The organism is Bacteroides muris (ex Fokt et al. 2023) (genome assembly GCF_024704895.1).
Lineage (GTDB): Bacteria > Bacteroidota > Bacteroidia > Bacteroidales > Bacteroidaceae > Bacteroides > Bacteroides muris.
Genome location: NZ_JAMZEE010000019.1, coordinates 1 through 57,671, shown reverse-complemented (window position 1 = coordinate 57,671; position 57,671 = coordinate 1). Strand labels below are relative to the sequence as shown.

At 46.8% G+C, this 57,671-nt stretch carries 38 protein-coding genes and 1 pseudogene (1 of these 39 running past the window's edge); 23 read left to right on the top strand and 16 right to left on the bottom strand.

The genetic code is table 11. The features are described 5' to 3' along the window. From M1B78_RS09530 to M1B78_RS09500, 7 genes are all read left to right on the top strand, one after another. Positions 1 to 1,531 carry the 3' portion of a site-specific DNA-methyltransferase gene (locus tag M1B78_RS09530; RefSeq protein ID WP_257931475.1) on the top strand. The gene continues 338 nt to the left of window position 1, outside the view, so only the last 1,531 of its 1,869 coding nucleotides appear in the window; its start codon lies off the left edge, out of view; the stop codon is at positions 1,529 to 1,531. 16 nt (positions 1,532 to 1,547) lie between these two features. After that, positions 1,548 to 2,585, top strand: a complete 1,038-nt coding sequence (locus M1B78_RS09525) for a PDDEXK nuclease domain-containing protein (RefSeq protein ID WP_257940528.1) — start codon at positions 1,548 to 1,550, stop codon at positions 2,583 to 2,585. 6 nt (positions 2,586 to 2,591) lie between these two features. Then, entirely contained in the window at positions 2,592 to 5,636 is a 3,045-nt protein-coding gene (locus tag M1B78_RS09520) for a type III restriction-modification system endonuclease (protein ID WP_257940527.1), read from the top strand. Between the two features lie 447 nt (positions 5,637 to 6,083). Next, positions 6,084 to 6,575 (top strand): HU family DNA-binding protein, encoded by a 492-nt coding sequence (locus M1B78_RS09515; protein WP_257931472.1) that lies wholly within the window; start codon positions 6,084 to 6,086, stop codon positions 6,573 to 6,575. A gap of 192 nt (positions 6,576 to 6,767) precedes the next feature. Next, positions 6,768 to 7,025, top strand: coding sequence for an OadG family protein (locus M1B78_RS09510; protein ID WP_136011302.1), 258 nt, complete (start codon positions 6,768 to 6,770; stop codon positions 7,023 to 7,025). Between the two features lie 38 nt (positions 7,026 to 7,063). Then, positions 7,064 to 8,899 carry a biotin/lipoyl-containing protein gene (locus tag M1B78_RS09505; RefSeq protein WP_136011303.1) on the top strand — a complete coding sequence of 612 codons (1,836 nt, stop codon included), beginning with the start codon at positions 7,064 to 7,066 and terminating at the stop codon, positions 8,897 to 8,899. Continuing rightward, the gene (locus M1B78_RS09500) at positions 8,899 to 10,134 is read left to right on the top strand and encodes a sodium ion-translocating decarboxylase subunit beta (protein ID WP_257940526.1); all 1,236 of its coding nucleotides are present in this window, start codon (positions 8,899 to 8,901) and stop codon (positions 10,132 to 10,134) included. Before M1B78_RS09505 ends, M1B78_RS09500 begins: the two co-directional genes overlap by 1 nt. An 86-nt stretch (positions 10,135 to 10,220) precedes the next feature. Here M1B78_RS09500 and M1B78_RS09495 read toward each other — a convergent pair whose 3' ends face one another. The 6 genes from M1B78_RS09495 to M1B78_RS09470 form a co-directional block, all read right to left on the bottom strand. Then, on the bottom strand, positions 10,221 to 11,495 hold the full coding sequence (locus tag M1B78_RS09495; protein ID WP_257931470.1) for a TolC family protein: 1,275 nt from the start codon (positions 11,493 to 11,495) through the stop codon (positions 10,221 to 10,223). Between the two features lie 34 nt (positions 11,496 to 11,529). Then, complete coding sequence (locus tag M1B78_RS09490) at positions 11,530 to 14,559, bottom strand: efflux RND transporter permease subunit (protein WP_257940525.1); 3,030 nt, start codon at positions 14,557 to 14,559, stop codon at positions 11,530 to 11,532. Between the two features lie 49 nt (positions 14,560 to 14,608). Then, positions 14,609 to 15,661: an efflux RND transporter periplasmic adaptor subunit gene (locus M1B78_RS09485; RefSeq protein ID WP_257940524.1), complete on the bottom strand. Its 1,053-nt coding sequence runs from the start codon at positions 15,659 to 15,661 to the stop codon at positions 14,609 to 14,611. 165 nt (positions 15,662 to 15,826) lie between these two features. Next, a complete protein-coding gene (locus M1B78_RS09480; protein ID WP_257940523.1) occupies positions 15,827 to 18,142 on the bottom strand; it encodes a family 65 glycosyl hydrolase domain-containing protein in 2,316 nt (771 codons plus the stop codon). Positions 18,143 to 18,467: 325 nt separating this feature from the next. Continuing rightward, positions 18,468 to 19,841, bottom strand: coding sequence for an MFS transporter (locus M1B78_RS09475; protein WP_176468326.1), 1,374 nt, complete (start codon positions 19,839 to 19,841; stop codon positions 18,468 to 18,470). A gap of 19 nt (positions 19,842 to 19,860) precedes the next feature. Then, positions 19,861 to 20,865 carry a LacI family DNA-binding transcriptional regulator gene (locus tag M1B78_RS09470; RefSeq protein ID WP_176468327.1) on the bottom strand — a complete coding sequence of 335 codons (1,005 nt, stop codon included), beginning with the start codon at positions 20,863 to 20,865 and terminating at the stop codon, positions 19,861 to 19,863. A gap of 215 nt (positions 20,866 to 21,080) precedes the next feature. Between M1B78_RS09470 and M1B78_RS09465 the strand changes: the two genes are divergently transcribed. Further along, the gene (locus M1B78_RS09465) at positions 21,081 to 22,256 is read left to right on the top strand and encodes a glycoside hydrolase family 53 protein (protein ID WP_257940522.1); all 1,176 of its coding nucleotides are present in this window, start codon (positions 21,081 to 21,083) and stop codon (positions 22,254 to 22,256) included. A 380-nt stretch (positions 22,257 to 22,636) separates the two neighbouring features. On the opposite strand, the gene M1B78_RS09460 is transcribed toward M1B78_RS09465, so the two are convergent. Beyond that, positions 22,637 to 22,819, bottom strand: coding sequence for a hypothetical protein (locus tag M1B78_RS09460; RefSeq protein ID WP_257940521.1), 183 nt, complete (start codon positions 22,817 to 22,819; stop codon positions 22,637 to 22,639). Positions 22,820 to 23,180: 361 nt separating this feature from the next. Here M1B78_RS09460 and M1B78_RS09455 point away from each other — a divergent pair, with 361 nt between their 5' ends. From M1B78_RS09455 to M1B78_RS09430, 6 genes are all read left to right on the top strand, one after another. Continuing rightward, positions 23,181 to 26,213 carry a SusC/RagA family TonB-linked outer membrane protein gene (locus tag M1B78_RS09455; RefSeq protein WP_257940520.1) on the top strand — a complete coding sequence of 1,011 codons (3,033 nt, stop codon included), beginning with the start codon at positions 23,181 to 23,183 and terminating at the stop codon, positions 26,211 to 26,213. 21 nt (positions 26,214 to 26,234) lie between these two features. Beyond that, on the top strand, positions 26,235 to 27,911 hold the full coding sequence (gene susD, locus M1B78_RS09450; RefSeq protein ID WP_136010791.1) for a starch-binding outer membrane lipoprotein SusD: 1,677 nt from the start codon (positions 26,235 to 26,237) through the stop codon (positions 27,909 to 27,911). Positions 27,912 to 27,949: 38 nt separating this feature from the next. Continuing rightward, on the top strand, positions 27,950 to 29,122 hold the full coding sequence (locus tag M1B78_RS09445) for a SusF/SusE family outer membrane protein (protein WP_257931462.1): 1,173 nt from the start codon (positions 27,950 to 27,952) through the stop codon (positions 29,120 to 29,122). Between the two features lie 35 nt (positions 29,123 to 29,157). Next, entirely contained in the window at positions 29,158 to 30,612 is a 1,455-nt protein-coding gene (locus M1B78_RS09440; RefSeq protein ID WP_257940519.1) for an Outer membrane protein SusF domain-containing protein, read from the top strand. A 100-nt stretch (positions 30,613 to 30,712) separates the two neighbouring features. Continuing rightward, positions 30,713 to 31,813, top strand: coding sequence for a glycoside hydrolase family 53 protein (locus M1B78_RS09435; RefSeq protein ID WP_257940518.1), 1,101 nt, complete (start codon positions 30,713 to 30,715; stop codon positions 31,811 to 31,813). A gap of 299 nt (positions 31,814 to 32,112) precedes the next feature. Next, the gene (locus tag M1B78_RS09430) at positions 32,113 to 34,191 is read left to right on the top strand and encodes an alpha-amylase family glycosyl hydrolase (RefSeq protein WP_257940517.1); all 2,079 of its coding nucleotides are present in this window, start codon (positions 32,113 to 32,115) and stop codon (positions 34,189 to 34,191) included. A gap of 9 nt (positions 34,192 to 34,200) precedes the next feature. Here the strand turns inward: M1B78_RS09430 and M1B78_RS09425 are convergent, their stop codons facing one another. Beyond that, complete coding sequence (locus M1B78_RS09425) at positions 34,201 to 35,184, bottom strand: GNAT family N-acetyltransferase (RefSeq protein WP_257940516.1); 984 nt, start codon at positions 35,182 to 35,184, stop codon at positions 34,201 to 34,203. A 159-nt stretch (positions 35,185 to 35,343) separates the two neighbouring features. Between M1B78_RS09425 and M1B78_RS09420 the strand changes: the two genes are divergently transcribed. From M1B78_RS09420 to M1B78_RS09400, 5 genes are all read left to right on the top strand, one after another. Then, complete coding sequence (locus tag M1B78_RS09420) at positions 35,344 to 35,880, top strand: nitroreductase family protein (protein ID WP_257940515.1); 537 nt, start codon at positions 35,344 to 35,346, stop codon at positions 35,878 to 35,880. Positions 35,881 to 35,882: 2 nt separating this feature from the next. Further along, positions 35,883 to 36,218 carry a hypothetical protein gene (locus M1B78_RS09415; RefSeq protein WP_136010784.1) on the top strand — a complete coding sequence of 112 codons (336 nt, stop codon included), beginning with the start codon at positions 35,883 to 35,885 and terminating at the stop codon, positions 36,216 to 36,218. 4 nt (positions 36,219 to 36,222) lie between these two features. After that, a complete protein-coding gene (locus M1B78_RS09410) occupies positions 36,223 to 37,020 on the top strand; it encodes a Rossmann-like and DUF2520 domain-containing protein (RefSeq protein WP_257940514.1) in 798 nt (265 codons plus the stop codon). Between the two features lie 211 nt (positions 37,021 to 37,231). Continuing rightward, the gene (locus tag M1B78_RS09405; RefSeq protein ID WP_136010782.1) at positions 37,232 to 37,762 is read left to right on the top strand and encodes a KdsC family phosphatase; all 531 of its coding nucleotides are present in this window, start codon (positions 37,232 to 37,234) and stop codon (positions 37,760 to 37,762) included. Between the two features lie 101 nt (positions 37,763 to 37,863). Beyond that, positions 37,864 to 38,445: a Maf-like protein gene (locus M1B78_RS09400; RefSeq protein WP_257931456.1), complete on the top strand. Its 582-nt coding sequence runs from the start codon at positions 37,864 to 37,866 to the stop codon at positions 38,443 to 38,445. On the opposite strand, the gene M1B78_RS09395 is transcribed toward M1B78_RS09400, so the two are convergent. The 7 genes from M1B78_RS09395 to pheS all read right to left on the bottom strand — a co-directional run bounded on the left by M1B78_RS09395 (position 38,442) and on the right by pheS (position 47,856). Next, a complete protein-coding gene (locus M1B78_RS09395) occupies positions 38,442 to 40,634 on the bottom strand; it encodes a tetratricopeptide repeat protein (RefSeq protein ID WP_257940513.1) in 2,193 nt (730 codons plus the stop codon). The two genes, M1B78_RS09400 and M1B78_RS09395, sit on opposite strands and share 4 nt — an antisense overlap. A gap of 93 nt (positions 40,635 to 40,727) precedes the next feature. After that, positions 40,728 to 42,242 carry an SLC13 family permease gene (locus M1B78_RS09390; RefSeq protein WP_136010779.1) on the bottom strand — a complete coding sequence of 505 codons (1,515 nt, stop codon included), beginning with the start codon at positions 42,240 to 42,242 and terminating at the stop codon, positions 40,728 to 40,730. A 56-nt stretch (positions 42,243 to 42,298) separates the two neighbouring features. Further along, positions 42,299 to 43,399, bottom strand: coding sequence for a porin (locus M1B78_RS09385; RefSeq protein WP_136010778.1), 1,101 nt, complete (start codon positions 43,397 to 43,399; stop codon positions 42,299 to 42,301). 100 nt (positions 43,400 to 43,499) lie between these two features. Continuing rightward, on the bottom strand, positions 43,500 to 44,759 hold the full coding sequence (locus tag M1B78_RS09380) for a phosphoglycerate kinase (protein ID WP_257940537.1): 1,260 nt from the start codon (positions 44,757 to 44,759) through the stop codon (positions 43,500 to 43,502). 88 nt (positions 44,760 to 44,847) lie between these two features. Continuing rightward, positions 44,848 to 45,522, bottom strand: coding sequence for an endonuclease III (gene nth, locus M1B78_RS09375; RefSeq protein WP_257940512.1), 675 nt, complete (start codon positions 45,520 to 45,522; stop codon positions 44,848 to 44,850). Continuing rightward, on the bottom strand, positions 45,519 to 46,715 hold the full coding sequence (locus M1B78_RS09370) for an MFS transporter (protein ID WP_136010775.1): 1,197 nt from the start codon (positions 46,713 to 46,715) through the stop codon (positions 45,519 to 45,521). Before M1B78_RS09370 ends, nth begins: the two co-directional genes overlap by 4 nt. 106 nt (positions 46,716 to 46,821) lie before the next feature. Next, a complete protein-coding gene (pheS, locus tag M1B78_RS09365; protein ID WP_016273196.1) occupies positions 46,822 to 47,856 on the bottom strand; it encodes a phenylalanine--tRNA ligase subunit alpha in 1,035 nt (344 codons plus the stop codon). A 350-nt stretch (positions 47,857 to 48,206) separates the two neighbouring features. Here pheS and M1B78_RS09360 point away from each other — a divergent pair, with 350 nt between their 5' ends. From M1B78_RS09360 to M1B78_RS09345, 4 genes are all read left to right on the top strand, one after another. After that, on the top strand, positions 48,207 to 50,852 hold the full coding sequence (locus M1B78_RS09360) for a zinc-dependent metalloprotease (RefSeq protein ID WP_257940511.1): 2,646 nt from the start codon (positions 48,207 to 48,209) through the stop codon (positions 50,850 to 50,852). An 82-nt stretch (positions 50,853 to 50,934) separates the two neighbouring features. After that, positions 50,935 to 54,228 carry a SusC/RagA family TonB-linked outer membrane protein gene (locus M1B78_RS09355; protein WP_257940510.1) on the top strand — a complete coding sequence of 1,098 codons (3,294 nt, stop codon included), beginning with the start codon at positions 50,935 to 50,937 and terminating at the stop codon, positions 54,226 to 54,228. A 19-nt stretch (positions 54,229 to 54,247) separates the two neighbouring features. Then, positions 54,248 to 55,585, top strand: a complete 1,338-nt coding sequence (locus M1B78_RS09350; RefSeq protein ID WP_257940509.1) for a RagB/SusD family nutrient uptake outer membrane protein — start codon at positions 54,248 to 54,250, stop codon at positions 55,583 to 55,585. Positions 55,586 to 55,721: 136 nt separating this feature from the next. Next, positions 55,722 to 56,918: an MFS transporter gene (locus M1B78_RS09345; protein WP_257940508.1), complete on the top strand. Its 1,197-nt coding sequence runs from the start codon at positions 55,722 to 55,724 to the stop codon at positions 56,916 to 56,918. Here the strand turns inward: M1B78_RS09345 and M1B78_RS09340 are convergent. After that, a pseudogene (locus M1B78_RS09340) lies at positions 56,899 to 57,533 on the bottom strand (urea transporter). The gene M1B78_RS09345 and the pseudogene M1B78_RS09340 overlap by 20 nt on opposite strands. Between the last annotated feature and the right edge of the window lie 138 nt (positions 57,534 to 57,671).

The following is a 57,671-nucleotide window of genomic DNA, read 5'->3' as shown; positions in this document are numbered from 1 at the left end:
AGTGCTCAAACTCTTGCAACGCTCATATATGGGTAAGGTGAAGATGATTTATATCGACCCACCCTATAATACTGGCAATGATTTTGTGTATCACGACGACTTTGCTCGCACTGCTGCCGAAGAGGATTTCAAAGCCGGCAATGTGGACGAGTTGGGCTATCGCTTCAGGAAGAATACCGATACGAATGGTAAGTTTCATTCGGATTGGTGTAGTATGATTTATAGTCGTTTGCTGGTGGCTCGTTCTCTGCTCACGGAGGATGGAGTTATCTTTATTTCGATAGGTGATGATGAGAATGCAAATCTCATCAAAATATGCGATGAAGTCTTTGGTGAGCATAATTTCATTGCTGATATTTGCCATAAGCATAGAGCTTCTGTTTCTAATGATAGAATAATATCTGAGAATCACAATCACATTGCGTTTTATGCAAAAGAAATAAATGAGGTGTTTGCTCAACAAAAGAATATAGGAGAAGACCCAGTATTAGACGGATTTAATCGAGAAGACGATAAGGGAAAATATAAATTGGCACCTGTGGATGGTCCTGGTGGAGCAAAGAAAGGTAATCCTTTTTACGAATTTATGGGCGTTGAAGGATATTGGAGATATTCAAAAGAGACCATGCAGAAACTGTATGATAATGGACTGCTTATTGTCACAGAGAACAATCTCCAGAAGAAGTATTACGAAGATCAGGCTCGGCAATCAAGAAAAAAAGTTACGACTTGGTGGGATGCAGATTTCTTAACTTCTTCCGCAACTTCATATCTTCAGAAATTGATGGGCTGCAAAGCATTCGACAATCCCAAAAGTATAAATCTCTTGATAAGGATGCTCAAGATGATGACTCATTTTGATAAAGATGCACTTATCCTCGATTTCTTCTCAGGCTCTGCCACCACTGCTCATGCTGTAATGCAACTCAACGCCGAAGACGGAGGTAACAGAAGATATATCTGCGTTCAGCTTCCCGAAGAAACGCCAGAAGATAGCGAAGCACGTAAGGCAGGCTACGCCACTATCCCTGAGATAGCTAAAGAACGCATCCGTCGTGCCGGTGCAAAAATCAAGGCTGATTCTCCGTTTACTACACAAAACCTCGACACCGGTTTCCGTGTCTATCGCCTCGACGCAAGCAACTACGAGAAAGTATCGCTTTCACCTAAGGAATACAAGCAAGACCAGCTCGACCTCTTTGCCAATAATATCAAGGATGACCGTACCGACCTCGACCTGCTCTATGGCTCTATGTTGGCATGGGGTGTTCGTTTGGACTTACCCTTGTTGACAGAAACCGTGGATGGCTGCACCATCTACACCGTCAATGAAGGCGACCTCGTGGCTTGTTTTTCTCCAGATATTACCGATAAGGTAGTAGCTGCGATGGCAGACAAAAGTCCTTTACGTGTACTCTTCCGCGATGCCTGTTTCAAAGAAGATGCTCAGAAAATCAACATCTATGAGCAGTTCAAGCAAGCCTTGGATTGGGCGGATAATGATGCGTTTAATAATATCAGGGTAATATAATAAAACGACATTTTCAATGGAAAAGAATATCATCATACAGCACACTGAAGAAGGCGATTCTGAATATGTGAAACTTGTCTCACATATTTCAGAACTTTGGAATGATGCTCGTAGTAAAGCTATCAAGGCAGTGAACCATTCGTTACTGATGGCGAATTGGGCGACAGGACAATATATTATAGAATTTGAGCAAAAAGGTAACGCCAAAGCTCGCTATGGAGACCGCCTATTGGTGAACCTCTCCAAGGACTTGACACGGTTGAGAGGCAGGGGCTTCAGTCGCTCCAACTTAACATACATGCGTATGTTTTACCTTAAGTTTCCAAAATGTGAGACAGTGTCTCACATTTTAACGTGGAGTCATTACTTTGAGTTGTTGAAGTGCGAAGATCCGTTGGAAATGCAATTCTATATGACCGAAGCTATCAAGGAAGGTTGGAAAGTGCGGGAATTGAAAAGACAGATGAACAGTTCTTTGTATGAACGGCTTGCACTGAGCACGGATAAGGCAGGAATACTGGCTTTGGCGAACGAGGGGCACATAGTTCAAAAGCCGGAGGACATCATAAAAGACCCTTACGTGCTTGAATTTACCGGTCTGCCTGTTCGCAAGAGATACAAAGAAAGTGAGTTGGAAACAGCTCTGAAAGCAAATATGGAAACTTTCCTGCTGGAGTTAGGTAGAGGTTTTGCTTTCATTGGTCGTCAATATGTCATACCTATTGGGAGTCGTAGATTTAAGGTAGATATGGTGTTCTATCATGCCATACTGAAATGTTATGTACTGATAGACTTGAAACGTGCTGAAATCAAACACGGAGACATCGGTCAGATGAATTTATATCTGAATTACTTTAAGGCAGAAATTTGCCAACCAGACGACAATCTACCTATTGGAATCGTATTGGGCGCAAAGAAAGACGAACTCTTGATGGAGTATGCGCTTGAAGGTATCAGCAATCAGTTGTTTGCTGCACGTTATCAATTATACTTACCTAAGAAAGAAGAGTTGCAGGCGCAATTAAATAACATCATAGATGGTATGGAGGAATAGTAGCTTATGAGAATCAAGTATAAACATCAACGCTTTCAAGCGGAAGCTACCAAATGTGTGAGTGATGTGTTTCAGGGGCAACCCAAACACGATGGCAGCCGCACCTTCTTGAACAAGTTTGGTGCGCTCAACTTCGACGGATTCGGCAATCTTCCCCTTGTGCTTGACAATGAAAGTATTTGCGAGAATGTGCGTGGCATACAGATGGCAGAAGGATTAAAGCCCGTGGAGCATCTGGAGGGAGACGGACGTACCTTTACCATCGAGATGGAAACAGGTACGGGTAAGACCTATACCTACATCAAGACCATGTACGAGCTGAACGCCCGCTATGGCTGGTCGAAATTTGTGATTGTAGTGCCAAGTATTGCCATCCGCGAAGGTGTGTTCAAGAGTTTTGAGAGTATGGCAGAGCACTTTGCTGGAGAATATGGTAAGCGTATGCAATACTTCATCTATAACTCCAAGCAGCTCGCTAAGATTGATGCCTTTGCTTCGGATAACGGCATTCATGTAATGATTATCAACACGCAGGCTTTTAATGCCTCGCTCAACGAAGATAAGAACAAAGAAGGACGTGCCGGTGATGCAGCCGCCCGTATCATCTTCTCACGCCGTGATGAGTTCGGCTCGCGAAAGCCGATTGACATCTTGGCAAAAATGAATCCCATCCTAATCATTGACGAACCGCAAAGCGTGTTGGGAACGGATAAAAGTAATGCTACACGAAAAGGTATCAAACTGTTTAACCCGCTCTTTACCCTACTTTATAGTGCCACGCACCGTGAAATATTCAACCAAGTATATCGCCTCGATGCCATCGACGCTTACAACAAGAAGCTGGTGAAGAAAATAGAGGTACGCAGTGTGCATCAAGTGGGGTCTACAGCCACCAATGGTTATGTTTATCTAGATGAAATCGTCATTAGTAAAGGCAATCCACGAGCTCGATTGGGCTTCGATGTCAAGACTGTCAATGGCACACGCCAGACCATTCGCTTGGTGAATGAGGGCTTCGACCTCAAAGAGCAAAGCGGCGGTTTGCAGGAATATGCCGATAACTTTAAAGTGGAACGTATAGACGGATTGACCAACACCGTGCATTTCCTCAACGGACTGACGCTTCATCCCGGTGAGGTGGTGGGCAGCGTGAATGAGGATATTCTCCGTCGCCACCAGATACGTGAAACCATCAAGACTCATTTGGAACGTGAACGCCAACTTTTCGCTCGCGGCATCAAAGTGCTGTCATTGTTCTTTATCGACCATGTGGACAGTTATCGCATCTATGGTAAAGACAACATGGAAAAGGGTAAGTTCGCAAAGATGTTTGAAGAGGAGTACCAACGTGCCTTGCAAGAGTTTATGCCTACCTTTACGGATGCTGCCTACTCTTGCTTCCTTTCCAATCCGGAGAATGCGCCCGAAAACATTCACGATGGTTACTTCTCTATCGATAAAAAAGGGAAGAGCGTGGAATCGAAGAATAAGGAAGGCGAAAACGAAGAACGTGGTTTCGACCTTATCATGAAGGATAAGGAGCGTTTACTTAGCCAAAGTTGTCCCGTTCGCTTCATCTTCTCTCACTCGGCCTTGAAGGAAGGTTGGGACAATCCTAATGTGTTCCAGATTTGTACGTTGAAAGACACCTCCAACGAAATCAAGAAACGTCAGGAGGTGGGGCGTGGTATGCGCCTATGCGTCAACGATAAGGGCGAACGTCAAGATGCCGACGTATTGGGCGACCATGTGTTCGACACCAATATCTTGACCGTTATTGCCAGCGAGAGCTATGACGACTTTGCCAAGAAGCTGCAAACAGACATGGCGGAAGCCTGCAGTAACCGTCCGGTGGTTGTACCACCTACGTTGTTTATCGACCAGCTGACGCAAACTGAGGACGGACATAACATAAAGATAACCACTGAGCAGGCTGTGGAAATCCACGAGGAACTGATTGGGCAAGGTTACATCAGAAAGGGTAAGCTAACGCAGAAGTATTTTGATGAAAAGAAAGCCGGAACGCTCAACTTTGGTGAAATGGAAAATTTACGCTCGTTTATCGTCAAGCAGTTGGATAAGGTATTCAATCCCGATGCGTTCAAACCAGCTAACGGGCGCAACAAGACGGAGGCTCATTTCGTGAAAGACAACTTCAACAAAAAAGAGTGGCAAGAGTTGTGGAAGCGTATCAATACACGTACCTATTACAATGTGCGCTTTGAAACTCCAAAGCTCATAAAGGCTGCCATTGATGCACTCGACAAGCATCTGAATGTGACAGAGGTTCGTATCGTTGTGGAAAGTGGCGGCATGGAAAGCATCCGTGACCGAAAGGAGTTGGAAGCCGGAACTGCTATGAGCGCAGCCACTGTGAAGACTATCCGTGTGACGGAAGCCATTGGTGCAGAGGTAACTTACGACTTGGTAGGTGAACTCGTGCAATCCACCGGTCTAACTCGCCGCACCATTGTAGAAATGCTGAAAGGCGTTAATCATGCGACTTTTCATCAGTTCAAGCTGAATCCAGAGGAGTTCATCATCAAGGCAGGTCGCATTATCAATGACTGTAAAGCAATTTCCCTCATCCAACATATACAATACGAAAAACGTACTGGTACTTTTGGCACAGACATCTTTGAGGAAGCCACGCTGCGCGGTACTCTCGGTAGGGACGCCATCGAAAGCACCAAGTCTCTCTACGACCTTGTGGTAGTGGATAGCGAGGGAATTGAAAAGAGCTTTGCCGAATCACTGGAAGCCGAGGATGATGTAGTGGTATATAGCAAACTGCCGGGAGGTTTCTACATCAACACCCCAATGGGCAAATACAATCCCGACTGGGCTGTAGCTTTCCGAGAAGGCACTGTGAAGCACGTATATTTCGTAGCGGAAACCAAAGGTAACGACATCGAAGTATCACAACTTCGTCATTCCGAGGATGCCAAGATAGAATGTGCTCGTCGCCACTTTGCAGCTATCAGTACAGGTGATATGGTGTATAGTGTGGTGAAGACCTATCAGGATTTGTATAATGCAGTAACAAAATAAAATCAGCCAAACACGTAGAGAGGTACATTCTCTCTATGTGTGCATTCTTTCTTTTCACTGGCATAAACTCTAAATGATATCATATTGCAAAGAATAGCTTATAACAACTATTCTGTAGAGACCGGAAGATATAGGCGTATTCATTATCAGAGGTTTGCGTGTATAGCTTGTAGAGATTACCACCTTATTCTTCTTATTTCCTCTTTATTTTCCCCTCTCCTTGTAGAGACGGCGTTTTTGTAATCCTTTGTTTTTAAATGATTTATGAAAAATGGTTGTAGATGCCATTTTCTTGTTTTCCCTTGTTTCCCGCCCTAACTTTGCAACATCGAATTTGAGAAAAGCAGACGGCTGAATCGTTGAGGCCTCACGATGAAAACTTCTGCTTCTCGGGTGAGACAAGAGAAACCGTATCATTATTAATTAATCATTTAAAACATTACGATTATGGCATTTTTTAGAAGAATTCAGAAGAAAGTAAACAATTTGTGGTATCCTCAATCAGTAACCTGGGGCAAGGCGGTTACTACCCGTGAAGTGGCAGATGAACTGTCTGTCATTTCTACCGTGACCCGTGGTGACACATATGCAGTGATGGAGAATTTGGGACGTGTATTGAGTAATTTCATGGGGCAGGGACGTACTGTAAAGATAGATGGTGTAGGCACCTTCTACTATACTGCCACCTCTACCAAAAGAGGAGTGCCGACGGCTGCGGAGGTAAGCGCTTCGCTGATTAACGGAGTGCGCGTTCGTTTCCTGCCCGAAGTGGAGCGTAATAGTGGCCGTCAGGTGACTACCCGCAGCATGGTGAATACGAAGATTGTTTGGGAAGAATGGGGCAAGACCTCTACCTCTACGGGCGGCAATACCGGCAGTGACGACAGTGGCAACCCCGGCGGCAACGACGGTGACCAAGGCGAGAACCCGTTGGGCTGATTCTCCTTCTTTGAAAGTAACTGATGACCGACACAGTTTCTATGCTAAAAGCTTCCCGTACAATCTCTTGGTTGTGCGGGAAGCTTTACTTTTTAGCATCTTTTATCATTTTTCTCTGCCTTTCTTTAATGGATTATCGCTAATTTCGAGCGATTTTTCGTAAATGTGGCTGAATAACTAATAATTTATAATATGGAGAACTTGAATACAGCACTTTTGCTGATGGTGGTAGGTATGGCAACAGTCTTCGCTATCCTGCTGATTGTTATTAACTTAGGAAAAGCTCTTATTGCATTGGTGAATAAATATGCGCCCGAAGAGGTGGCACCGGCTAAAGCAGCGGCAAATGGTCCCGCACCTGTCCCCGGTAATATTCTGGCAGCTATCAGTGCTGCCGTAACAGTAGTGACACAAGGTAAGGGTAAAGTTGCTAAGGTAGAAAAAATCTGAATCAATTATAAAAATAAAAACACACCGAATAAATTAGTATGAAAAAGGAAATTAAATTCAGCTTGGTATTCAGGGACATGTGGCAGAGTGCCGGAAAATATGTACCCCGCGTTGACCAACTGGTGAAAGTAGCTCCCGCCATCATCGAGATGGGTTGTTTTGCGCGCGTGGAAACCAATGGCGGAGGTTTTGAACAAGTAAATCTGCTGTTTGGGGAGAATCCGAATAAAGCCGTGCGCGAGTGGACGAAGCCGTTCCATGAAGCCGGTATCCAGACCCACATGTTAGACCGTGCCCTCAATGGCCTCCGCATGAGTCCTGTGCCCGCTGATGTGCGTAAGTTGTTCTATAAGGTGAAGAAAGCGCAGGGTACGGATATCACGCGTACCTTCTGCGGTCTGAACGATACCCGCAATATCATCCCTTCCATCGGTTATGCACACGATGCCGGAATGATTTCCCAATGTTCGCTCTGTATCACCCATTCACCTATCCATACAGTAGAATACTACACGAACATGGCTTTGCAGCTTATCAAGGCAGGTGCCGACGAAATCTGCATCAAGGATATGGCAGGTATCGGACGTCCGGTTTCTCTAGGTAAGATTGTGGCCAACATCAAGGCGGCACATCCTGATATTCCTATCCAGTACCATAGCCATGCAGGTCCCGGTTTCAATATGGCAAGCATTCTTGAAGTGTGCGAGGCGGGTTGCGACTATATCGACGTAGGCATGGAACCGCTGTCATGGGGTACGGGACATGCAGACTTGCTCAGCGTGCAGGCTATGCTGAAAGATGCAGGCTTCCAGGTGCCCGAAATCAATATGGAGGCATATATGAAGGTACGTGCCCTCATCCAGGAGTTTATGGACGACTTCCTCGGCTTGTATATCAGTCCACGCAACCGCTTGATGAACTCCCTGCTGATTGGTCCCGGACTGCCGGGCGGCATGATGGGCAGTCTGATGGCCGACTTGGAGTCCAACTTGGAATCCATCAACAAATACAAGGCAAAACGCAACCTGCCTTTCATGAAGCAGGACGAATTGCTCATTAAGTTGTTCAATGAAGTGGCATACGTTTGGCCGCGCGTAGGTTATCCTCCATTGGTGACTCCGTTCAGCCAGTACGTCAAGAACCTCTCCATGATGAACGTCATTGCTATGGAGAAGGGCAAGGAACGCTGGGGCATGATTGCCGATGATATCTGGGATATGCTGTTGGGCAAAGCCGGTAAGTTGCCGGGTGAATTGGCTCCTGAACTTATCGAAAAAGCGGAGCGCGAAGGACGCAAGTTTTTCACCGGCAATCCGCAAGACAACTACCCCGATGCTTTGGACAAGTACCGCAAGCTGATGAAGGAAAACAAATGGGAATTGGGCGAGGACGACGAAGAACTCTTCGAGTACGCTATGCACCCGGCTCAATACGAGGCCTATAAGAGCGGCAAGGCAAAACAAGACTTCCTGGAAGACGTGGAAAAACGTCGTGCCGAACGTGACAAGTCTCCGCTGGACGATGCCAAACCCAAGACGCTCACCGTGCAGGTGGACGGTCAGGCTTACCGCGTGACGGTAGCCTATGGCGATATCGACCTGCCCGCTTCGGCCACAGACAAGGTTTCTGCTTCCGTAGGCGAAGGACAGGATGTGCCTGCTCCGTTGGAAGGCAAGTTCTTCCTGACCAAGAACACGCAGGAAACTTCGTTGAAGGTAGGCGATAAGGTGAAGAAAGGCGACCTGCTTTGCTATATCGAAGCCATGAAGACATACAATGCCATCCGTGCGGATTTTGATGGAACGGTGACGGCTATCTGTGTCAACCCCGGCGATTCTGTTTCTGAAGATGATGTATTAATGAAGATAGGATAATGGAAGATATATTTGCAAAACTTTATGATATGACGGCTTTCAGCAACATCATTGCCGATCCGTCGTTCCTCGTGATGTATGCCATCGCTTTCATCCTGCTTTATTTAGGTATCAAGAAACACTATGAACCGCTGTTGCTGGTGCCCATCGCTTTCGGTGTGCTCATTGCCAACTTTCCCGGTGGTGACATGGGTGTGATTCAGGCGGACGAGAACGGAATGGTCATGGTAGGCGGGGTGATGAAGAATGTCTGGGAGATGCCGTTGCACGAAATTGCGCACGACCTCGGACTGATGAACTTCATCTATTACATGCTGATTAAGACCGGTTTCCTGCCTCCTGTCATCTTTATGGGTGTGGGTGCGATGACCGATTTCGGTCCGATGCTTCGTAACTTGCGTCTCTCCATATTTGGTGCAGCAGCCCAGTTGGGTATCTTTACCGTGCTGCTTTGTGCCGTGTTGATGGGTTTTACTCCGCAGGAAGCGGGTGCGTTAGGTATTATCGGTGGTGCCGATGGTCCTACCGCTATCTTTACTACCATTAAGCTGGCTCCTCATTTGCTGGGTCCTATTGCCATTGCTGCTTATTCTTATATGGCGCTGGTACCGGTCATCATTCCGATGGTGGTGAAGCTGTTCTGTACCAAGAAGGAATTGATGATTAACATGAAGGAGCAGGAGAAACTGTATCCTTCGAAAATCGAGATTAAGAATCTGCGTGTATTGAAGATTATCTTCCCGATTGCTGTGACTACGGTTGTCGCCTTGTTTGTGCCCACGGCAGTGCCTTTGATTGGTATGTTGATGTTTGGTAACCTGATTAAGGAAATAGGTTCTGATACGAGCCGTCTGTTCGATGCGGCAGCCAACAGTATCATGAATGCGGCTACTATTTTCCTTGGACTGAGCGTGGGTGCCACCATGACCAGTGAGGCTTTCTTGAACTGGACGACCATTGGTATCGTAATCGGCGGCTTCCTGGCGTTTGCACTGTCCATTACCGGCGGTATCTTTTTTGTAAAGCTGTTCAACTTGTTCAGCAAAAAGAAGATTAATCCGTTGATTGGTGCAACCGGATTGAGTGCCGTGCCCATGGCAAGCCGTGTCTGCAATGATATTGCAACGAAATATGACCCTAAGAACCATGTGCTGAATTACTGTATGTCCAGTAATATCTCCGGTGTAATCGGGTCGGCTGTTGCGGCGGGTGTGCTGATTTCGTTCCTGGGATAAACAGTCTGTAGGAAAAATATAAAGAAACTCCGGTATGGCTTTGTAAAGCTATGCCGGAGTTTTTTGTATGTTTTTTAAGGAGCATTTCATTCACTAATCACCTTCCTATATTCAGCTACCGCCATTTTCTCTGCCAGATACGCATCAATCAGGTTGGTGTGTGCCTGCGTCCACGAGAGTTGTGCGGACAATACATCTGCCATGCTGGCTTTTCCTTCATTATAGGAGAAGGTGACAAGGTCCAGGTTCTCTTCGGCGAGTGTCATATTCTCCCGGGCAGTCCTGACTTGCTGTTCAGTTTCCGTCAGTTTTGTGGTGGCTGCGGAGAGCTCTTCCAGGATATTGTCCGTTACATAGCTTTGTTGCAGCTTCTGTATGCCGATATAGGCTTTCTGTTGGCGGTTTGTCTTGAAGCGGGCTCCCCAACGGAAGATGGGGATGCTGACATTGACCCCTGCGACGGGAGTATGAGGTACATCCTGCCCCATATAGGCGATTCCCGTATCCCAACCGGTAGCGAGGAACATGCTGACTTGTGGGTTGTAGCGGCTGAGGGCGGCATGCCGTTGCGCTTCACTGCGGGCGATGTTCACGGAGGTACTGGCATATTCTGCCCGGCGGGGCAGTACATCATCCAGGCCCAAAGGAATGATGGGGGTAGTCGGTATATCTATTTCGGCTATGCTGTCTATGGGAGCGTTCGGTTCCGATCCCATCAGAATGTTCAGCTGTTGCAGGGCAAGGGTATGTTTTTGGCGTGCCTTGATGTACTGCAATTCGGCCTCCTTACGCCGGGTGGAGATCATCAGCAAGTCTGTGCGGCTGATGGCACCCTCGTCGAAGCGGTCTTGGATGATGTCGTACTGCTGTTGTACAATGTTTAGAAAGGTGGTTGCTGCCGTCAGGCCGGCACGGGCGGCAGAGGCATTCCAATAGATGGCATCACTTTGGTAGTGTATCTGGTCGAGGGTCAGTTCTGTGGTAAGTTGCTCCAGTGCCTCGTCGGCTTGGGCCATTTTCTTTTGAGCTATCAGGGAACCTCCGGCATAAAGCGGTTGGGTCAGGGTGGCAAGTGCCTGATAGGTATAAGGGCGGTAGTCTCCTTTCGGACTGTTCCATTGGTCCAGATGATTGAGATTGGCGGTACCCTCGGCGGTGATGTCAATCTGGGGCAGGAAACCGGTGGAGGCAATCTTGCGTGCCTCGGTACTGGCGAATGTTTTCAGATGCTGTTGTTTTAGAATCTGGCTGTATGCTTCTACCTTGTCGCGGTATTCTTCGCGGCTCAGATAGGTTTGTTGCGCCCCGGCATTCAGTCCGAAGCACAGTAATGATAGGATAAGTATATTTGTTTTCATCATTCAATTGGTAAACTGTAAATTGTTGAATGTTCTCTCATTTGATTTTATGAATGGCGCAATAAGCCACCGGCAGCACGAATAGAGTCAATGCCGAGGCTACCAGCAAACCACCCATGATGGTTGCCGCCATGCCGCCGAACATGGCATCGAACAATAACGGCAACATTCCCAGGATAGTGGTACCCGATGCCATGGCCACCGGGACAATACGGGTGGTCGTTGCACTGATAACAGCATCACGCGGTGCTTTTCCGGCAGCGGTTTCCGTATCAATCTGGTCCACCAGCACGATGGCATTCTTGATATTCATTCCAATCAGCCCCAGCAAGCCGAGGATGGAGAAGAAGTCGAATGATTTCCCCAATACCACCAGTCCCAGTACAATACCTATAAAGATAAGCGGCAGCATCAGCAGGATAACAATCGGCTTCCGGTAGCTGCGGAACAGAAACAGCAAGGTGACGAACATAAGGAAGAATGTCAGCGGCAGGTTAGCTGCCAGTGCAGCATTGCTTTCTGCCTGGCTTTCCTGCTCTCCGAAGTATTTCATGGTGTAACCTTCGGGCACTTCAATCTCCTCTTGCACTTGCTTCCATATACGGTTGAAGGCGGCAATGGCATTCACACCGCGGCGTGGGTCGGCCTGCGCCATCATCACCATCTGCCGGTTGTAGTCTTTCACATTGGAGAACTTGTACTGGAGGTCGAACCGGCTGACGACTTGTTCCAGAGTGGTTGTTTCGCGTGCAGTGCCGAATACGGGGAGTGTACGCAAGTCGTTGATGCGGAAAGAGTCGATGGTTTTATTCTTCAACAGAACGGGAAGTACTTGGTCTCCCTCCCTGTATTCTCCAAGTGTCATGCCGTTCGTACCGATCTGGATGCTCTGTGCCATGCTTTGACGGGAGATACCCAACGGTTGTGCGCGCTCCTGACTGTAAACGGGATGCCATACCGGTATCTTATTGCCCCAGGAGTTGCGTACGTTGATAAGTTCGCCGTCACGGTGCATGATGTCCAGAGCCTTGTTGGTCAGCATGACCAGCGTGTCCGCATTATTGCCGATGAACCCGATTTCGATGGCGGCATCTACGGCAGGGGAGAGTTTGAACAACATGGTACGGGTGATGGCGTTGGGATAGTTGGCTTTCATGTAGGCATCAAGCTTCTCTTCGTACTCTTTGGTATATTTGCTGTCCGTTACTTCCACCAGGATATTGGCGAAGTTGGGTTTGGGACCGACAGAAGTGGAGGCCAGATAGTAACGCAGCGGCGTGCTGCCGAATGTGACGGATACCCGTTTCACTTCCGGCTGCTGCATCAGATGCGCTTCCACCTTTTTCATCTCGGTTTCTACTTCACGGATGCTGTATCCTTCCGGATAGAATACGTCTGCCCGGAAATACGGTTTGTCCAGAGAAGGGAAGAAGTTCTGGGGCATCAGTCCCATGACGACGAGGGAGAGGACGAACAATGCGGTAACGCTTCCGAGGGTCAACGTCTTCTTGCGTATCAGTGTGCCAAGGATGGAAGCGAATTTATGGTAGAAAGGCTTGTCGTATGGATCCTTGCGATCGTCTTTAGCCTTTGCTTTCAGTATGAAGTTGCCGAATGTAGTGGTTTGTGTCAACGCCAGCACCCAACTTAATCCCAAGGAAATGGCCAGCACTATGAATAGCGGTTTCACGATTTCGGCTACGGAAGAGGGAGCCAGATACAGTGGCAGAAACGAACAGATGGCAATGAACGTTGCTCCCAGCAATCCCCATTGGGGACCGGTGGCACCGTCCATCAGCGCTTTCCGGCGGTCGATGCCGCGGGCAATGGCAATCTGGGCATTGTCTGTCACCACGATGGCATTGTCCACCAGCATTCCCATGGCTATGATGAATCCGGCGAGGGAGGTCTGGTTCAGACCTGCGCCAAGAAACGACATGATGAGCAGTGTGCCTCCGATAGAGAATATAAGGGAAGAGCCGATCAGTACTCCTGCACGCATGCCCATCACCAGCATGATGATTACAATCACAATCAGGATGGATTCTATCAGATTGATGATGAACCCGTTGTTGGCTTCTTGGGCAATCACGTTTTCGGGATACAGACTTTCCAGTTCCAGCCCCACGGGGATGAGGGGCATGAGTTCGGCAAGCCTCCGGTCTACCAGTTCACCGGTTTTTACCACATCCTTTGTCGGGTCGGTGGAGATGCCGATACCGATGGCGCGCTTTCCGTTGACGTGCATGATATTGCCGGGAGGTTCCATGTATCCCTTTTCAATGATGGCGATGTCGCCCAATCTGATTTGTCCGCCGGAGGTGGTGATGATCTGGTTGCGGATATCATCGACAGTCGTGTAGGTACCGTTGGCCACGATGCGTAATTGTTGTTCTCCGGTACTGATTTCACCCGTATTGATAATCTGGTTCTGCGATTGCAGCAGGCCGGCCAGCTGTTTGGGGTCGATGCCCGTTCCGGCCAGCTTGTTTACGGAGATGAATATATGGATGACCTCTGTTTGTGTACCGAAAAGGGCTACCTTCATCACACCGTCTGCCGTGATGACTTGTGTCTTGATTCGTTCCGCCCAGTTTCTCATTTCTTCGTAAGAGAAACCTTCGTCACCCACCAGACCGTAATAGATGCCGAAAACGTCTCCAAAATCATCCGAGACGGTCGGCACAGAAGCTCCTGCGGGCAGTTGGGGCTGTATGTTGAGTACTTTGCGCCGCAACTCGTCCCACTTCTGCGGAATGGATGCGGCAGAGAGTGACGGTTGCAGCTCGAAGGTTATCTTGGAGAGTCCGTACATGGACTCTGACTTTATCTTGTAGACGCCGCTCATCGACTGTATTTCGCGGGAGATGGGTTCGGTGACGAGCCGTTCCACTTCTGCCGGCTCCGCTCCCGGATAGCGTGTCGTGATGACTGCCGACTTGATGACGAAAGGTGCGTCTTCCTTCTTTCCCAACCTGCCGAACGACAGTATGCCGCCGACAAGCAGCACAGCCAGAAAGAAGTACACAATCTTCGTGTTGTCTAATGAATATTTGGCTAGATTCATAATGAATATTTTTTAGATAAATGGGAATCTGATGCGCCAATGTGATTAATCACATTAGTACCTTTATTGCTTCTCCTTCTGTCAGCTGGTATACTCCGGCCGTCACAACGGTTTCTCCCGGTTCCAACCCTTTGGAGATAAGCAGGTTTGCCTCTCCCGTTGGAGAATAAACGGTCACTTCGCGGCGACTGACTTTATTACCTTCCACCACCCATACATACGTTTTCCGGTTTTCACTGTCGCCAAATACGGCGCTTAACGGTACATTCATCAGCTTTTCTTCAAGAAAAGGAGCGACATCCGATGCCAGCTTTATTTTGCATGTGAATCCCGGTTTTACGTCATAACGTGTACGGTCAAAGTGCGGGTCGTCAATTGTTATTGTCACCGGAATGCCCGTCCCTGCCGTGGAGATGTCAAGATACTCTTCCAGTCTGGAGTCGAAAGCCTCCGCGGGGTAGCTGTCGAACACCACCTTGAACTTTACGTCCTTGGCACGAAGCAGATAGAGATAGTCATCCGGTACGGTGAACTTGATTCGTAGCTTCTGTGTATTTACCAGCTGCACAATCCCTTCTCCCGCATTGACACGCTGGTAGTTCTCTACCAGCCTTTTTTCGATGGAACCGTCGAAAGGGGCTGTCAGCCGCGTATCCCGCATATTGTTGCCGGAGAGCTCGTAGGCGGATTTTGCTTTCTGATAGTTGGCTACGCTGATTTCGTATTCCTGCACGGAGATAGCCTGGCGGTCAAGCAGCCGTTTGTTGCGTTCCACTTGTGCGGCGGCTGTTTCGTAGGCAGCCTTGTCGGCTGCATATTGCAGGGAGATGTCACGCGGGTCGATGGCGGCAATCTGTTGCCCCTTCTTTACCCGCTGTCCCTCTACAACCGGAAGGCTGACGACTTGTCCGCTGACGCGGAAGGCAAGCCTCACATATTCCACGGCTTCTACCATTCCGGAGAAGTCTTTGCGGATAATCGTCTGTGAGCTGACTTGCGCAGTCTTCACTGGTCGGATAAGGGTATTGCTACCCTTTTGTTTTTGCCCGCATGATGTGATGAGCAACGTCGTAACCAGGGCGAAAAGAAACATTTTTTTCATTGGTAAACAAGTGTATGGTTATTCGTTCAAGTATATAAAACATAAAACCGGGAAAACAACCAAATGTTCTCCCGGTTATATGATAAATGATGATTTAATGTGCCAATGTGCTAATTGGCTGCGCAATGTTCATACCGCGCTATCACGCCGCAGGTTATTGGCACATTAGCATATTGGCACATTGATTTTCAATTCCGTTCCCCGTTCCAGCGTATATTGGTGTCCGTAGACTTGTATATCCACTTTGCTGCCTGCTGTAAGCGAGATTTCTATTTCTTTTCCTACCCGTATGTGAAGCGTGTTCCTTAAATAATTTACCTTGAATGAATAGCTGTCCCATTTTTGTGGTATGACGGGGGAGAAACACAATGTCCCTTTCAATACCTGCATGCCTGCGAATCCGCGTACGATGGCCAGCCAGCTGCCGGGCATACTGGTAATGTGCAGACCTTGGTCTGCTTCGTTGTTGTAGTCATCCAAGTCAAGTCGTGTGGCATGCAGGAAAAGCTGGTAAGCTTTTTCCACTTTACCGATGCGTGCAGCCAAGATGGAATGGATGTGGGGAGAAAGGGAGGATTCGTGTACGGTCATCGGCTCATAGAACTCGAAATTGCGGCGGACGGTTTCCGTGTCGAAATAGAAATAATAAAGGTAAAGTCCGAGCAATACGTCGCTCTGCTTGATGTAGCAAGAGCGCAGAATGCGATCCCATGACCAATGTTGGTTGATGGGGCGTTCTTCGGCAGGAATGTTGTCTGTACTTTCCAGTACTTTATCCATATAGCCGTCATTCTGGATGAAAATACCCCGTTCCTTGTCTTCCGGCAGGTACATGTGTTCGATGATGTCTCTCCACCGGGCGCTTTCCTCCACTTGGTCGAGATTGGTGATACGGCGTATGTGGGCATATTCATCCGGATATTGCTGTGCCACCATTTCCAGAAAACGGAGGGTCATCTTGAGGCACTGTATGCAGGAATAGTTGGTGTACCAGTTGTTGTCCACATTATTTTCATATTCATTCGGGCCGGTAACTCCCAGTATGACATATTTTTGTTTGGGTTGTGAGAAGGATACCCGTTGGCTCCAGAAACGGCTGACGGCAATCATTACTTCCAGACCATCTTTGGCAATATAGTCCATATTGCCCGTCAACACTGCATGCTGAACGATGGCATAGACAATGATATTGTTACGATGGATTTCCTCGAAGGTTATTTCCCATTCGCTGTGGCATTCCTCTCCGTTGTTGGTTACCTGCGGAAACAACGCAGCACCCTCCTTAAAACCCAGTTTTCGGGCATTTTCTATGGCTTTGGAAAGCTGGTGGTGCCGATATGCCAGTAAGTTCTTTGCAATCTCTTTAGGAGTGGATAACAGAAAAAACGGTACACAGCACAATTCCGTGTTCCAGTAAGTATTACCTCCATATTTTTCTCCGGTGAATCCTTTGGGGCCGATGTTCAGGCGTGGGTCATCTCCCCGGTAAGTCTGATACAGCTGGAATATGTTGTACCGGATACCTTGCTGAGCTTCCGGGTCCCCTTCGATGACGACATCCGTTTCGTCCCAGATTTCCTGCCAGGCCCTTCGATGCTCTTCTACCAGCGTATTCCAGCCTATGCTCTTGGCTTCGAGTGCCTCGGCCACGGAGTGCTCTACCAATTCACTCCGTTCGTGATAGAGAGAAGAAGCGATGGCGGTGTATTTGATGAGAGTCACGTTGTCTCCGGGTTTCACGTCGGCACCTACGCTGAAACCGGTCTGCTTTTCCTTTTCTATCCGTATGGGGTTGGCAGTGGTTTCTTTGTTGTTTTTTAAGAAGTGGTAAGTCATGGCGTAGCACACTTGTGCGTCTTCCCGGCGGGTCTGTGTCCAAAGATAGGCACAGTCACTGGTAGAACCGGAACGCAGGATGTTCCATATTTTCAGGCTTGGCAGGTCGGCATTGTCTACCATATTTCCGTCAAGGATGGGCACGAGCGAGATTCTGCCGGTATAGTTGATGGAAGATACGCTGTACTTGATGAGGCAGAGGTTGGGTCTTGCCATATTTGTGATATGTTCTACATGGATGCGGAGTTGGTTTCCACGAGGAGATGTCACCTCCATGTCCCGGTAAGAGATACCTTCCTTCATATCCAGGCGGCGGTTGAAGCTGTCGACATCCCAATCTGCCAAATCGAGTTCCTCATCGATGAGGCGCAGGTTGATGCGGCTCCAGTCGGCAGCCTTGGGTATGCGGGTGTAATATGGGGGAAATCCGTTCTTCCACCATCCTACGCGGGTCTTGTCCAGAAAAGTGATGCCGGCCACAAATGAACCACGGTAACTGTCACTGCTGTAAGGCTCCTCAAAATACCCCCGTTGCCCGAAACGTCCGTTTCCGAGGCTGAATATACTTTCCGACATCCGTTGACAGTCGGGGTGGAACTGGTCTTCGATGATATTCCATTCATCGGTCTTGAGGTATTTCTTCATGGCGACGTGTTTTCTGTAGTTATCGCCGTAAAGTTAAGCAATATGCGGAAATAAAGAAGAAATGAAAAGGAAAAAAACAAGCGTGCGGCAGGCTTTTTTCACCTGCTTTCTTGCCGGAGGGCTGGTAGTCTCGTCAGTAATAGGTGCTATGTACGGTCAGGAGAAGAGGTAACAATCATACGGTATGTAATAAAGACATGAATCATATCGTATGATTGCCATAATTATACGGTATGATTCATGTCTTTATTACAAAGATAACGGCTGTCCTTTGTACGGTGTGCCGGTCTCGGTTCTTTGTGCGTTATGTCTCGGAGGTGTGTGCTTACTTGCTTTTTTCTCCTTGGTTCTCTTTGATGAGGTATACGCAGGCGGCACCGATTATCAGCATGATTCCTGCCAGCACAAGCATATTGATCTCGGGAGGTAGTGCTCCTTTGGGAGTAAACAAGGCAAGGATGGTGCCGCCCAAGGCTGCCGCTATAATCTGCGGGATACAGATAGTTCCGTTGAAAAGTCCAAGATAAGTACCCATGTGTCCTCCGCTCAGTGCGTTGGTCAGGATGGTGAACGGCAGTGCCAGCATGGCAGCCCATGCGCAACCTATCAGCAGGAAGGAAATGAACAGCATATAAGGGTCGTGCATGAAGTAGGTGGAAATGAAGCCTATACCTCCCAGAACAAGGCTGAGTGAGTAGACCCGGCGGCGGTCTTTGAACATCGGTATGCAGATGGCCCAAAGCACGGAGCCGATGGCTTGCACGGCAAACAGCACGCCTACCCAGTCGGCGGCATTCTGGTATTGCAGGCTCTTGGTGTCGAGCACAACTTTGGTAACGCCATCCACCAGATGCTCTACTGTAGGAGCATCAAAGGCATTGGCAGCGATACTGCCGTTGGTATAAGTCCACATGAACATGAAGGCAAACCAGCAGAAGAACTGTACCAGTCCGACAGTCCAGAATGCTTTCGGAGCCTTTATGAGCAGCTTCAGCATGTTGGTCTTTTCGTGTTCTTCTTCTTCGGTGATGCCATGATACTCTGCATATTCGGCAGGCGGCATCTCTTTTACTTTAATCGAAGTGTAGATGACGCAGAAGATAAGGATGGCCGCTCCGATGTAGAACGAGTAAATCACCGAGTCGGGGATTACGCCTTGGGGAGCTGTATTGCTGATTCCAATCCATGCAAAGATGAACGGGAAGAGATAGCCCACCAGGCTGCCTGCATTGCAGAGAAAACTCTGGATGGAGTAGGCGAGTCCTTTTTGTTTCTCGTTCACCATGTCGCCCACCATCATTTTGAAGGGTTGCATGGCCATATTGATGGAGGTGTCGAGGAACATCAGCGATACCAGTCCGAAAATCATGGCCGTGCTTACTGCCATGCCGAAGCTTCCGGCATTGGGCAGCAGGCACATGACGAGTACGGCTACCAACGAACCTATAAACAGATAAGGAATGCGCCGTCCGAAGCGTGTCCAGGTCTTGTCACTGGCAGCTCCCACGATGGGCTGTACAATGATACCTGCCAACGGCGGAAGTATCCAGAAATAACTCAAATTATGCGGGTCTGCACCCAAAGTGGAAAAGATACGGCTTATGTTTGCACTCTGTAAAGCGTATGCAATCTGTACGCCGAAAAAACCGAAGCTGATGTTCCATAGCTTCCAAAAACTTAAATCGGGTTTTACTTTCATGATGGTTTAATATGTTTTATTATTTCGTAGTTCCTCTTATCACCAGATTGGTACGTACTATCTTGTTGCTGCTTTTTTCTTCTCCTTCCAGCTTTCCGGTCAGAATGCTGAAAGCGCTTTTACCCACTTCCTCGCCATGCTGTTCCACGGTAGTCAGCTTCGGGTCGGTGCTTTGGGCAATGGCTCCGTCAGTGAATCCGCAGATGGATACTTCATCGGGAACTTTTACGCCGACCAGTTTGCAGGCATACAGTATGCCCGAGGCTGTCTCGTCGTTGATGGCAAAGAAGCCATCAGGGCGTTTTTTGCTTTCCAGCAGGTCGGGAGTGATGGAGATGGCGCGTTCGCGGGTGTCGCACAACAGAATCATGCTGTCGTCCACCGGAATCTTATACTTCTTCATGGCATCCAGGTAGCCGTTCCGGCGGTTTTTGGTAATCTCCAGATGTGGAGCCGCACCATAGAAAAGGATACGCTTGCATCCGGTCTGTATCATGTATTCCACTGCGGCAAAAGAGCCGGCATAGTCGTCTACCACTACTCGTTCGGTTTTCAGTCCCGTGCAGATGCGGTCGTAAAAGACGACGGGGATGTCATTGTTCAGCAATTCTTGGTAATGGTCGTATCGCGAAGTGTCCTTGGCAAGTGAAGCGATGACTCCGCAGACACGGGCGGCAAGGAAAGAATGCACAATCTTCACTTCCTGCTCATACGATTCGTTGCTTTGTGCTACTATGATATTATAACCGGCATCCGCCGCCGCTTTCTCAATCCCGCTCAATACGCAGGAAAAGAAGTGGTGTACCAGTTGGGGAACAATGACGCCGATGGTGTTGCTGCGGCTTGCGCGGAGGTTTACAGCCAGTACGTTGGGCTTGTAGTTATGTTCGCGCGCATAGGCATGTACAAGGTCACGAGTTTCCTTGCTGATGTCCGGATTGTCTTTCAGCGCCCTTGACACGGTGGAAGGGGAGACATTCAGCGCCCGGGCAATATCCTTGATGGTAATTTGCGGTTTATTCATGGTATAGTTTTGAGGACAAAGATAAGGTAAACTTCCTTAATCCGATTGCAAAAATAACGTAATAAGGTAAATTGTGCTTATCCGTTGAGGTTTATCGGGTTGTAAGTTTGTGCAAACGATTGCGGTTTCTTATGCTTTGACAAATTAAGGCGAATTACGGTTCTGTATTCCCTAAATGCTTATATTTGCGGTATACAATAAATGATGATATTGCCATGAAACACATGAAATTCTTGACTTTCTTTTTTTGTATTGCCTTTGCCGTATTTGCATGCAGCAGCAATAATGAAACAGATCCCAGCGTCGGCGGACTTCCCGATAAGGAGGAATCTCTGGCTACGGACTTTGCTAAAGGTGCCGACATCAGTTGGGTGACGGAGATGGAACATAAGGGTATGAAATTCTACAATACCTCCGGTGTGGAGACCGATTGTTTTCAGCTGATGAAGGATTTGGGCCTGAATGCGGTTCGACTCAGAGTATGGTTCAATCCTAAAGAGCACGATAACTGGTGCAATACGGTTGATTTGGTGACGAAAGCCAAGCGTGCCGCAGGGCTGGGTATGGATGTAATGGTAGACTTCCATTACAGTGACTGGTGGGCCGACCCTGGACAGCAGCATAAGCCTGCTGCATGGAAAGGACTGAACTTGGCCGACTTGAAGAAAGCCATCGCCGGCCATACTGCCGATGTACTTAATGCGCTGAAAGCGGCAGGAGTTACTCCCAAGTGGGTTCAGGTAGGCAATGAAATCCGTCCGGGGATGCTTTGGGATGAAAATGCTGCATTGAGTGGTGCGTCCTATGATGTGAGGGAATGTGATGTAAAGGGTTCCGATAGCACTTCCGAGGAAGTGAAATACCGTAAGAACTTTGTCAACTTGGCTGCTTTTATCAATGTAGGATACGATGCGGTAAAGTCCGTCTTCAACGATGCCATTGTCATCGTCCATCTGGACAATGGATATGACAACGAATTGTATACCTGGTTTTTTGATGAACTGAAAGCCAATGGCGGTAAGTGGGATATGATAGGCATGTCGCTCTATCCTTACTGGACGATGCTCGAGCATAAGGAATATACAGCTGATAAAACTATCACCGAGTGTATTGCCAATATTAATAGCGTAGCCCGGAAATACAACTGTGATGTGATGGTGGTGGAAACCGGCATGGAGTGTGCTGACGACAAAGGGAATCTGGCAAGTGCTTCCGTGCTGGCAGAAGGGAAACGCCAACTGGCCCGTATCCTGAAAGAGTGCAAGGAGAATACCGGCGGACGCTGCAAGGGCGTGTTCTACTGGGAACCGGAATGCAGGCCGAACCAATATCGGCTGGGGGCATTCACAGAAGACGGCCGCCCCACTGTGATAATGGATGCTTTTAAATAATTATATTAACAAAATCTTTTAAAGAAGAATGAGAAAGACCATACTTATCTTTTCCTGCTGCGCTTCTCATGATTAGGACATCTTTGGTCTATTCGACCGCAACAACGATTTGCTGGAGGTAGCGGTTATGCAAGACCTTGAAAAGCAAGCTTCGGTAAAGACTTGGCGTATATCACTGTCCGCGTCGTAGATAAGGACGGCAACCTTTGTCCGGCAGACAGCCCTTTCACCTTTTCTCTCAAACTCCCTATTCATCGGCTTTTTCGGTGAAACTTGTTTTATCTTGTACCCGCCCTCGGTTAAGGGCGCGCAGATTGGCAATTGCTTGTTGTCTGCTTCACTGCATGGGAATGCGGCGTCATTGCAAACTTGTTGCAAAGTTACTGCAAAGCTGTTGCAGCGACACTGCAAAGCTGGTTGCAGCGACACTGCAAAGCTGTTGCAGCGCTACTGCAAAGCTGTTGCAGTGCTACTGCAAAGCTGGTTGCAGCGACACTGCAAAGCTGTTGCAGTATTACTGCAAAGCTGTTGCGGATTTTTGCAGTAATTGTCTGTTGAATCATAACAAGTTATGTTAGGAGGAAAAAATGCGGAATCAAAGGTGGATATGCGATTCGTATGATAGTCGGGAAAGTTACTTGTGAGATGCGGCGGCACGAAAGAAAGAGGTTTCACCGGAAAATCCGATGAATAGGGAGTTTGGGAGAAAAAGGTGAAGGTGCTGAAAGATGAAATATGCAATCGTTTGCATTGCCTGAACTTCACATTTTGCACTTCCCTTACATTTTACTAAATTAATAAAGCATATTTTTGTTGCGTCATGTTTTGGGTACTTGAAAGACGTTAGAAAACAAAAGTACGAAAATTATTTTTCGAATAATATATATAGGTAATTAATATTGTTAACTTTAATTTATTAAATGCATGAAGCAAGTTAATCTTAGAATCTGTCAAACGATTCTTACCCTAATCTTAGGGCTATTCTTGTCTGTAGGCGCTTATGCACAGAACATCACTGTGAAAGGGCATGTGAAAGATGCCTTGGGTGGCGTGATAGGCGCGAGTATAGTGGAAAAGGGAAATCCTACGAACGGTACTATTACCGACTTTGACGGTAACTTCTCATTGAATGTTCCGAAGGGAGCCACTTTGGTTATTTCTTTCATCGGTTATAAGACTCAGGAAGTGGCTGCGGCTCCCAGTATCATTGTAACTTTGGTAGAAGATAGCGAAATGCTGGACGAAGTTGTGGTTGTGGGCTATGGACGCACAAGGAAAGATGACCTTACCGGTTCGGTTACTGCTATCAAGCCGGATGAACTCAGTAAAGGTATCACAAACAATGCACAAGACATGTTGGTCGGTAAGGTGGCCGGTGTCGATGTCATCACTTCTGGTGGTACTCCGGGTTCCGGTGCTCAAATTCGCGTGCGCGGCGGTTCTTCTCTGAATGCCTCGAACGACCCGTTGATTGTCATTGATGGCTTGACTATCGATAACAACACGGCAACAGGTATGAGTAACGTTTTGGCTATGGTCAATCCAAGTGATATTGAGACCTTTACGGTCTTGAAGGATGCTTCTGCTACAGCAATCTATGGTAGTCGTGCTTCGAACGGTGTTATCATCATCACTACCAAGAAAGGTAAGAGCGGTTCTGCTCCTAAGGTATCTTACAATGGCGACATGACAATTTCCATGATTCAGAAGAAATACGATGTGCTCGACGGTGACGAGTTTCGCGCACTTGTCAATGACATGTGGGGAGAGAACGTCGGCACCGTAGGCTTGGGCAATGCCAATACCGACTGGCAAGACCAGATATTCCGTACTGCCATCTCTCACAACCACAATGTTTCGATATCCGGTGGCTTGAAGAATATGCCTTATCGTTTGAGCGTGGGCTACAACTCTTCCGATGGTATTGTAGAGACTTCCTGGATGCGTCGTGCCAATGTCGGCCTGAATCTTTCTCCGTCTTTCTTCGATAACCATCTGAATCTGAAGGTTAATGCCAAGTATATGTACGAGAAAGACCGCTATGCGGACGCAGGTGGCGCTATTGGTGCGGCTCTTTCCATGGACCCGACACAACCCGTCTATTTCGCTGCCGACGATCCTCGCTCTCCTTTCTTCGGCGGTTATTTTCAGTACTCGCAGACTCCTCAGAATTTCAATTCGGAATGGTTGTACACCAATAATCCCAATGCTCCGCAGAATCCGTTGGCTCTCTTAAAAATGAAGGATACGGAAGCTGCCGCCAATGACTTCACGGGCAATATTGAGGCTGACTATAAGATTCATGGCTTTGAAGACCTGCATCTGCACGCCAGCTACGGTGGTCAGTACACGGAAAGTAAGCAGGACGACATAATCTCCAAGTATTCTTATTCCAACAACTATTATGGATGGAACGGTGTGACCCAGTATTATAAGTATAGCATTACCGCTAATGCCTATGCCCAGTACATGAAAGAGATTGGAGCCCATAACTTTGACGTCATGGTAGGTGCGGAAGAGAGCCACTACCACCGCAACGGTTACAACTATGGCCAAGGTACAGACCCCTATACCGGTGAGGCATACAATCCAAGCTCAAGAAAAGAGCAGGAATGGGCTACGCACTACTCTTTGGTATCCTATTTCGGTCGTTTGAATTATACGTTGCTTAATAGATACATGCTTACGGCTACGTTCCGTGCCGACGGTTCTTCACGTTTCCACGAAGACAACAGATGGGGTTACTTCCCTTCAGTAGCGTTTGCATGGAAAATCAATGAAGAGGCGTTCATGAAAGATCTCACTTGGTGGAATGAATTCAAGTTGCGCTTGGGATGGGGTATGACCGGTCAACAGGATATAGGTACCGACTTTGGTTATGTCACTCATTATACCGTCAGCGATTCTTATGCCCAATATCCTTTCGGTGATATTTATTATGGTACCATGCGCCCGTCGGCTTACAATCCCGACTTGAAGTGGGAGACTACCACCACTTACAACGCCGGTATCGACTTGGGCTTCCTGAACAATCGCATCACTGCCAATGTTGATGGTTACTATCGTGAAACCAAAGACTTGCTGAACACGGTTACAATTCCTGTAGGCATGCAGTTCGGCTCCGTACTGACAAAAAACATCGGCTCGTTGAAGAACTATGGTTTGGAATTCTCTATCAATGCCAAACCCATTGTGACGAAGGATTTCACTTGGGACTTGAGTTATAACATTGCTTGGAATCATAATGAAATTACCGACTTGGTAGGTGGCGATGACGATTTCTATCAGATAGTACAAAATACCAGCATCAGCCGTGGTAATAGTACTCGAATTCAAGCAAACAAAGTAGGTGAACCCGTTAACTCGTTCTTTGTATACCAACAGGTATATGACGAGAACGGCAAACCTATCGAGGGCATGTACGTGGACCGTGACGGTAATGGACGCATCGACGATGGTGACCGCTATTTCTACAAGAAACCCTCTGCTGATGTCATCATGGGTCTTACAACCAAGTTCCTTTACAAGAATTGGGATTTGAGCATGTCTTTCCGTGCTTCTCTTGGCAACTATGTTTATTATGACTTCTTGTCAAACCGTGCAGTGGTCAGCCAATCCGGTTTGTACACTAACAGTACGCTGCACAACACGACTCCGGAAGCTGTAGCATTGGGCTTCACCGGTGTGGGAGCTGGTAACGACAACTATCTGAGCGATTACTTTGTTCGTAACGCTTCGTTCTTGAAGTGTTCTAACATCACTTTGGGTTATTCGTTCCCGGCACTGTTCAAGGTTGGCGGTCATGAAACATGCTCAGGCCGTGCATTCGTGACAGCACAGAATCCTTTCATCATCTCCAAGTACAAAGGTATCGACCCGGAAGTGTCAAGCGGCATCGATTCTAATCCCTATCCGCGTCCTTTCAGCATTCAGATTGGCTTGAACTTGAATTTCTAATCCATTTAAAGCATATTAAAGATGAAACATATATTTTTGAAAACAGTCCTTGCCGCCCTTCTGATGGGTGGAGTGACAACGTCGTGTATCAACGACTTGAATATATCTTCTGTCGACCCGCAATCCAGCTCTACTTACGGAGACATGGAACTGCTGGCGAAAGTTTACAGCACATTGGGTCTGACCGGACAGAGAGGTCCTGCCGGTAGTGGTGACATCAGCAGTGATGAAGGAGAAAGCGGTTTCTATCGTACCACCTTCAACTTGCAGGAACTTTGTACGGACGAGTGCCTTTGGGCATGGCAGACCGATGTCGATATTCCTCAGATTACCAATATCGGCTGGACTTCTTCATCAGTCCGCGTGCAGTGGGCTTTCCAGCGTCTGGCATTTGACGTGACACTTTGCAATTTCTATCTTGAGAATACAGAAGGTAAGGCGGAAGAGGCCGATTATAAGCGTTATCGTGCCGAAGTACGCTTCTTGCGTGCGCTTCACATGTGGTATTTCCTCGACCTTTGGGGAAAGGCGCCTTTCAAGACTAATTTCGACATTTATGAATATCCGGTAGAGAAAGCAGGCAAGGAACTTTATGACTGGATTGACAAGGAACTGACCGAGATAGAACCGCAACTTGCCGAAGTGGGCGAGTTTAACAATTCCACGAACTTTGGTCGTGCCGACCGCGGAGCCGCTTATATGCTTCATGCCCGTTTGGCATTGAACTCCGAGGTTTACACCAAAGGTGCAGTGAAAGACTATCAGAAAGCCATCGATTACTGTAACCTGCTTGATGGCAAATATGAACTCTCCAAAACCACGAAGAACGGTTATACAGGCTATGAACAAGTATTTATGGCCGATAATGACCAGAACACGCAGGCCATGAGAGAAATCATCTTCCCTATCCGTCAGGACGGCGTTAAGACCAAAAGCTATAGCGGTGCCAACTATCTGGTAAGTTCCACTCGTATCACCGGAATGCCTTACATGGGTACTTCCAACGGTTGGAGTTGTAACTTCTCACGTGCGGCTTTGGTGCAGAAATTCTTCCCGACTATCGAAGATTGTCCGCTTGCTACCGTCGAGGCACCTAAAGGGGCTACTGAAGCCGACATCATTGCACTTGATGAGGCTGCTGGTACCACCACCAAGGATGTTCAGAGAGCAGCCAACGACCAGCGTGCGCTCTTCTATTCCGGTTGCGGTGGCGGACTCCGTAAGTTGCAGACCGATCAGATTGCAGGTTTCAATTCCGGTCTGGCCATCGTGAAATGGAGCAATATCCGTACGGATGGTGAGCCGACTTCACACAACGAATTTCCCGACGTGGATATTCCTTTGTTCCGTTATGCCGAAATGTATCTGACTCGTGCCGAGGCCAAGTTCCGTCTGAGCGGAGATCCTCAGCAGGCATACGATGACATCAAGGTACTGCGCGACCGTGCAGGTGCTTCTACTCCTGCCACCATCACTGAAAGATATATCATTGACGAGTGGTGCCGTGAGTTCTATATGGAAGGACGCCGTCGCAGCGACTTGGTACGTTTCGGGCTTTTCACCGGTGATGAATATGTCTGGGATTTCAAAGGCGGTGTAGCCGAAGGCAGAGGCGTGGAAAGTTACTTTAATGTATATCCTATTCCGGCCGATGACATCAACGGTAATGAGAATCTGACTCAGAATCCGCGTTATTAATAGAAGATTTGTCGAATCATTAAATTAGGAACAATAATATGAAAAAAATATGGTTAGGAATGTTGCTTCCTATTCTGACAATGGTGATGGTCGCCTCTTGTGAGAATGATATGGATAGCAACCCTGTATTCCACGAAAATACTACAGGATTTGTATTGAATATGCCTGCCAATGCAGCCAATAATGTGCTGGATTTGCTGGCTACCGACGAGTTGAAGTTTACTACCAGTCAGCCTGATTACGGTGGCATGCCTCTGAGCGTGAACTATGATTTGCAAATGTCTTTTGAAGACTTTACGGCAGAAGAGCCTGTATATACTGTTTTGACAAGCTCTATCTCAACTGTTGTCAGCGTGTCGGGCAGCAAACTGAACAATGCGGTTGTGACCATGTTCCAGGAAGCCAATGAAGGCGTGGAATATCCTTCCGGTGAAGTGAGAGACATTTATGTTCGCTTGCATGCCAATGTGAACGGATTGGAACTTGGGAACTGCTATTCCAATGTTATCAAACTGCAAGTGGTAGCTACCTATCAGGCTCCGGACATAGCTCTTCCTGAAACTCTTTACGTATGTGGGTCGAGCATTGGTGAAGCTTGGAAGACTTGGAAGCCGCTTGCCAAGACATTTGGTTTGGACGGACATTACTTTGCCATGGTGTATCTGACTGACGGAGCAGAATTCAAATGGGGTACTTATCCGGAACAATGGTTGGGATATGCCGATATTAACAAGTTCAATGATGAGGTAGGTGCCGGTCTTTCTGACAACGGAGGCAACATTAAAGTTGCAAACGGAGGTTGGTATGTGCTGTGCTTCGATGCTAAGATTAACGGTGAAGCGATAGACTATACATTGAATGTTTATCCGGGAGCAGTTTACATCATTGGTGCCGCTACATCTTCTTGGGATGATTCAGATCCGGCATCGCAACTGACGGCTCCTGCAGACGCTACGGGCGAGTGGGTATCGCCGGCATTTACCGGAGGAGGTGAGATGCGTGCTTATGTGAAAGTAGGAACGTATGAATGGTGGCGTACGGAGTTCACCCTCTTCGAAGGCAGTCTGTACTGGCGTAATGTTGACATGCCTAACAACTGGGCTGAAAGTGTAGGTAGCGAATATAGTGTACAAGTGCTTGGAGGACAGAAATTGTATGTCAAGTTCGGTACTCCGGGTGTAGATGCCAACGATACCGGTGTGGTGAAATAACCTGAATGAATACTTATTTTAAAAGGAAAAACATTATGAAGAAAAATCAAATACTTGTAGGCTTGTTCCTTGCCGGAATGACCTTAGGTGCTTGTACGGATGATTATACGGATTGGGCTAACCCCCAGTCCAATCCTTCCGAGGAGGCGGCCGCTAAATATGAAATCAATTTTGCCGCAGGCGCTGATGCCACCATTGTGATGGATGATGTGTATGTTGAGTATAAGGATGATGCAGAAGGCATCCAGGGTGATGCCGTTTCCATTGCAACGCTGTCGAGCAGTAATGCCATGATAGAATCCGTCTCTATTGGTAGTGTCAATGTAAATGGAAATGCCATTGCGGCGGAATTGAAGAATGGACAGGTGATGGTGAATACATTGGAATTGGATAGAATTACTCGCGATGTGTTCAAAAGCCGTGCTCATGTGGAACGTACGTTGGATGTAACAATGAATGTCGCCGCAAAATTGACGACAGGCGAGGCTGTTGCCGTCTCCGGTGCTTCGCAAGTGAAATTGACTCCTGTTTCCACTCCTGAGATTTGTGAGGACGGATATTACCTGTTGGGCGATTTCCAAGGATGGAATCCGGCAAATCCTGTCGTGATGACAAAGAAGGGTGAGGGAATTTATACAGCGGTTGTAAATACGACAGGTGATTCTTGGTTTAAGTTTTATCGTGCTTACGATACGGCTAATCCCGATTGGGACACGATTGTCAATCCGGGTCAGATGGGAACAGTTGAAAACGGTGACGCTGCGACGGAAAACTTTTTGGTATGGGTAGGCGATCCTTCTTGTGAAGCGGTGCAGACTCCTGTCATTAGTGGTGCCAATGATTATATCGTGACTTTGGATGTTGTCAATATGTCATTTAAAGTGGCAGTCAAGACTGTTGACCTCTTTATGACCGGCAGCAACTATGGTTGGGGTGATACATGGAAACAGTTAACTCCGATTCATAGTGCCGAAGGCGAATTCTGGACTATTGTATATCTGGAAGCTGGCGAACAGATTAAGTTTGCTCCGCAAGCCGGTTGGGGAAATGACTTTGGTGGCGAGGCAACGATTAATGACGAAGCCGGTGCCGGCTTGACTGCTGATGGCACCAATCTGTTAGCTAAGAATGCCGGTTGGTACTTACTGCACGTAGTGAACACAACCGACCGCATAGTCAATGTGCTTGCTCCGAATATTTATCTGATTGGCGATACTGCTGCCGATGGTAAATGGGAGGTTGCGGACGTTAACAAGTTCACCGTTCCTACGGGAAAAGACGGCGAATTCGTATCTCCCGCCTTTGGGGCTGCCGCTGAAGTGCGTATGTGCGTGAACTTTGGCGGCTACGACTGGTGGAAGACTGAATTCATCGTTCTCGATGGAAAGATTGTATATCGTGGTAGTGGTAATGACCAGGAACGGGTAAAGGTTGCTGCCGGTCAGAAAGCTTATCTGAACTTTGCTGACGGCATAGGTTCTTTCAAATAATCTTTTTTTCTATTAAGAATAAAGCCCTTTTCCTCGCAATGGAAAATACGAGGAAGAGGGCTTTTATGTTTTCGTTAAACAATCATTTACAGATATTGATATGAAGACTTTTAGATTAATGTCCACTTTGTTTTTTCTGCTTGTATTGTGCTTGGGAATTCATGCGCAGCAGCGTCTTCTTGGCGGGGATATCTCTTTGTTGCCAAGTTACGAAGAAGCAGGAACCGTATATCGTGACGAAACGGGAAAAGCCGTCAACCCCCTTGAATATTTCAAGGAAGAAGGTTGGAATGCCATTCGTGTACGTTTGTTTGTGGAACCGGACAGGGCTCCGGCGGAGCATAAGGGAGAAGGCGTGTGTCAAGATTTGGATTATGTTATGAAACTGGGGCAAAGAATAAAAAAAGCCGGGTATCAGTTTATGCTTGACTTCCACTATTCTGATACGTGGGCCGACCCTGGCAAGCAGTTCATGCCGTATCGTTGGAAGAATAGTAGCGTGGCATCGCTTCCCGACAGTGTTTATCAATATACCAAAAAGAGTCTTGAAGTGATGGTGAAAGCCGGTGCATGCCCCGACTTGGTACAAGTGGGGAATGAGATAACCAACGGAATGATGTGGCCTGCGGCAAAGGTGAATCCGCTTGGAAAGGATAACTGGGACATACTTGTGAAGCTATTGGAGAGTGGTGTCAAGGCTTGCCGTGAAGTATGTCCACGGGCAAAGATTATTATTCATACAGAGAAGGCGGGTGAATGGGACAAGACGAAATCTTATTATAACCATTTGCGACAGCTCGATTATGATGTTATCGGACTTAGTTATTATCCTATGTGGCACAAAGCGGTGGGAGTTCTTGGTGCTACGCTCGATTCTCTTGCTGTAAATTTTCCTGATAAGGAAGTCATGATTGTGGAAACAGCCGCCTATTATTCGCATGAAAAAGACCAATGGGCAAAGAGTGCAGACCAGTATTCTGAATTTTATCCCATCAGCACTGAAGGGCAACGCATCTTTACTCACGAACTGGTAGCCGAATTGCGCCGTCATGCCAACGTGACCGGCCTATTCTGGTGGTTTCCCGAAGAAAATGCTTGCGGAAATACTGTGACGGAAGGTTGGCTGAATCGGGGGCTTTTTGATAATCGCACTGGTAAAGCGCTTCCGGCGATGAAGGAATTCAATAGGTTTATCCGTTAACTTCATCCAAGTCTTCCATAAAAATAGAACCGGCCTTTTGGTAGTGCGGTATGAAAAATCCTCAACTGCAATTGATGGTTTATGGTGATGATATAGGGTTTTGCAAACCTGTCATTTTCAAATTCGCTGAGTACTTGCGATGAGGCGGATTTGAACTTCGGCAGTTACGGGAAGAGCGAACAGTCTCCGGTCGTGCAAACGTTTTCGTAAATTAACCGTGCTTTTTCATTACACTCTGCCTGGCAGCTTCTTTTTCTTCTCTATCTTTGAATCAAGTAATAATTTGATAATCTAATGGTATGAAGAAGATTAAGTTTCTTTCTTTTTTCTTATTTTGTGTGTTTTCATTCTGCTTGGTGGCTTGCAGTGATGATAATGGTACTATACCTACGCCGGAACCGGAACCTGAGCCGGAACCTGCGCCGTCAGAATGGACTGCGATTGCTGCATCTCCTGCTGATTGGGATGGTGAAAAACGTGCGGACATCTCTTATCAGTTATTGGTTTACTCCTTTTCCGATGGCAATGGTGATGGTTATGGTGACATTAATGGCTTAATTTCTAAATTGGATTACATCAACTCTTTGGGTGTGAAGGCTATCTGGCTTTCTCCTATTCATCCGTCACCTTCGTATCATGGCTATGATGTGACGGATTATACGAAGGTGAATCAAAAGTTTGGTACGGAGAGTGACTTCGACAGGTTGGTTTCCGAAGCACACAGTCGGGGCATCAGGGTTTATCTGGATTATGTCTTGAACCACACGAGTGTGGAGCATCCGTGGTTTTTGGCTGCAAAATCTTCTACTGACAGTGAATATCGCAATTATTACATATTCTCTCAAGACCCGGAAACTGACATCAAGGCGGGAAAGATTGATATGATTTCCAGTGAAGGGGGAAACGGATATAATTCGGGAGAATGGTTCTCTACGACGGCTTCAACAGATGTCGTGAGCGGATGTTATAAATTTGTGCTCGATTGGTCGAATGCTTCAAGGCCCACGGTGACGGTGAGCGTTGCAGAAAAGGCGGATACGGATAATACAGACCAGACAACTGCCGATGCCAAGTATCTTTATTATGGTGACCCTGCTGTCTGCAAGAAATTTTATGATAAGGGGAATGGCATTTTTGAATTGACAGTGGATTTCTCTTCGCCTTGGGGATTTTTGATTCGTACCAGCAATACGGATTGGGGCAATCATAAATATGGTGCTACTTCTGCCGGTACTCGTCTGAAATATGATGAACCTTTTGCTTTAAAACAAGGTGAGGGTGCTGCGGATATTATGTTTGAGTCTATGAACTTATGGTATTATCACTCTCATTTCTATACAGCTTCCTTTGCCGACCTTAATTACGGCAAACTTTCTGATTTGAAAAGTTCTCCGGCATTCAAGGCGGTGGTTGCGGCAGCTAAGGGATGGATAGACCGTGGAGTAGACGGATTCCGTCTTGATGCAGTGAAACATATCTATCATAATGCCGGAGGTTCGGAGAATCCTACTTTCCTTAAGACTTTCTATGATGAGTTGAATACGTATTATAAGCAGAAGGGCAAAGCTGATGAACTTTATATGGTAGGTGAAGTCCTTTCCGGTGCCAGTGAGGTAGCTCCTTATTACCAAGGGCTTCCTGCATTGTTTGAGTTTGACTTCTGGTATCGGTTGGAGTGGGCTATTAATAACAATACGGGCTGTTATTTTACAAAAGACATCATGAGCTATCAGCAACTTTATGCTGCTAATCGTTCGGATTATATCGAAGCTACCAAGCTATCGAACCATGATGAAGACCGTACAGCTTCCAAACTGGGTAAATCCGTTGACAAAGAGAAACTTGCGGCAGCAGTCTTGTTGACCGGTCCGGGTGAGCCTTATATCTACTACGGTGAAGAGTTGGGGCTTTATGGAATGAAAACTAATGGCGACGAATACGTGCGTGGTCCGATGTTATGGGGTGACAATACGGTAACTGCTTATACGGACAAGGTGGACAAGGGCGTGGCTTCCAGCATAAAGTCTGTGGTGGAGCAGAAGAATGATGAAAATTCTTTGCTGAATGTTTATGTGCGGTTTGCCAAACTGCGCAATACCTATTCTTCATTGGCTGAAGGAAAGATGTCAAAACATGGCATTTACAATGAAAATAACACCACTGCCGGTAAGACTATTGCTGCCTGGTATATGACGAAAGACACAGAGAAGATGTTGGTAATACATAATTTCGGTGCCTCTGCTACTGAAATTACGTTGATGGATAAGATAGAGAAAGCCGTCGGAGTAAATGGGGATATTTTGCAAAAGAAGGACGGCGATGGCATTATGGTAAAAATGGGTGCATATAGCACTGTCGTATTTAAAATATCCCAATAAAGTCGTTTTTTATTCATACATCTTTATCAGCACCCGATTCAGCCAGTTCCAACGGAAACGGAACCAGCGTCGGGTGCTGCTTTGTTTTCCTCCAAAGCGGAGAACGAACTCACGGTAGCCATGTTTACGGAAGGGAAGTCCCACATCCATGAATTCCAAGTGGCGGTATCCGCGTTGTTTGGCATCATCCAGTGCTTTCCATACGGCAAGAATACCCGGATATTGCAGGGCGTAAGTCTTGCGCATGCCTCCGGAGAACCATAGATAGGCACTATCATCCGAATAAATGCATGCACTGCCACCGATAATTTTTTCTTTATAAGTAACGATGAAGATTTTGCTTTGCTGTCCTTTTGTCAACTGGTTCTCGAGATGCTGAAAGAACTTGATGCTGGGGAAGTGGCGCCGTATCTTGGAAGAATATACGTGACGCAACATATGGGCAAAACAGAGAATTTCCTCTTTGGTACGTGCTTCCCGCACTTGGGCACCGTTTTTGAGTCCTTTCTTTATTTGCCGGATGCGTGACGGGCTGAAACGCTCTTCCACCTTTTCGACACTGTGCAGTGAGTTGCGCACCCGCAGCCAATTGATGGCTATGTATTGGTTGTCCCGGAAAGATTTGTAGCCGAACATGGCATTTTCCAGGTTGCGGAACTCGATGAGAAAAGAATCGCGCAATGCTTCATTGGTAAGTCTTTGCAACATATCACTGAAGATAGTCTCTTTGTCTGCCTCGTTGTCGAAATATTCTCCCGTACCGTACACCTCACATCTTTTGATGATGCCGGGGGGAAACATGCGGACACTTTTACGTATGGCGGCAAGCAGTTTCGCAACGGGCTTGTCATCTTCGGATGCTACAATGAGTATGGGGGTATACCCCGGAGTTTCCTCATAGATTCGGAACAACTCTGTGGAATGGAAGGTGTTGGTACCCGGCAGGTCGGGAACCGTGCTCCCACGGTAATATGTAGTGAGTTTCAAAGGCATGGTCTGCAAATTTAAAAAATAATCTCGTATCTTTGCAGAAATTATTGTTAATGTGCCAATCGGTTAATGTACTAATGTGCCAATGACCTGCGGCGTGATGGCGCAGCATAAACACTGCACAGCCAATAGGCTCATTAGCATATTGCACATTAAATCATTATGGAAAGTTTCAGTGAATTGATAAAAGCCCGCCGCAGCATGCGGAAGTTTACAGAAGAAGAATTGACACAAGAACAAGTCGTCACTTTGATGAAAGCTGCTTTGATGGCACCCACGTCGAAGCGTAGCAATGCATGGCAGTTTATAGTGGTAGACGAGAAGGATAAATTGAAGGAACTGTCATATTGCAAGGAGCAAGCATCGCAGTTCATTGCCGACGTGGCACTGGCAGTAGTGGTCGTTGCCGACCCACTGGCAAGCGATGTGTGGATAGAGGATGCTTCCATTGCCTCTATTTACCTGCAACTTCAGGCCGAAGATATGGGATTGGGAAGCTGCTGGGTGCAGGTGCGCGAACGTTTTACGGCTTCTGGTATGCCTTCTGGCGAGTATGTGCACGAGATGCTGGATATTCCTTTGCAACTGCAGGTGCTCAGTGTCATTGCTATCGGCCATAAAGGGATGGAGCGCAAGCCTTTCAACGAAGACAATCTGCAGTGGGAAAAGATACATATCAATAAATATGGAGGAAAGTAATAGTGAGTGCAGCAAAAGCAAACAATAATCGTGATACATATAAGGCCACTGCCATCACACTGATTGTATTCGGCATTCTTTATTTGATAGACAAATTGGTGCATTTCTCCGCAATCGGTTTGCCGTGGGTGATGAATAAGGATAATTTTCTGCTGTATACCGCAGTGGTTTTTTTGCTGTTCAAGCATGACAAGTCGGTGGGATTGGTATTGACTGGCTTATGGCTGATATTGAATTTCGGATTGATAACGGCTTTACTCGGTACGATGTCGGCTTATCTGTTGCCATTGGCACTACTGGTATTAGGGGCTATTCTATATTGGTTGGCAACAAGATAAGCGTATGGCGGGAAGAAGTATAGAAGATACGTCTATTGCCTTTATCGGTGCCGGGAATCTGGCTACTAATCTGGCAAAGGCTTTTTATCGGAAAGGGTTCCGTATTGTGCAGGTCTACAGCCGTACAAAAGAATCTGCGCAGGAGTTGGCACAGACGGTGGAGGCGGCATATACCACGGAACTGCAGACGGTTACGAAGGAGGCGCAACTTTATATCGTTTCGCTGAAGGACGCGACTTTTGTAGAATTATTGTCCGCAATTGTTTCCGGAAAGGAGAATGCTTTATGGGTGCATACAGCCGGGAGTATTCCTATGAATATTTGGCAGGGACATATTGCACGTTATGGAGTGCTTTATCCGATGCAGACTTTCAGTAAGCAGCGTGAAGTGGATTTTGGACAGATACCGTTTTTTGTGGAAAGCAACTCGGAAGAGGATATGCAGCTTCTGAAGGATATTGCTTCGGCCCTATCGGAAAAAGTGTATGAAGCAAGTTCTGAGCAGCGCAAAAGTTTGCATCTGGCGGCTGTGTTTACGTGCAATTTTACCAATCACATGTATGTGTTGGCTGCTGAACTGCTGAAAAAGTACGGGTTGCCGTTCGAGGCAATGCTCCCCTTGATAGACGAGACGGCCCGCAAGGTGCATGAGCTGGAACCGCTTGCCGCACAGACAGGACCGGCTGTGCGCTATGATGAGAATGTCATTGACGAGCATCTGCGGATGCTTGCCGATGAGCCGCAAATGCTGGAACTATATCGGGAGATTAGCGAGAATATACATCGGATGGCAACGAAGTAGTCCGTCGTCTACAGAGTGGGAAAAGTGTGCCACATTGACACCGTCGGTTTCAATACTTGACACCAACAGTTTCTTGTATTGATATCGGCAGTTTCTTATATTGGCACTGACAGTTTCTTGTATTGAAACCATAAATGCCGGCGCTTGAAAGATTGTGAAATTCGTATCCTATTGTGTATAAGTGTTATAACGAAATAATAAAAAAAGTGCAATGAGTACTATAAACTATGATTTGAAAAAGATAAAGGCTCTCGTTTTTGATGTGGACGGCGTGCTGAGTGCCAATGTCATTCCCATGAGCTCGGAAGGAGAACCTCTGCGTACGGTCAACATAAAAGATGGCTATTCTTTGCATCTGGCAGCCAAGCAGGGGGTGTTGCTGGGCATCATCACCGGTGGACGTACGGAAGCTGTTCGCAAACGTTTTACGGCTTTGGGCTTTGCTGATGAAAATATTTACATGGGATCGTCTGTTAAAATACATGATTACTGTGATTTTCGTGACCGTCATGGCTTGAAGGACGAGGAAATATTGTATGTAGGCGATGATATTCCGGACATTGAAGTGATGCATGAGTGCGGTTTGCCGTGTTGCCCGAAGGATGCTGTTCCTGAGGTGAAGGCGGTAGCCCGCTATATTTCGTATGCAGAAGGCGGGTATGGTTGCGGTCGCGACATCGTGGAGCAGGTCTTGAAGGTGCAAGGGCTCTGGATGGCTGATGAAAAGGCTTTCGGCTGGTAATAATTGTATGCAGAGGCACAGAGATACAGAGTTTTCACTATTCGAAGCACGTGTCTCTCCTGTTTTAAATGTGTCTCTGTATTTGTCAAATAATTGGTAATATGTTAGATAATCTGAAGAAATATAAGGTGATTCTTGCTTCTAACTCTCCGCGAAGGAAAGAATTGCTGGCAGGTTTGGGAGTGGAATATGAAGTAAGGACTTTGCCGGATGTGGACGAGTCCTATCCGGAGGCATTGAAAGGGGCAGAAATTCCCCTCTACATATCTAAGAAAAAAGCGGATGCCTATCGGAACATGATGCAGCCGGGTGAGCTGATGATTACAGCAGATACCATTGTCTGGCTGGATGGACGGGTGCTTGGGAAGCCCGGGGATAGGGAGGATGCCATGCAAATGCTGCGTGACATGTCCGGACGTACCCATGAAGTGTTTACCGGTGTCTGTATCACTACTGCCGGGTGGCAGCGCAGCTTTGCCGCAGCAACCGAAGTGCGTTTTGCCGGATTGAGTGAAGAAGAAATTGCCTGCTATGTGGATAAATATCATCCTATGGATAAGGCAGGAGCCTACGGCGTGCAAGAGTGGATCGGGTTCATCGGAGTGGAAAATATATCCGGAAGCTACTATAACATAATGGGACTCCCCGTACAAAGGCTGTACAGGGAGTTGCTGACTGTTTAAATCAAGTCCATTATCAAAGGAATGTCTTTTTCGTCGAGTCCTTGCTTGATGAGCATTTCTTTGTCTTTGCAGAACATTTCTCTGAAAATATCCTGCCCGCCATATTCCAAGGCTGCTTTACTGTAAAGTTCGGCGGCCTTTTCTATGTTGCCCGTTCTCCAGGAAACATGTCCGGCATTGAGATAGTCTGCCGCGAGCGGCTTGGAGGCAAGTATCTTTTCGTAATACTTCATTGCTTGTTCATGTTTGCCGTTGACAAACGAGCACCAACCTATAGCACGCCATGCCTTGATGCAATTACTTTCGATGAAATCCAGCTTGAAGAAGTATTGCAGTGCCTCTTCATATCTTTCTTGTTCGGCAAGACAGCTTCCGGCGTAGAAAAGGACATTATGGTTTTCAGGCTGGATTGCCTCTACCTTCTTGTAGTATTCCAATGCGGATGTAAAGTCTTTTGTCTGTCGGTAGCAAGTAGCGAGATGGCGGATTGTCCAGACATGGTCGGGTTTCAGGACATCGGCTTTCAGGTAAGCGGCTATCGCCTCCTTGTACCGCTTTTCTTTTTGCAGGCAATAGCCTGCTTTTTGATAAATGTTGGCATCTGCCTGCTTCAGGGCTATCAATTCTTTGTAAAGTTCCAATGCTTCTGTCGGATGCTCTTTGCGGAAGTGGAAGTCGGCAATGGCAACCAGCAAACCCGGTTTGCACAGAGTCTCTTTGAGTACCGGGATGCGGTGTAGGGCTATCTCCTCTTTGAAGATGTCGCGGAACTCGTGTCTGCGTTGGCTCAACTTGAAGAAACGGTATAAGTCGTGGATATACTGGTTGCTGATGACATCCGGCCGTTCGGCATATTGTTGCAGGGCAGAGGATTTGCTTTCGTCCATGAGCGCATCCAAATTTTGGGAAGTCATCTGGCTGAGCATCATCGTACGCTGTGATTGCGGTATATGTGCCATTATGAAGCAGAGGGAATACTTGTCGCTATTGCAGAAGAAACCGGATTGGAGGATGAGGGAGAGTATGGCATTGTCTCCGGTAGGCTTGAATCCGAATTCCTTGATGATGCTGGAGTGGTGCATGTCGAACGGATAGAACCAGTTGTGTGGCTCCTTGAAGAACGGATAAGTCTTGAGCTGGGAAAACGTACTCATGTAGACATCGGCGCCTTCCAGTTGCAGTTCGTTCATTTCCCTTATCTTATCTTCCAGCCCGGAACTTTCAAAGGCTTTCTCCCAATCCGGGTTAAGGTCATTCTCATCGGGATTCTCTTCGAAGCCGAATTTCATATTGCGCATGATGTTCACGTTCCTCATCATCTCCGGTATGATTTCCTCACGCATTTTCTTGTTTATCTTTTCTGTTTCCTGACTGCGGAGCAGTTCGATGTAAATGCGGTTCAGTTGCTTGCCGAAACTGCCGTCCTCATTGAGCAGGGAAAGGCGGGCTGTCAGTTCGGGATAGAGCTGCAAGCGGGTAGGATGAACAAGAAGAGTGAAAGCAATTCCCACCAGAGCCCGTTGGTTTACTTGCGTATTGGCATGTGTGAAGGCATCCAGCAACCATGAGAATTTGTGGGCGTCAAAGCATTCTATCAGACTGAGCATGACAGCGCCGGTAAACAAGCATAAGTCATTGACGGGAAGCATTTCTGATTCCAATAATCCTTTGGCCTGCTGTTCTGCTTCTGTAGACCAGTTGCTGTTACTCCATGTGGAGAGGAAAAGGACTTGGGCGGTTTGTTCGTGCCGTTGCAGTATGGCATCCAGGCCTTGGTTGTCTGGCATCAGCTGGCAGACGGCTAAGTCATCGGGGAAAGACTCCAATACCTTCTGTAGGGTGGCAATGTTGTATTCTTTTGGAAGGCGTTCGCGGTTATTGCGCAGGGAATGGTAGTAGTGTGTGGAAACCCCGTCAAGCAGGGATAGACGGGCTTGGTCAGCGATTTCCCAAGTCTCGGTCTGTATTTGGCAGTAGAGTTTCTGCCGTGCAGGGTCGTTTATTCCTTGGCGCATGTATTGCAGCATATACCGGTAGGATGTTTGCACTTGTTCCAAGCGGTTGCGGAGAGCCCAGTTTCCACTGTTCCATAAGAAGGATTCCAGTTGCGACTGAGCCTCTTTCAACCGTTGTTGCTTTAGCAGGGCAATGATATGCAGATATTGCTCTTGTATGGTTTTCTCGTTCATAAATTTGTATCTTTAAGAAGGTATACTTCACAAAAGTACAAAAAGAATACCAAAAATAGAATTCCTTTTTGAGAAACCATTCAAAAAGCTGCCTTACAGCAGTCCGCTTGAGCCCAGTAAAATCAGCATGGCATATCCCAGTATCAAGCCGATGGCTCCCATAATGAGACCTACTTTTTCCATGTCTTTTTGTTTAATCATGCCTGTGGCATGCGCCAGTGCATTGGGCGGGGTACTGATGGGTAACACCATTGCAAGGGATGAACCGAGAGCCACGCCTACCAATAAGGTGAGTACTCCTCCCATGGGTTGAAGCGTATCGCGCATACTGATACCGGCAATGGCAAGGATGGGGACGAGCAAGGCGGCAGTAGCCGTGTGCGAGATGAAGTTTGCCATGGCATAGCAGATAAGCCCTGAACCTACAATCATTACGATAGGCGACCATGTGTTGAAGGGGATAGCCTCAATCATGTGTTTGGCCAGTCCGGTTTCATTCAATGCCACGCCTAAAGCGAATCCGCCGGCAACCATCCAGAGTACGCTCCAACTGATTTCTTCAAGGTCTCGTTTCGTAATGACTCCAGTAATACAAAATACCGCTACCGGAATCATGGCTACTACATTGGAATTGACGCCGGTAAACTTGTCGGACATCCATAACAGTACGGTAATGGCAAAGGTGATATAGACCACGATAGAGCGCCAGTCTTTTTGGGCTTCGCCTTCTATCTGCAGTTGAATGGTCTTCTGCTTGAAAGGGAACAGGCGTAGAAGAATGAACCAGGCGATAAACAGCACGATGATGGTATAAGGCATCATAAAGCTCATCCATTCACCGAAGCCGATATTCATGTTCAAACCTTCGGGGTCGTTCAGGTATTTCAAGGCAATGGCATTGGGCGGTGTGCCGATAGGGGTTCCCATACCACCCACGTTGGCTGCTACCGGAATGGCGAGTGCCAGGCCTATTTTCCCTTTTCCGTCAGCGGGAAGCGCTTTCAATACCGGGGTGAGGAAGGTAAGCATCATAGCAGCGGTGGCTGTGTTGCTGAGGAACATGGAGAAGAAGGCAGTCACTAAGATAAAGCCTAACAGTACGTAGCGCGACTGTGTACCGAAGGGTTTTAGCATTACTCGCGCCAACAGCACGTCCAGACCACTCTTCGTGGCGGCAATCGCCAGAATGAATCCGCCGATGAACAGCATGATGATGGGGTCGGCAAAACAGTGCATGATGGATTTGTACTTTACTGTCTGTCCCAATTCTTCGGGAGAGTAGCCTTGCCTGAAGAACCATAGGCTGCTGTCAGAAACGGTTAACAGCAGTAACACCACAATCAGTACGGAAGTAGTCCATGCCGGTACAGCTTCGAATACCCACATCAAGGTGGCAAAGACGAATATGGAAATCAGTCGTTGTTCAATTAAGGTCAGGCCTTCCACTCCAAAGGCGCTGATGGGAAGAATCCACAGCACCAGAGCGATCGAGCTGGCGATAATGAGCTTGATAACTCTGGATACAGTTCGGTCTTCTGCCAAACGCTTAGCTTTCTTAAGTTCTTGATAGGCTTCCACTAAATGAAAACCTTTGAATATTTTATACATGGTATTGGGGTTAAATGGTTATTGAATGATTATTTATTTTATACGTGAAACTCTGTTTAGAAACGCCAGTAGAGCTGCAAGTCAAAAGTGTTGTAATGGCCGTCATTGGCGGTACTTCTGTTGTTCGTGTAAGTGTAGTTTGCCTGTATTTTTAGGTTTTTATAGAAATAGTAGTTGGCGGCAAGGCAATAAAGTGCCTTTTGCGAACTCCACTCTTTCTTGTCTCTGTATACATCCCATTTTGCATAAACTTTCAATTTAGGACTGAGTGGAGCGCCTATCATTACGTACCAGGCGTCTGCTTTGTCCGAGGTGCCCTCTTTCAGGATGCCGTTACTGTCATAGTCGGTTATTTTGTGTCCTTCACTAGTGGCATATTCGGCGCGTACGGTCCATGCCGACTCATACTTCAGACCGAATGCCATGCGGTTGCGGTCGACGGTGATTCCGTTTTTCGTATAGTCGCCTGTCCAGCCGAATACTCCGACGGCAAGCTCCTTGACGGGATGGACATAGACTCCTCCGATGATATCCTTGGAACGGTTCTCGTCCTTATGGTTGATGCCTTGCCCGTTGTAGACACCTACCTGATAGTGGACGAAGTTGTGCCTGTTATTACCTATGGGCAGAAAGTCGCCTTGGAATTGAAGCCCCAAGTCACGTCCGTTGCTGGAATGCTCGCCTACGCGGTCGCTCATGCCTGCCAGTTTGGTGATGAGTTGGGAATAGGCACCGAAACCAATGTCCCACGGGTTCATGGGGTTCTCGAAGGTGAAGGCGCGTTTGAATTGTCCGAAGCGTACATAAAAGAATTTGTACTTTTGCCATTCCGCCCAGGCATCCACAATGCGCACACCTTTTTCGTTAGCGTAGTCTCCCGGTTTGCCGTTCAGCTCTAATTGTAGTTTATATTTAAAATCCAGAACTTTACCGTCCACATAGGCGCGTACTAATCTTATGTCAAAGTCTGTATGGCTTTTGGTGCTTGCATCCAAGTCTTGGTCGGTGATTGTTGCTTTTCCTATGACGTAGCCACCGAAGGACGTTTTTTGTATCAAGTCTTTCTTTGCTTTTTCTCCAATGGAAGCCTGTGCATGGGCAAGTGTAGTCAGCATCAAGGCTAATAGTAGTATGATGTTTTTCTTTGTGATTTTCATTATTAATAGATATAATAAGACAAAAAGAAGAGCTGCACTCAAATGTTCGGTTTGTGTTTTCCGAAAATTAAGTGCAGCTTTATATGTGCTTTACTTATTTTTATTCGTTGATTGCAGCGATACCCGGAAGAACTTTTCCTTCGATTGCTTCGAGCAATGCACCACCACCAGTAGATACGTAAGATACACCGCTTGCCAAGCCGAACTTGTTGACACAAGCAACAGAGTCACCGCCGCCTACGAGTGAGAAAGCACCGTTTTTGGTAGCTTCTACGATAGCTTCGCCTACAGCACGTGAACCGTGAGTAAAGTTCTCGAATTCGAATACCCCCGTCGGGCCGTTCCAAAGGATAGTCTTGGAGTTCTTGATGACATCTGCAAAAATCTTTTCAGTCTCAGAACCGATATCAAGACCTTCCCATCCATCAGGAATTTCGTTAACCGGGCAGAACTTGGTGTTGGCATCGTTGGAGAAAGAATCGGCAATCTTGGCATCAACAGCTAAAACAAGGTTTACACCTTTTTCTTTTGCTTTCTTCATCAGGTCAAGAGCTAAATCCAGTTTGTCATCTTCGCAGATAGAAATACCAATCTTGCCACCCATAGCTTTGGTGAAAGTATAAGTCATACCACCGGCAATAATCAGGTTGTCTACCTTGTTCAGCAGGTTTTCAATGATTTCAATCTTAGAAGAAACCTTGGAACCACCCATGATGGCAGTAAACGGACGTTGGATATCGTTCAAAACTTTATCAACAGCTTTTACTTCTTTTTCCATCAAGTAACCGAACATCTTGTTGTCCTTGTCGAAATATTTAGCAATCAATGCAGTAGAAGCATGTGCACGGTGAGCGGTACCGAATGCGTCGTTTACATAGCAATCTGCATAGGAAGCCAATTTCTTGGTGAATTCTTTCTGGCTTTCTTTAACAGCTGCTTTGGCAGCTTTCTTTTCTTCGTCTGTAGCATCTTCAGCCAAACCGCGGGGTTTGCCTTCCTCTTCAGCGTAGAAACGGAGGTTCTCGAGCAGCAATACTTCACCCGGTTGCAGAGCAGCAGCCTTTACTGCAGCTTCTTCACCCATGCAATCGTTAGCAAATTGCACCTCAACACCCAACAACTCTTCGAGATGCTTCAGAATGTGCTTCAAAGAGAACTTGTCAGCAGGACCTTTCGGACGACCGAGGTGAGAACCGATAATTACACTACCGTTATCGGCCAAAATCTTCTTCAATGTAGGAAGAGCGGCACGCATACGGGTATCATCTGTAATGTTGAAGTTTTCGTCCAAGGGCACGTTGAAGTCCACACGGACAAATGCCTTTTTCCCGGCAAAGTTAAATTGATCAATTGTCATAATATTCTATATTATTTAAAAGTGTTATTAATTTCTTTTTTGTGAGCGCAAAGTTAGTATTTATTTCTTTTTTTTGCTATTAAACCGTTGTTTATTCTTTATCTTTGCCGCTCTCTTTGCTAACTTTATATTTCTGGCAGTAATATTTGCACATTAATTGCAAACCGCAGTTATCACATTGGGGAGTACGCGCTTGGCATACATATCGACCGTGCAGGATAAGCCAATGGTGAGCTATGGGGATGTCTGTTTCCGGTATATGTTTTACCAATTCTTTTTCGACACTGAACGGAGTTGTACATTTATCAGATACGAGACCTAGGCGGTGGCTGACCCGGAACACGTGTGTATCTACTGCCATAGCCGCTTTATTGAAAACGACAGATTGGATGACATTGGCTGTTTTGCGGCCTACACCGGGTAGTCTTACCAGTTCTTCAAGAGTATTGGGGACCTCACTGTGAAAGTCTTTCACCAGCATTTGAGCCATGCCTACAAGGTGTTTGGCCTTGTTGTTGGGATAGGACACGCTGCGGATATACTCGTATACCACGTCGGGAGTAGTAGCAGCGAGTGCTTCGGGAGTAGGGAAGTCCCGGTAAAGGGCAGGGGTAATCATATTGACGCGTTTGTCCGTACACTGTGCAGAGAGAATAACCGCTATCAACAGTTCGAACGGATTGTCATAATGCAACTCTGTTTCGGCTACGGGAACGTTCTCCCTGAACCAAGCAAGGATTTTTTCATAACGTTCTTTCTTTCTCATCTTAATTTGTTTTTATGATAGTGAGGAGATACTTTCAGGTTGAAATAAAAGATGGAGATAACCGTGAGGCAAGCTCCGAAAAAATATGCCATATCGAAGGAGGTAATCTGTGCGATATAACCTCCTGCTGTCAGACCTATGCCAATGCCTACATCCCATGAAGTCAGGTAGGTAGAGGTTGCTGTTCCGCGCTGGTTGTTGGGAGCCAGGTTTACGAACAGCGTATTGAAGGCGGGGAACATTGTCCCGAAGCCTACTCCTAATAGGAGGGCAACCATAAAAAACAATATGTTTGTCAGTTCCGGGACGGTCTTCATCAATAGTCCGCAGGTGGACAATATGAAGAAACAGCTACATACTAGATACAACCCTAAAGTTATGACTTGGGTGATACGTCCCTTATCCACTTGTCTGCCGGAGAACATACGGGACACTGCCATGCCGACGGCCATAAAAGTAAAGAACAATCCGGAATTCAAGGTAATTCCTATTTCTTTGGCATACATGGCTACATAAGTACTTGTCATGCCATATGGTATGGAAAGCAAGAGCAGTGCGATTCCTGCCGGGATACCTTTCAGGAGCACAAAGCGGTCCAATGAGATAGGTTCTCGTTTGACGGGTTGTTTGGGTGGGGTCTTGACGAGGCATGCGGCAACAAAACCGATAGTTCCCGATATGAGCGAGCAGGTGAAAATCGTTTCAAAAGAATATATGTCATGCATGAAAAGGCCAATCATTGGACCGAAGCTCATGGCTGTATTGTTCATCAGTCCATAATATCCTACGGCTTCGCCGCGACGGGATGAAGGGGTAATGTCAATCACAATTGTATTTCCTGCTACAGTAACCATTCCAAATGCAAGGCCGTGGACAACCCGCAACATAATGAATATGGATAGGACTCCCGCCAACATGTAACCTGCGAAAATGGTGATAAAGATGAAATATGCCACCAGATAAAGAGGCTTGCGGGCCAGTGTGTCGAGCAGGTATCCCGAAAACGGGCGTATGCAGAGCGAGGCAATGGTGTAGCATGACAAGATGACACCTACTGCTGCATTTCCGGTATGGAATACCTCAGTCAGGTAGAATGGAAGAACCGGTAGTATCAGATAAAAGGCAAAATACAAAAGGAAATTGGCAGCCAGGATAAGGCAATAGCCGGAGGTTACAAGTTTGTCTTTTGCCATAGCGAAAAATAGTGGTTAGCGATGAGTGGTTAGTGATGGGTGATTAATGATATGCTGAGAATGCGCAACTTATTAATCACTAATCACTAACCGTTATTCACTATATTTAGTAAGCACTCTCGAATTCTTTCAAGAAGCGTGTGTCATTTTCAGAGAACATACGAAGATCTTTCACCTGGTATTTTAAGTTGGTGATGCGTTCGATACCCATACCCAGGGCATATCCGCTATACACTTTGCTGTCTATTCCGTTCAGCTCCAATACATTCGGATCTACCATACCGCATCCCAGAATTTCTACCCAACCCGTATGCTTGCAGAAAGGACAGCCCTTGCCGCCGCAGATGTTGCAGCTGATATCCATTTCGGCACTCGGCTCTGTGAAGGGGAAATAGGAAGGACGTAGACGAATCTTGGTGTCACTGCCGAACATCTCTTGAGCAAAGAGCAATAAGGCCTGCTTCAAGTCAGTGAAAGACACATTGCGATCTACGTATAAGGCTTCTACTTGGTGGAAGAATGCGTGTGCGCGGTAGCTGATGGCTTCATTACGGTATACACGTCCCGGACAAAGTACGCGGATAGGAGGCTGTGTAGTCTCCATAACACGGCTTTGCACGCTGGAAGTGTGTGTACGAAGAATGATGCTGTGTGATACGTTTTCTGTATCATTTTCGATGAAGAATGTATCCTGCATGTCGCGTGCCGGATGGTCTTCGGCAAAATTCATGGAGGAGAATACGTGCCAGTCGTCTTCCATTTCCGGTCCATCGGCAATGTTAAATCCCATACGGGCAAATATATCAATGATTTCGTTTCTCACGATGGAGAGCGGATGGCGGGTTCCTAATTCTACCGGGTAGGCTGAACGGGTCAAGTCAATATCGTCACAGCCGGTATCTTGGCTTTCGAACTGTTCTTTCAAAGCGGCAATCTTTTCTTGTGCTTTGTTTTTCAGTTCGTTCAAGCGCATACCCACCTCTTTTTTCTGTTCGGCGGCTACATTGCGGAAATCTGCCATCAAGTCATTGATGGCTCCTTTTTTACTGAGGTACTTGATGCGGAGTGCCTCTAATTCCTCGGCGTTAGCGGCTTTCAGCGCCTCTACTTCCTGCAGAAGCTGATTGATTTTAGCTATCATATTGTTGTTATCTTATTTATTTTCTAAGTTAAAAACGGTGCAAAGATACAATATTATCATTGTTTTGCCTCCACTTGGGGAAGATAATTTGGTATCAATGGTACAAAATCTTATGTGAAGAAGAAATGATAGAGGATAGGAGAAAAAGTGATATATATGTAAAAGTCTTCATATTGTTTATGGAAAAACATAAATGAGCGTTGTTTAGTGACTTTTAAAATATACTTTTACTATCTTTGCGCCCCGTTTACCGTTCTATGGAGGTGGAACAGACTGGCGGTTGGTATTTATTAACATACGTCAGAGAGAGTTAACGGACTATTGTTGCATTAAAGTTAGAGTTTGAATTGATGAAATTGAAGACAATCCTGCCAGTCGTGGCAGTTGCGGGAGTACTCATGTGTGAGCCTGCCGTATTGTTGTATGCCGGTACATCTGATTTTGCTTCTCCCGAAGCTATGGGATGGTTCCGTAAGAAAAAGAAGAGTGAAGCCAAGGACAGCGTTCAATCCAAGAGCGACTATGAGAAATTGACAGGTTCCGGTGCTATTGCCTGCAAGGGAATGTTCAATGTTTACCAGAAGAAGAGCGATTATTACTTTGAAGTGCCGGCAAGGCTGCTGGGACGTGATATGCTGGTAGTAAATAAATTGCAGCGTGTTCCTTCCGAACTGAATGAGGCGGGTGTAAACCGTGGTACGAATTACGAAAATCAGATGGTGCGTTTTGAATTGGACAAGGCTGCCAACAAGCTGTTGGTACGTCAGAGTCGTCCGCTTCCGTTGGCACCGGATGAGGATGCCATACGGCAGTCTGTACTAGATAATTATATTTCTCCGCTGATAGCCGGCTTCAAGATAGAGGCATTCAATAACGACTCTACCATGATAGTGGTCAAGGTCAACGATATTTATGATGGTACGGATACGAGTATCAATAATGTCTTTACGAATATCAACCTGGGAACTTCAGCCATCAAGAATCTCTCCCGCATTTTATCTATCAAAGCTTTTGAGAACAATGTGGTAGCTACTTCCGAACTGACTACTAAGGTGACCGAGGGAACAACGACTGTGTTTGTTACGGTCGAAGTCAGTTCCTCTCTGTTGCTGTTGCCGGAGAAACCGATGATGGGACGTCTGGATAGTCCGCGTGTAGGTTATTTTACCAATCCGTTATTGAATTACAGTGACGGTCAGCAGCGTGTAGACAAGAAACCGTTCATCACTCGCTGGCGTCTGGAACCGAAACCAGAAGACCGGGAGCGTTACCTTCGCGGTGAATTGGTGGAACCGGCCAAACCGATTGTGTTCTACATTGAGAACTCCACTCCCTATCGTTGGCGGAAATATATCAAGCAGGGAATCGAGGATTGGCAGGCTGCTTTTGAACGTGCCGGATTCAAGAATGCCATCGTTGCAAGGGAGTTGACGGACAGCATGAATGTGGATAAGGATGACGTGAACTACTCCGTGCTGACCTATGCCGCCTCCACCAAAGCCAATGCCATGGGTCCCTCTATCCTCGACCCCCGTTCGGGTGAGATATTGGAAGCGGACATCATGTGGTGGCATAATGTGCTGGGCATGCTTCAGGAATGGATTACAGTGCAAACCGGTGTCGTACGTCCCGAAGCAAGAGGAGTAAGGCTGCCGGATGAACTGATGGGTGATGCCATGCGTTTTGTGGCATGCCATGAAGTGGGTCACTCGCTGGGCTTGCGTCACAATATGATTGCTTCCTGGACTTTTCCGACAGATTCCCTGCGTTCCAGAACATTTACGGACTGTATGAATACCACTTCCTCCTCTATCATGGACTATGCACGTTTCAACTATGTGTCACAGCCGGGTGACGGTGTTACGGCGCTTTCTCCCCATATCGGTCCGTATGATATGTTTGCCATAGAATACGGCTATCGTTGGTATGGTAAAGAAACCCCAGGGGCAGAGAAGGATTTGCTTGCCGACTTCCTGAGCCGTCATGCAGACCGTTTATATAAATATAGTGAGGCGCAGGATGTACGTGATGCAGTAGACCCGCGTGCGCAGAATGAAGATTTGGGAGATGATGCTGTCCGCTCGTCTCTGCTGGGCATTGAGAACTTGAAGCGTATTGTTCCTCAAATCATCCAATGGACTACTACCGGCGAGAAGGGACAGACTTATGAAGAAGCTTCCCGCTTATACTATGCGGTTATCAACCAATGGAACAATTATCTTTATCATGTATTGGCAAACATTGGCGGTATCTATATAGAAAACACCGTTGTGGGCGACGGACAGAAAACCTACACCTTCGTAGAAAAAGAGAAGCAGCAAGCAGCCTTGAAGTTTCTGCTGGACGAAGTGCTGACCTATCCCAAATGGCTGTTCGACACGGAAGTGGGAGAGTACACCTACTTGCTGCGTAACACTCCGCTGGGCGTAGTGGAGAATGCACCGACACAAGTGCTGAAGAATGCTCAATCCTATATTCTTTGGGATTTGCTGGGCAACAACCGCCTGATGCGTATGTTGGAGAACGAATCGGTGAACGGCAAAAAGGCTTTCACGGTAGTAGAGCTGATGGATGGCCTGCATCGCAACATCTTTGCCACTACGGAACGCGGTGCCTTGCCGGACGTCATGACACGCGCCTTGCAGAAGAACTTCGTAGATGCACTGATTACAGCAGCTGCCGAAAGCGAAGGAGTGAAAATAAACAAAAAACTGATGGACAACCACTTCTTGCTAGACCATCAGACTGCCCTTTGCAGTTGTGACGAGCATGCCGGTAAGACCTTGGATGCCGACCGTATGGGTGCCCACCGCGAACTGAACTTCTACGGTTCGCAGATAAACCGCGTATCGGATGTCATTTCAGTGAAGCGTGGCGAGTTGCTCCGCATCAAGGAACTGCTTCAGAGCCGTTTGGGTACATCGGATATAGCTACTAAATATCATTATAAGGATTTGATTTTGCGTATCAATACGGCACTGGGGATTAAGGGCTAGCGATTAGGGATTAGCGATAAATCGTTAGTAACTAACCCTTAATCCCTAATTTTGAGTATTAATTTAATTTTATATGTAACGCATGAAAAAACGTGTATTAATCGTTTTGCTATGCCTTGTAGGAGCTTTGTCATCTGCTTTTGCTGCAGAGAAAAAAGTCCGGGGCGTAGTAATATCTTCAGAGGATAACCTACCGCTTATCGGTGCTTCCGTTTATGTGACTGCGGAAGACTTGAAAAAAGCGGGGAGTGCTCAGACTACAATGGGGGTCATCACTGATGTGGATGGTCAGTTCTCTATCGCTATACCTGCGGGGATAACCCGTTTCTTTTGTAGCTACGTGGGATATGACGTATTGGAAGTGAAGCTTGTTCCGGGAAAGGAACATTATGAAATAACACTTCATGCATCTTCCCAAATGCTCGATGCCGTTGTTGTGACGGGTTACCAGACAGTGGAGCGCCGCAAGCTGACGGCAGCGGTATCCAAACTGGATATATCGGACGAGACCATCGGTGCGGTAAAAAGTATCGACCAGGCACTTGCCGGACAAATTGCCGGACTTTCTGTCAGCCCGACTTCCGGTGCTCCGGGTGCTCCGGCAAAGATACGCATTCGCGGTACCGCTTCATTGAATGGTACACAAGACCCTTTGTGGGTGCTGGACGGCATTCCTTTGGAGGGAACGGATGTTCCCGAACCGGATGAGCTGAATGACATCACCAACATGAAGCAATCTTCCATTGCAGGCTTGAATCCGGCAGATATTGAGAATATCACCATCCTGAAGGATGCGGCAGCCACTGCCATCTATGGTGCGAGGGCAGCCAATGGCGTCATTGTGATTACAACAAAGAAAGGGAAGGTCGGTAAACCGGTTATCAGTTTCTCGTCCCGGTTTGCCTATACTCCTACATTGAGCCTTGACCGGTTGAACTTGCTGAACTCAGCGGAGAAAGTAGGATTGGAAATGGATATAATCCGTGATAACTATTCTCCGGACAATCATAAAGGAGGCGTATATAATATTCTTTCCAATTACAATGAGTTGTCTGCTTTTCAGAATGGAGGATGGGATGCCTTGAGCAGTGATACACAAGCTGCCATCAACCGTTTGAAGAGTGTTAATACAAACTGGGGAGATATCCTTTTTCGCGATGCTTTCAGCCAGGAATATAACTTGAGCCTTTCCGGCGGTACGGAAAGGGTTACGTATTATACCTCTTTCGGCTATTATAAAGAGGATGGAAATGTGGACGGTGTGGGTATGGACCGTTTCAACTTGGTAGGAAAGACTTCCTATAAGGTGAACAGTATACTGAAAGTGGGTGCCTCCATGTTTGCCAACCGTCGCAAAAATACCAATTACTTGACAGATGCATACGGTATGTCGAATCCCGTGTTCTATTCACGCAAGGCTAATCCGTATTTTGAACTTTATGACAAGAATGGCAACTATAATTACGACTACGATATTCAGAACAACACAGATAAGGATTTAGGATTCAACATCTTTGAAGAACGGCAGAACACGTCCAATGAAAGCGTGGTGAATTCTTTTTCATCTATATTTGATGCAGAGCTACGGTTCAATGACAAGTGGAAACTGACTTCCCAGTTTGGCTATCAGTTGGAAAAGACTTCCAGAGAAGAAATAGCGGACTGGGAAAGCTATGCCATGCGCTATTACTATAAGTTGAGCGAATACTCCCAGGGCGGAGAAACCAAACACTTCCTGCCCGAAGGAGGTATGCAGAAGTCTTATGAGAACTCCAATTCACAGATTACTTGGAAGGCGATGGGAGAATATCGCGACAGCTTCAATGATATTCATGAACTGGAAGTGATGGCGGGTACCGAGCTGCGCAAGACCTGGTATGAAACCTTGTTCTCGGCAGGGTATGGCTTCGACCGCAAGACGTTGACGACCAAACCGGTGATTTTTCCCAACGAAAGTTACGCCACGTCTTTCCCGCTCCATCAGACGACGTATAAGGAGAATGCTTATGTATCTTTCTACTCTACGGCCTCTTACTCTTTATTGAATCGCTACACGGTGGGAGGAAGTATCCGTTTTGACGGTTCCGATCTTTTCGGTGTGGATAAGAAGTACCGCTATCTTCCTCTTTATTCTGTCAGTGCCTTGTGGCGTCTGTCACAAGAACCGTTTATGCAGCAGGCCAAGTGGGTGGATAACTTGGTGTTCCGTGCATCCTACGGTTTGCAGGGGAACATTGACAAGAATACCTCTCCGTTCCTGCTGGGCACCTACCGGTCGGAAAGCATTCTGCCCGGTGTGTCGGAAGACATGATTGTCATTAATTCCGCTCCTAACAAGAAATTACGTTGGGAAAAGACGCAATCGGTTAATGCCGGCTTTGATTTTTCTGTATTGAACCAAGCCATCAACCTGAGCGTGGACTATTATTACCGTAAGGGTACCGACTTGATAGCTCTGCGCATGCTTCCTTTAGAGACGGGCTTTACTTCCATGAACGTCAACTGGGCAAGTATGGAAAACAAAGGTGTGGAAATCAGTTTGTCTACCCGTAACATAACGACGAAGAACTTCTCCTGGTACACGAATTTCAATTTTGCTTATAACGGCAATAAGGTGCTACAGGAAAACATACCAGAGCAGCAGACCACTCCGGGTCGTGAAGGCTATCCCGTAGGAGCAATCTTCGCCTTGAAGACTGCGGGTGTGGATAAGGAAACCGGTAACATGATGTTCTATAACCCGGAAGGGGAGAAAGTGACCTTGAAGGAACTCTACCGCCTGAAGGACGAGTGGGGGATAGGCATTGCCTCTTCCGATGTCACTGCAGCCGAAGAGAGAACCTTCTACTCGTATATCGGAAGTAGCGATGCTCCTTATACGGGAGGTTTGATTAATACCTTCAGCTATAAGAACTGGGAACTGAATGTCAATTTCTCTTTGACATTTGGCGGGTATGTACGCACACAGCCCACGTATCAAATCATCAATCCTGACTATGGTAAGAACTATAACCGCGATGTCTTGAACCGCTGGACACCGGAGAATCCGGATACTGAGTTCCCGGCGTTTATGACAAGCGCTTCCAACCCGGAGGAGTATTCCTGGTATGATGCCAAACCCATCTGGAGGGACTTGGACATTTGGGTGAAGAAGTTGAACTACGTGCGTTTGCAGAATCTGCGTCTGGGCTACCGTATCCCTGAACTCCTGACAAAGCGTCTGGGGATGAACTCGGCAACAGTATCGGTAGAGGGACGTAATCTCTTTGTATTCGGTTCGGGATATAATAACTACATGGATCCGGAGTCGATGTACAACCCTTATGCGACTCCCGTACCCAAATCGGTTACATTCAGTTTGAACTTGAATTTCTAACTTCAAAAGCAGAAAGAAAATGAAGAAAACAATAAGTCTGATGATAATGGCCTGCATGCTTCTGCTTGCGGCATGCGACAACTACCTGGATATACAGCCTACCGGTAGTGTCATTCCCAATTCTTTGGCTGAGTACAGAGCGTTGCTTGCCCGTTCTTATAAGGACGTGAGTAAATTCAGTGACCGGGGAATGGCTTGTTTCCGTTCCGACGAGATGCAGGTGCGTGACAATGAATACGACCAGAACTATTATATGGATATAGAGCGCTGGAACGACCTTGCTCCCAATGCCTATACCTCATCGTTTGAATGGGCCAAGTATTACAATGTGCTTTTTATTGCCAATCATGTTATTGAGAGCAGAAGTGATATTAAGGAAGGCACTGAGGAAGAGATTAATCAGCTTGTAGGAGAAGCGTATATGCTCCGTGCTTATGTACATTTCTTATTGGTAAATCTTTATGGACAGCCCTATACTAAGGAAGGAGCTTTGGATACCAAATCAGTGCCGCTGAAATTAGATACGGATTTGGAGAAAGTCTTGAAACGCAATACAGTGGAAGAAGTTTATGCTTCCATCCAAGCAGATATTGATGAGGCACGCAAACTGGTCACGAAGGCAGAATGGGAGCAGAGATATTCATATCGTTTCAATGCGGCTTCGGTAGAGGCGTTTCAGTCACGCGTATCCCTTTACAAGGGCGAGTGGCAGGCGGCTTGGGATGCTGCTGAGGCAGTGCTTGCTGTGAAGTCTGTATTGGTAGATTTGAATGATGCCGCTGCAACTCTTCCTAACAGTTATAATTCCGTGGAAAATATTACTCCACTGGAGACACCTCTGAGCAGTACAATCAATGGGGCTGCTCTAGCTACTCCGGTTTTTCTCTCCCTTTATGCTGAGAACGACCTTCGGCTGAACAAATATTTTGCTGAAACGGATGAAAAAGGTTTTCGGAAGAATAAGAAGGCGGGAAGCAATAACTACTTGTGTACTTTCCGTGTAGGTGAAATATATCTGACGGCTGCCGAGGCTGCCGCCCAACTTGGACAACTGCCTCAGGCACGTACCCGCCTGCTGGAACTGATGCGGAAACGTTATGCACCGGAGGCCTACGAAGCGAAAATCGTTGTTGTCAATGCCATGAATAAGGAAGCGTTGGTACAGGAAATATTAGATGAACGTGCCCGTGAACTTGCTTTTGAAGGACATCGCTGGTTTGACCTTCGTCGTTCCACCCGTCCGCGTTTGGAGAAAGTGCTTGGCGGTACGCGTTATGTACTCGAAGAAGATGATGCTCGTTATACATTGGCCATTCCGAAAGAGGCGACAGAAGCCAATCCGGGATTGCTGAACTGATAAAGATAACCGGTAAAGATAAAACTCCCCGATTCTCGGCTGAACTGCGCAGGGAATCGGGGAGTTTTGTCTAAATGTGGATTGGATATGTGTTTTTTACGTACCTTTGCACCGTTTTTGTAATAGACAATATAAGATGATACAGAATCAGAGGCCTACTATCCGTAGAATTGCTTTTCCAATTCTTATAGCATTGAGTATTTCGCATTGCTTGAACGATATGCTGCAATCAGTCATTTCGGCGGTATACCCTTTGTTCAAGGAGGATTTATCCTTGAGTTTTGTCCAGATTGGTCTGATTACGTTAGTGTATCAGATGTCGGCGTCCGTGTTTCAGCCTCTAATGGGATTGTTCTTTGATAAGCGCCCCATTGCCTGGTCATTGCCGATAGGTATGGGCTTTACTTTGGTCGGTATCATGAATCTGGCTTTTGCTACTAATCTGTATTGGTTGCTGGCTTCGGTATTCATTGTGGGTATCGGTTCGTCTGTACTCCATCCAGAGGCATCGCGCATTGCCTTTCTGGCTTCCGGCGGAAAACGCGGACTGGCGCAGTCTCTGTTTCAGGTGGGTGGGAATTTGGGAGGCTCACTTGGACCGTTGCTGGTGGCTTTGCTGGTAGCTCCTTACGGGAGGAGATACATTGCCTTTTTCACGGCTTTTGCCTTGATTGCTATCGTGGTAATGATTCCTATATGCCGTTGGTTTCGTTCCTACTTGAACCACATCAAGAAAAGCCCGATGTTTGTGGCAGGAAAGATAGAACGTCCCCTTTCTTCAAGGATGACGGTGTTGTCCATAAGTATTTTGCTGATACTTATCTTCTCCAAATATATCTATATGGCAAGTTTGACGAGCTACTATACATTCTATCTGATTCATAAATTTGGTGTCATTGTTCAAGACTCACAGTTCTTTTTGTTTGTCTTTCTGGTGGCCACTGCCATCGGAACATTGGTGGGAGGTCCCGTAGGTGATAGGGTCGGACGTAAGTATGTTATCTGGGCTTCCATTCTTGGAACGGCTCCATTCAGTATGATGATGCCTCATGTAGGGCTTGCATGGACGGTAGTGCTGAGTTTCTGTGTCGGTCTGATGCTTTCTTCCGCTTTTCCTGCCATATTGCTGTACGCCCAGGAATTGCTACCCAATAAGTTGGGTTTGATTTCCGGATTGTTCTTTGGTTTCGCTTTTGGAATTGCCGGTATCGCTTCGGCTGTGTTGGGAGGTATGGCTGATAAATATGGTATCGAGGCTGTTTATAATGTATGCGCTTTTATGCCTTTGTTGGGGTTAGTGGCTTGCTTTCTGCCTAATTTGAAAAAGAGATAGAGATTTTTATTCCCATTGTCAGCCATACGGAGAGAACGAAAGGTGCGGTCAATGTAATAATTCCCCAATTCATTCCCACAATTTGCAATACAACAGAGAGTAAAACGGAACATACAGCCCATATACAGCTCATCCAGCTTTTACCTCCTAAAGCAAGGGCACACAATGCGCCATTATATCCCATCAGACCCATATTCAAAGCTTTGGAATCCACTCCCAATAATATGGCTAGGAGGAGGGGGAAGTGCTCCCAATATGGTATATACTGCTGCATTCCGGGAATTCACGAGAATGCCTGCAAGGAAAAATAGTCCGGTCATCATGTTTCCTTGAAACATCACCTGGCCTATACCCATATTGAAACATTGTAAGTAATTTATGGAGGAAGAAGCGGGTGTTTCTGTATCAGAGACGAGTAGCATGTCAGGCATCAGCCAACTGCACAATCCCAACAGCATCCATACAGAAAGGATAAAAGGGGTAGTGAAGTCCTGAGATAAGGGCTGTCAACGTACTTATTATGTTGCTACTTACAGCCAATAGCCCCATTTGCCATGAATTCAAAAAGATTCCAATCAACATCAATAATCCGGATAATGCATTGTTTTGGAACATGGGATCAGTCCGAAAACCCTGTGGGTATATTATGTTAATACGCGAAAGTGAATTATCTTTGCGGTTAAATTAAGCAATATCAATCCCATGAATTCTAATCGCCCCCTACATAAGTTACTACGAGTCGTCTTCCCCGAA

Bases quoted from the DNA above. Each gene is read 5' to 3' on its own strand.
- M1B78_RS09525 (WP_257940528.1), top strand. From the start codon at position 1,548: ATGGAAAAGAATATCATCATACAGCACACTGAAGAAGGCGATTCTGAA.
- M1B78_RS09520 (WP_257940527.1), top strand. From the start codon at position 2,592: ATGAGAATCAAGTATAAACATCAACGCTTTCAAGCGGAAGCTACCAAA.
- M1B78_RS09515 (WP_257931472.1), top strand. From the start codon at position 6,084: ATGGCATTTTTTAGAAGAATTCAGAAGAAAGTAAACAATTTGTGGTAT.
- M1B78_RS09510 (WP_136011302.1), top strand. From the start codon at position 6,768: ATGGAGAACTTGAATACAGCACTTTTGCTGATGGTGGTAGGTATGGCA.
- M1B78_RS09505 (WP_136011303.1), top strand. From the start codon at position 7,064: ATGAAAAAGGAAATTAAATTCAGCTTGGTATTCAGGGACATGTGGCAG.
- M1B78_RS09500 (WP_257940526.1), top strand. From the start codon at position 8,899: ATGGAAGATATATTTGCAAAACTTTATGATATGACGGCTTTCAGCAAC.
- M1B78_RS09495 (WP_257931470.1), bottom strand. From the start codon at position 11,495: ATGATGAAAACAAATATACTTATCCTATCATTACTGTGCTTCGGACTG.
- M1B78_RS09490 (WP_257940525.1), bottom strand. From the start codon at position 14,559: ATGAATCTAGCCAAATATTCATTAGACAACACGAAGATTGTGTACTTC.
- M1B78_RS09485 (WP_257940524.1), bottom strand. From the start codon at position 15,661: ATGAAAAAAATGTTTCTTTTCGCCCTGGTTACGACGTTGCTCATCACA.
- M1B78_RS09480 (WP_257940523.1), bottom strand. From the start codon at position 18,142: ATGAAGAAATACCTCAAGACCGATGAATGGAATATCATCGAAGACCAG.
- M1B78_RS09475 (WP_176468326.1), bottom strand. From the start codon at position 19,841: ATGAAAGTAAAACCCGATTTAAGTTTTTGGAAGCTATGGAACATCAGC.
- M1B78_RS09470 (WP_176468327.1), bottom strand. From the start codon at position 20,865: ATGAATAAACCGCAAATTACCATCAAGGATATTGCCCGGGCGCTGAAT.
- M1B78_RS09465 (WP_257940522.1), top strand. From the start codon at position 21,081: ATGAAACACATGAAATTCTTGACTTTCTTTTTTTGTATTGCCTTTGCC.
- M1B78_RS09460 (WP_257940521.1), bottom strand. From the start codon at position 22,819: ATGATTCAACAGACAATTACTGCAAAAATCCGCAACAGCTTTGCAGTA.
- M1B78_RS09455 (WP_257940520.1), top strand. From the start codon at position 23,181: ATGAAGCAAGTTAATCTTAGAATCTGTCAAACGATTCTTACCCTAATC.
- susD (WP_136010791.1), top strand. From the start codon at position 26,235: ATGAAACATATATTTTTGAAAACAGTCCTTGCCGCCCTTCTGATGGGT.
- M1B78_RS09445 (WP_257931462.1), top strand. From the start codon at position 27,950: ATGAAAAAAATATGGTTAGGAATGTTGCTTCCTATTCTGACAATGGTG.
- M1B78_RS09440 (WP_257940519.1), top strand. From the start codon at position 29,158: ATGAAGAAAAATCAAATACTTGTAGGCTTGTTCCTTGCCGGAATGACC.
- M1B78_RS09435 (WP_257940518.1), top strand. From the start codon at position 30,713: ATGAAGACTTTTAGATTAATGTCCACTTTGTTTTTTCTGCTTGTATTG.
- M1B78_RS09430 (WP_257940517.1), top strand. From the start codon at position 32,113: ATGAAGAAGATTAAGTTTCTTTCTTTTTTCTTATTTTGTGTGTTTTCA.
- M1B78_RS09425 (WP_257940516.1), bottom strand. From the start codon at position 35,184: ATGCCTTTGAAACTCACTACATATTACCGTGGGAGCACGGTTCCCGAC.
- M1B78_RS09420 (WP_257940515.1), top strand. From the start codon at position 35,344: ATGGAAAGTTTCAGTGAATTGATAAAAGCCCGCCGCAGCATGCGGAAG.
- M1B78_RS09410 (WP_257940514.1), top strand. From the start codon at position 36,223: ATGGCGGGAAGAAGTATAGAAGATACGTCTATTGCCTTTATCGGTGCC.
- M1B78_RS09405 (WP_136010782.1), top strand. From the start codon at position 37,232: ATGAGTACTATAAACTATGATTTGAAAAAGATAAAGGCTCTCGTTTTT.
- M1B78_RS09400 (WP_257931456.1), top strand. From the start codon at position 37,864: ATGTTAGATAATCTGAAGAAATATAAGGTGATTCTTGCTTCTAACTCT.
- M1B78_RS09395 (WP_257940513.1), bottom strand. From the start codon at position 40,634: ATGAACGAGAAAACCATACAAGAGCAATATCTGCATATCATTGCCCTG.
- M1B78_RS09390 (WP_136010779.1), bottom strand. From the start codon at position 42,242: ATGTATAAAATATTCAAAGGTTTTCATTTAGTGGAAGCCTATCAAGAA.
- M1B78_RS09385 (WP_136010778.1), bottom strand. From the start codon at position 43,399: ATGAAAATCACAAAGAAAAACATCATACTACTATTAGCCTTGATGCTG.
- nth (WP_257940512.1), bottom strand. From the start codon at position 45,522: ATGAGAAAGAAAGAACGTTATGAAAAAATCCTTGCTTGGTTCAGGGAG.
- M1B78_RS09370 (WP_136010775.1), bottom strand. From the start codon at position 46,715: ATGGCAAAAGACAAACTTGTAACCTCCGGCTATTGCCTTATCCTGGCT.
- pheS (WP_016273196.1), bottom strand. From the start codon at position 47,856: ATGATAGCTAAAATCAATCAGCTTCTGCAGGAAGTAGAGGCGCTGAAA.
- M1B78_RS09360 (WP_257940511.1), top strand. From the start codon at position 48,207: ATGAAATTGAAGACAATCCTGCCAGTCGTGGCAGTTGCGGGAGTACTC.
- M1B78_RS09355 (WP_257940510.1), top strand. From the start codon at position 50,935: ATGAAAAAACGTGTATTAATCGTTTTGCTATGCCTTGTAGGAGCTTTG.
- M1B78_RS09350 (WP_257940509.1), top strand. From the start codon at position 54,248: ATGAAGAAAACAATAAGTCTGATGATAATGGCCTGCATGCTTCTGCTT.
- M1B78_RS09345 (WP_257940508.1), top strand. From the start codon at position 55,722: ATGATACAGAATCAGAGGCCTACTATCCGTAGAATTGCTTTTCCAATT.